At 73.4% G+C, this 56,560-nt stretch carries 49 protein-coding genes (2 of these 49 cut by a window edge); 22 read left to right on the forward strand and 27 right to left on the reverse strand.

The features are described from left to right. Both ACIQAK_RS19300 and ACIQAK_RS19305 read right to left on the reverse strand, forming a co-directional pair. Positions 1–26, reverse strand: the beginning of a protein-coding gene (locus ACIQAK_RS19300) for an MASE1 domain-containing protein (RefSeq protein ID WP_366389348.1). It extends 970 nt beyond the left edge of the window; 26 of the gene's 996 nt are visible here — the first part of the coding sequence; the start codon lies at positions 24–26; the stop codon falls past the left edge of the window. Between the two features lie 65 nt (positions 27–91). Then, positions 92–919, reverse strand: a complete 828-nt coding sequence (locus ACIQAK_RS19305) for a PP2C family protein-serine/threonine phosphatase (RefSeq protein WP_366389067.1) — start codon at positions 917–919, stop codon at positions 92–94. 137 nt (positions 920–1,056) lie between these two features. Here ACIQAK_RS19305 and ACIQAK_RS19310 point away from each other — a divergent pair, with 137 nt between their 5' ends. From ACIQAK_RS19310 to ACIQAK_RS19320, 3 genes are all read left to right on the forward strand, one after another. Then, complete coding sequence (locus ACIQAK_RS19310) at positions 1,057–1,326, forward strand: hypothetical protein (protein WP_366389066.1); 270 nt, start codon at positions 1,057–1,059, stop codon at positions 1,324–1,326. A 69-nt stretch (positions 1,327–1,395) separates the two neighbouring features. Further along, complete coding sequence (gene mptB, locus ACIQAK_RS19315) at positions 1,396–2,889, forward strand: polyprenol phosphomannose-dependent alpha 1,6 mannosyltransferase MptB (protein ID WP_366389065.1); 1,494 nt, start codon at positions 1,396–1,398, stop codon at positions 2,887–2,889. Between the two features lie 308 nt (positions 2,890–3,197). Continuing rightward, a complete protein-coding gene (locus ACIQAK_RS19320) occupies positions 3,198–4,874 on the forward strand; it encodes an ATP-binding cassette domain-containing protein (protein WP_366389064.1) in 1,677 nt (558 codons plus the stop codon). A gap of 6 nt (positions 4,875–4,880) precedes the next feature. Here ACIQAK_RS19320 and ACIQAK_RS19325 read toward each other — a convergent pair whose 3' ends face one another. The 7 genes from ACIQAK_RS19325 to ACIQAK_RS19355 form a co-directional block, all read right to left on the reverse strand. Beyond that, on the reverse strand, positions 4,881–5,105 hold the full coding sequence (locus ACIQAK_RS19325; protein ID WP_366389063.1) for a hypothetical protein: 225 nt from the start codon (positions 5,103–5,105) through the stop codon (positions 4,881–4,883). Between the two features lie 113 nt (positions 5,106–5,218). Then, a complete protein-coding gene (locus ACIQAK_RS19330) occupies positions 5,219–5,839 on the reverse strand; it encodes a hypothetical protein (RefSeq protein WP_366389062.1) in 621 nt (206 codons plus the stop codon). Between the two features lie 6 nt (positions 5,840–5,845). After that, the gene (locus tag ACIQAK_RS19335) at positions 5,846–6,466 is read right to left on the reverse strand and encodes an L-threonylcarbamoyladenylate synthase (protein WP_366389061.1); all 621 of its coding nucleotides are present in this window, start codon (positions 6,464–6,466) and stop codon (positions 5,846–5,848) included. A 93-nt stretch (positions 6,467–6,559) separates the two neighbouring features. After that, positions 6,560–7,576 carry a hemolysin family protein gene (locus tag ACIQAK_RS19340; RefSeq protein ID WP_366389060.1) on the reverse strand — a complete coding sequence of 339 codons (1,017 nt, stop codon included), beginning with the start codon at positions 7,574–7,576 and terminating at the stop codon, positions 6,560–6,562. Further along, a complete protein-coding gene (locus ACIQAK_RS19345) occupies positions 7,573–8,910 on the reverse strand; it encodes a hemolysin family protein (RefSeq protein ID WP_366389059.1) in 1,338 nt (445 codons plus the stop codon). Before ACIQAK_RS19345 ends, ACIQAK_RS19340 begins: the two co-directional genes overlap by 4 nt. A 243-nt stretch (positions 8,911–9,153) precedes the next feature. Beyond that, positions 9,154–9,516 (reverse strand): DUF4180 domain-containing protein, encoded by a 363-nt coding sequence (locus ACIQAK_RS19350; RefSeq protein WP_366389058.1) that lies wholly within the window; start codon positions 9,514–9,516, stop codon positions 9,154–9,156. Continuing rightward, entirely contained in the window at positions 9,509–9,991 is a 483-nt protein-coding gene (locus tag ACIQAK_RS19355; RefSeq protein WP_366389347.1) for a helix-turn-helix domain-containing protein, read from the reverse strand. The genes ACIQAK_RS19350 and ACIQAK_RS19355 overlap by 8 nt, the downstream gene beginning before the upstream one ends. Positions 9,992–10,169: 178 nt before the next feature. On the opposite strand from ACIQAK_RS19355, the gene ACIQAK_RS19360 reads away from it, so the two are divergent. The 4 genes from ACIQAK_RS19360 (at position 10,170) to ACIQAK_RS19375 (ending at position 14,219) form a co-directional block, all read left to right on the forward strand. Continuing rightward, positions 10,170–10,604: a hypothetical protein gene (locus ACIQAK_RS19360; protein ID WP_366389057.1), complete on the forward strand. Its 435-nt coding sequence runs from the start codon at positions 10,170–10,172 to the stop codon at positions 10,602–10,604. Positions 10,605–10,720: 116 nt separating this feature from the next. Continuing rightward, the gene (locus ACIQAK_RS19365; protein WP_366389056.1) at positions 10,721–11,950 is read left to right on the forward strand and encodes a lycopene cyclase family protein; all 1,230 of its coding nucleotides are present in this window, start codon (positions 10,721–10,723) and stop codon (positions 11,948–11,950) included. Beyond that, positions 11,947–12,663 (forward strand): class I SAM-dependent methyltransferase, encoded by a 717-nt coding sequence (locus ACIQAK_RS19370; protein ID WP_366389055.1) that lies wholly within the window; start codon positions 11,947–11,949, stop codon positions 12,661–12,663. Before ACIQAK_RS19365 ends, ACIQAK_RS19370 begins: the two co-directional genes overlap by 4 nt. Then, positions 12,660–14,219 (forward strand): NAD(P)/FAD-dependent oxidoreductase, encoded by a 1,560-nt coding sequence (locus ACIQAK_RS19375; RefSeq protein ID WP_366389054.1) that lies wholly within the window; start codon positions 12,660–12,662, stop codon positions 14,217–14,219. The genes ACIQAK_RS19370 and ACIQAK_RS19375 overlap by 4 nt, the downstream gene beginning before the upstream one ends. A gap of 21 nt (positions 14,220–14,240) precedes the next feature. On the opposite strand, the gene ACIQAK_RS19380 is transcribed toward ACIQAK_RS19375, so the two are convergent. The 5 genes from ACIQAK_RS19380 to ACIQAK_RS19400 form a co-directional block, all read right to left on the reverse strand. Next, positions 14,241–15,251 (reverse strand): DUF5914 domain-containing protein, encoded by a 1,011-nt coding sequence (locus tag ACIQAK_RS19380; RefSeq protein ID WP_366389053.1) that lies wholly within the window; start codon positions 15,249–15,251, stop codon positions 14,241–14,243. Then, entirely contained in the window at positions 15,248–16,276 is a 1,029-nt protein-coding gene (locus tag ACIQAK_RS19385; RefSeq protein WP_366389052.1) for a phytoene/squalene synthase family protein, read from the reverse strand. Before ACIQAK_RS19385 ends, ACIQAK_RS19380 begins: the two co-directional genes overlap by 4 nt. Next, positions 16,273–17,790 carry a phytoene desaturase gene (locus ACIQAK_RS19390; protein WP_366389051.1) on the reverse strand — a complete coding sequence of 506 codons (1,518 nt, stop codon included), beginning with the start codon at positions 17,788–17,790 and terminating at the stop codon, positions 16,273–16,275. Before ACIQAK_RS19390 ends, ACIQAK_RS19385 begins: the two co-directional genes overlap by 4 nt. After that, positions 17,787–19,043: a polyprenyl synthetase family protein gene (locus ACIQAK_RS19395; RefSeq protein ID WP_366389050.1), complete on the reverse strand. Its 1,257-nt coding sequence runs from the start codon at positions 19,041–19,043 to the stop codon at positions 17,787–17,789. Before ACIQAK_RS19395 ends, ACIQAK_RS19390 begins: the two co-directional genes overlap by 4 nt. Before the next feature lie 346 nt (positions 19,044–19,389). Then, positions 19,390–21,261 carry an HtaA domain-containing protein gene (locus tag ACIQAK_RS19400; protein WP_366389049.1) on the reverse strand — a complete coding sequence of 624 codons (1,872 nt, stop codon included), beginning with the start codon at positions 21,259–21,261 and terminating at the stop codon, positions 19,390–19,392. A 189-nt stretch (positions 21,262–21,450) separates the two neighbouring features. On the opposite strand from ACIQAK_RS19400, the gene ACIQAK_RS19405 reads away from it, so the two are divergent. From ACIQAK_RS19405 to ACIQAK_RS19425, 5 genes are all read left to right on the forward strand, one after another. Then, positions 21,451–21,630: a hypothetical protein gene (locus tag ACIQAK_RS19405; protein ID WP_366389048.1), complete on the forward strand. Its 180-nt coding sequence runs from the start codon at positions 21,451–21,453 to the stop codon at positions 21,628–21,630. Between the two features lie 226 nt (positions 21,631–21,856). Next, the gene (locus tag ACIQAK_RS19410; RefSeq protein WP_366389047.1) at positions 21,857–22,588 is read left to right on the forward strand and encodes a HemK2/MTQ2 family protein methyltransferase; all 732 of its coding nucleotides are present in this window, start codon (positions 21,857–21,859) and stop codon (positions 22,586–22,588) included. Continuing rightward, positions 22,572–22,868, forward strand: coding sequence for a CDGSH iron-sulfur domain-containing protein (locus ACIQAK_RS19415; protein WP_366389046.1), 297 nt, complete (start codon positions 22,572–22,574; stop codon positions 22,866–22,868). Before ACIQAK_RS19410 ends, ACIQAK_RS19415 begins: the two co-directional genes overlap by 17 nt. Further along, the gene (locus ACIQAK_RS19420; RefSeq protein WP_366389045.1) at positions 22,868–23,884 is read left to right on the forward strand and encodes an iron-containing redox enzyme family protein; all 1,017 of its coding nucleotides are present in this window, start codon (positions 22,868–22,870) and stop codon (positions 23,882–23,884) included. The genes ACIQAK_RS19415 and ACIQAK_RS19420 overlap by 1 nt, the downstream gene beginning before the upstream one ends. Positions 23,885–24,047: 163 nt before the next feature. Next, positions 24,048–24,230: a DUF6381 family protein gene (locus tag ACIQAK_RS19425; protein WP_366389044.1), complete on the forward strand. Its 183-nt coding sequence runs from the start codon at positions 24,048–24,050 to the stop codon at positions 24,228–24,230. A 94-nt stretch (positions 24,231–24,324) separates the two neighbouring features. On the opposite strand, the gene ACIQAK_RS19430 is transcribed toward ACIQAK_RS19425, so the two are convergent. Next, complete coding sequence (locus tag ACIQAK_RS19430; protein ID WP_366389043.1) at positions 24,325–25,080, reverse strand: transporter substrate-binding domain-containing protein; 756 nt, start codon at positions 25,078–25,080, stop codon at positions 24,325–24,327. Between the two features lie 154 nt (positions 25,081–25,234). Next, complete coding sequence (locus tag ACIQAK_RS19435) at positions 25,235–27,640, reverse strand: polysaccharide lyase 8 family protein (protein WP_366389042.1); 2,406 nt, start codon at positions 27,638–27,640, stop codon at positions 25,235–25,237. Between the two features lie 357 nt (positions 27,641–27,997). Here ACIQAK_RS19435 and ACIQAK_RS19440 point away from each other — a divergent pair, with 357 nt between their 5' ends. The 8 genes from ACIQAK_RS19440 (at position 27,998) to ACIQAK_RS19475 (ending at position 37,154) form a co-directional block, all read left to right on the forward strand. Then, positions 27,998–29,092 carry a substrate-binding domain-containing protein gene (locus tag ACIQAK_RS19440; protein WP_366389041.1) on the forward strand — a complete coding sequence of 365 codons (1,095 nt, stop codon included), beginning with the start codon at positions 27,998–28,000 and terminating at the stop codon, positions 29,090–29,092. Between the two features lie 241 nt (positions 29,093–29,333). Beyond that, a complete protein-coding gene (locus ACIQAK_RS19445) occupies positions 29,334–30,641 on the forward strand; it encodes a sugar ABC transporter substrate-binding protein (protein ID WP_366389040.1) in 1,308 nt (435 codons plus the stop codon). A 255-nt stretch (positions 30,642–30,896) separates the two neighbouring features. Then, positions 30,897–31,889 (forward strand): sugar ABC transporter permease, encoded by a 993-nt coding sequence (locus tag ACIQAK_RS19450; RefSeq protein WP_366389039.1) that lies wholly within the window; start codon positions 30,897–30,899, stop codon positions 31,887–31,889. Continuing rightward, positions 31,886–32,818 carry a carbohydrate ABC transporter permease gene (locus ACIQAK_RS19455; RefSeq protein WP_366389038.1) on the forward strand — a complete coding sequence of 311 codons (933 nt, stop codon included), beginning with the start codon at positions 31,886–31,888 and terminating at the stop codon, positions 32,816–32,818. Before ACIQAK_RS19450 ends, ACIQAK_RS19455 begins: the two co-directional genes overlap by 4 nt. A gap of 56 nt (positions 32,819–32,874) precedes the next feature. Beyond that, positions 32,875–33,861 carry a hydroxyacid dehydrogenase gene (locus tag ACIQAK_RS19460; protein WP_366389346.1) on the forward strand — a complete coding sequence of 329 codons (987 nt, stop codon included), beginning with the start codon at positions 32,875–32,877 and terminating at the stop codon, positions 33,859–33,861. 46 nt (positions 33,862–33,907) lie between these two features. After that, entirely contained in the window at positions 33,908–35,395 is a 1,488-nt protein-coding gene (locus ACIQAK_RS19465) for an HAD-IA family hydrolase (protein ID WP_366389037.1), read from the forward strand. Between the two features lie 473 nt (positions 35,396–35,868). Further along, complete coding sequence (locus ACIQAK_RS19470; protein ID WP_401848494.1) at positions 35,869–36,681, forward strand: ArsR/SmtB family transcription factor; 813 nt, start codon at positions 35,869–35,871, stop codon at positions 36,679–36,681. 50 nt (positions 36,682–36,731) lie between these two features. After that, positions 36,732–37,154 carry an SH3 domain-containing protein gene (locus tag ACIQAK_RS19475; protein ID WP_366389035.1) on the forward strand — a complete coding sequence of 141 codons (423 nt, stop codon included), beginning with the start codon at positions 36,732–36,734 and terminating at the stop codon, positions 37,152–37,154. 186 nt (positions 37,155–37,340) lie between these two features. Here the strand turns inward: ACIQAK_RS19475 and ACIQAK_RS19480 are convergent, their stop codons facing one another. The 3 genes from ACIQAK_RS19480 to ACIQAK_RS19490 form a co-directional block, all read right to left on the reverse strand. Next, a complete protein-coding gene (locus ACIQAK_RS19480; protein WP_366389034.1) occupies positions 37,341–38,210 on the reverse strand; it encodes a class II fructose-bisphosphate aldolase in 870 nt (289 codons plus the stop codon). A 50-nt stretch (positions 38,211–38,260) separates the two neighbouring features. After that, on the reverse strand, positions 38,261–39,145 hold the full coding sequence (locus ACIQAK_RS19485; RefSeq protein WP_366389033.1) for an SIS domain-containing protein: 885 nt from the start codon (positions 39,143–39,145) through the stop codon (positions 38,261–38,263). A 160-nt stretch (positions 39,146–39,305) separates the two neighbouring features. Continuing rightward, a complete protein-coding gene (locus tag ACIQAK_RS19490) occupies positions 39,306–41,516 on the reverse strand; it encodes an AAA family ATPase (protein WP_366389345.1) in 2,211 nt (736 codons plus the stop codon). A gap of 341 nt (positions 41,517–41,857) precedes the next feature. Here ACIQAK_RS19490 and ACIQAK_RS19495 point away from each other — a divergent pair, with 341 nt between their 5' ends. Then, on the forward strand, positions 41,858–42,109 hold the full coding sequence (locus ACIQAK_RS19495) for a hypothetical protein (protein WP_366389032.1): 252 nt from the start codon (positions 41,858–41,860) through the stop codon (positions 42,107–42,109). A gap of 73 nt (positions 42,110–42,182) precedes the next feature. Here the strand turns inward: ACIQAK_RS19495 and ACIQAK_RS19500 are convergent, their stop codons facing one another. The 3 genes from ACIQAK_RS19500 to ACIQAK_RS19510 form a co-directional block, all read right to left on the reverse strand. Further along, entirely contained in the window at positions 42,183–42,611 is a 429-nt protein-coding gene (locus ACIQAK_RS19500; protein WP_366389031.1) for a pyridoxamine 5'-phosphate oxidase family protein, read from the reverse strand. Between the two features lie 112 nt (positions 42,612–42,723). After that, a complete protein-coding gene (locus ACIQAK_RS19505) occupies positions 42,724–43,638 on the reverse strand; it encodes a serine hydrolase (RefSeq protein WP_366389030.1) in 915 nt (304 codons plus the stop codon). Beyond that, entirely contained in the window at positions 43,635–44,513 is an 879-nt protein-coding gene (locus ACIQAK_RS19510) for a LysR family transcriptional regulator (RefSeq protein WP_366389029.1), read from the reverse strand. The genes ACIQAK_RS19505 and ACIQAK_RS19510 overlap by 4 nt, the downstream gene beginning before the upstream one ends. A gap of 188 nt (positions 44,514–44,701) precedes the next feature. On the opposite strand from ACIQAK_RS19510, the gene bla reads away from it, so the two are divergent. Next, positions 44,702–45,697, forward strand: a complete 996-nt coding sequence (gene bla / locus ACIQAK_RS19515) for a class A beta-lactamase (protein WP_366389028.1) — start codon at positions 44,702–44,704, stop codon at positions 45,695–45,697. Here the strand turns inward: bla and ACIQAK_RS19520 are convergent. From ACIQAK_RS19520 to ACIQAK_RS19540, 5 genes are all read right to left on the reverse strand, one after another. After that, positions 45,694–47,412: a thiopeptide-type bacteriocin biosynthesis protein gene (locus ACIQAK_RS19520; protein WP_366389027.1), complete on the reverse strand. Its 1,719-nt coding sequence runs from the start codon at positions 47,410–47,412 to the stop codon at positions 45,694–45,696. The genes bla and ACIQAK_RS19520 overlap by 4 nt on opposite strands. A gap of 119 nt (positions 47,413–47,531) precedes the next feature. Next, positions 47,532–49,403, reverse strand: a complete 1,872-nt coding sequence (locus tag ACIQAK_RS19525; RefSeq protein ID WP_366389026.1) for a TOMM precursor leader peptide-binding protein — start codon at positions 49,401–49,403, stop codon at positions 47,532–47,534. 38 nt (positions 49,404–49,441) lie between these two features. Next, positions 49,442–54,274: a lantibiotic dehydratase gene (locus ACIQAK_RS19530; RefSeq protein WP_366389025.1), complete on the reverse strand. Its 4,833-nt coding sequence runs from the start codon at positions 54,272–54,274 to the stop codon at positions 49,442–49,444. A 141-nt stretch (positions 54,275–54,415) separates the two neighbouring features. Continuing rightward, positions 54,416–54,607 carry a thiazolylpeptide-type bacteriocin gene (locus ACIQAK_RS19535; RefSeq protein WP_366389024.1) on the reverse strand — a complete coding sequence of 64 codons (192 nt, stop codon included), beginning with the start codon at positions 54,605–54,607 and terminating at the stop codon, positions 54,416–54,418. A gap of 204 nt (positions 54,608–54,811) precedes the next feature. Then, positions 54,812–56,560: the 3' portion of a non-ribosomal peptide synthetase/type I polyketide synthase gene (locus ACIQAK_RS19540; protein WP_366389023.1), read on the reverse strand. 10,446 nt of this gene lie beyond the right edge of the window; the window shows 1,749 of its 12,195 coding nt (coding positions 10,447–12,195); the start codon falls outside the window, past its right edge; its stop codon occupies positions 54,812–54,814.

Here is a 56,560-nt window from a genome sequence, read left to right on the forward strand (position 1 = left end):
CGTCTGGCTTCCTCGCTGCGGATCACAGCACTCATCAGACACCGACCTCGCGGAGGAGACCTCCGGTGACACGCGCCCTACGGTCTCGGCGTCACCGCGCACCGGCCGGGGCGTGCCGCAGGACGAGTACGGCCGCGTCGTCCTCGTGGCCCGTCAGCTCCGCCGCTCCGAGGACACCGTCGGCCAGGTCGTCCGCGCTCGCCCCGGCATGGGCGCCGGCCAGTCGCCGTACCCGGTCCAGGCCGTCCTCGATCAACAGCGACGGGCCCTCGACGACACCGTCGGTCAGCAGCACGATCGCGCCGTCCGTGTCCAGGGTCCGCCGGGTGACGGGATACCTCTCGCCCGTCTGGATCCCCAGGGGCAGACCCCCCGGGTCCTCCATGATGCCGGACCGCCCGTCCACGCTCGCCCACACACTGGCCACGTGCCCGGCCCGCGCACCGCGCAGCTCCCAGGTGCGCGGGTCCAGCCGGAGGAACGTACAGGTGGCGAAGAGGCCGGAGTCCACGGAGAGCAGGAGGTCGTTGGTCCGGCCCAGGACCTCACCCGGGTCGGAGACCGTACCCGCGATCGCCCGCATCGCGATGCGGACCTGTCCCATGAAGGCCGCCGCCTCCACGTCGTGCCCCTGGACGTCACCGATGGCGAAGCCCAGGGCGCCGTCCGCGAGCGCGAAGCCGTCGTACCAGTCACCGCCGATGTCCAGGCCGTCCCGGGCGGGGGTGTAGCGCGCCGCGGACTGGAGGCCGGGGAGGGCGGGAAGGGTCGCCGGAAGCATGTCGCGCTGAAGGGCCTGCGCGAGTTCCACTCTGGCCTGGTGGAATTCCACCTCCCGCCGAGCGCGGGCAGTGAGGCTCTGCAACGTGCTGAGCAGGTCCTCGGCGCTTACCGAGCGGGGAGTCCGACGCCGGTTCATGGGCTGCTCCGCGGTGCGTGAGTCCCTGAATCATATGGTGCGCACCCCGCGGCGGCGACTTCACCGCCCACGGACCCCCACCGTCGGATGGCCCCGCACGCCGGGCCGTTGTCAGTGGCCGATGGGATGCTGCCTGCATGGACGAGCTGATGAGGCAGCGACGGGTGTACGGCACCGACCACGACGATCCGCACCCCGGCCCGAGGCCGGGCCACGACTACCGGGAGCTGGTCGGCGGCCCGCTCGACGGGCTGCTCCTGGACGTCACCGGCTGGAGCGACGAGGCTTTGCGCGAGGGGGTCGGACTGGTCACGGAGATAGGCGCCTACGGACCGGGCGGCCGCGCGGAGTACGGGCCCCGCTCGCTCGACGGCCACCAGTGGGACTGGCGCGGCGACGTGCGCTAGAGCGGCGGGAGAGGGTTACGAGGGCGCGGCAAGGCCCTCCACCTACCCCGTCCGATAGGTTCTCCGGTCATGTGGGCTTTGAGTGCTGTCGGATACCGTCGGCTGGGCGCGGCAGCCGCCCTGGCGACCGCCGCGGGCGGCTGGATCTCCGGAAAGCTGCCGGCCCGCGACCCCTGGGGCCTCTGGGTCGACCACGGCTCCACCCCGCGGACGGCCGCGGCCGTCCTCGCGTACGTCGGACTGACCGTGCTGGTCGTCGCCTGGTGGCAGTACGGCAGGACCGCCGCCTCCGTGCGGGAAACGCTCACCACCCTCGCCTGGTGGACGGCACCGTTCCTGCTCACGCCCCCGCTCTACAGCGCCGACGTCTACAGCTACATCGCCCAGGGCGCGATGGTCGTGGAGGGCCACGACGTCTACACCGTGGGCCCCTCCAGCCTGGATCCCGCCGGAATCGGCGGCGACGCGGCGGCGAGCGTCGGCAACCACTGGCGCGACACCCCGGCCCCCTACGGCCCGCTGTTCCTGCTCCTGTCCGCCGCGGTGGCGAGGACGACCGGCGGCACCATCGTGCCCGCCGTCCTGGCGATGCGTCTCATCGCCCTCGCCTCGCTGGTCCTCATCGTCTGGGCCCTGCGCCGACTGGCCCGTGAGCACGGAACGAGCGAGAGCCGCGCCCTGTGGCTGGCGGCGCTCAACCCGCTCCTGCTGATGCACGTGGTCGGGGGCGCGCACAACGACGGCCTGATGATCGGGCTCATGCTCACCGGGCTGACGCTCGCGCTGCGGGGCAGGTGGGTGGCCGGCAGCGCCCTGATCGGGCTCGCCATGATGGTCAAGTCCCCGGCCGCCGTATCGCTGCTGTTCATCGGCGTCCTCGTGCACGCGTCGGCGACCGGACCGCGGATCCGGCGGTGGGCCAAGGGGCTCCTTGCCCCCGGCCTCGTCGCGTGTGCCGTCGCCGGTTCGGCGACGCTGGTCAGCGGCACCGGCTTCGGCTGGCTCAGGACCCAGGGCGTCGCCGGCAACATCCACACGGCGCTCTCCGTCGTCAGCGACCTCGGGCTGGGCATCGGCGAACTGGGCCGCCTGCTCCTGGGCGCCGACCCCGAACCGGTCGAGTCCGCCGTGCAGACCCTCGGTCTCGCCGCGGCACTCGTCCTGATCGTCGTCCTGGCCCGCAGGTCGATGAACGGCCACCTGCCACCGGTCGACGCCCTGGGCCTCGGCCTGCTCGCACTGGTCGCGCTCTCGCCCATGGTGCAGCCCTGGTACCTCCTGTGGGGGCTGGTGGTCGTGGCTGCCACCCGACAGCACGGCCGGGTCACCACCGTCCTGACCGTGCTGTCCGCGGCGCTCGTGTACGAGACCCACCCCACGGGCGCCACCCCGCCCCACGGGTTCGTCCTCGCCGGCCTCGCGGCCCTTCTCGCCACGCTGGTCGTCCGCCGTGGGCCACGTGTCCCGGAAGCCGATCGGGTGCCCGGACGGCGCACCGCCGCCCCCGCCCCCGCCCCCGCGCCCGCCGCGCGGAGCGCCGAGGCCCCGCAGTGCACCCCATAGAAAATCGCTCGACGCCCGTCGCGGCCCTCCGGTACGCTGCTCACGTCCTGTTGTCTCCGATAGAGGTGGACGTTGCGCATCTGAGGTCCGCGATCATCGCGCGGTACGGCCCTGGCCCGTATCCGGTCACGACGCTGTCGGCATTCCTGCCGCCCGTGACTTCCGCGTGCATGCGACCTCGGTGCTGAGCCGTCCTCCACTTCGCAGGACTGTCTTCTCCCACCGCTCTCCGGCCTCCGGTCGGGTCGCCGCGTGCTGTTCGCATACGAAGCCCCCCTTCCTCCCGCTTCCGACTGCGAGAACCCACCATGAGCCATCCCACCGCGCCCAGCGCCTCCGTTGCCCTTTCCCACCTCACCTTCCGGTGGTCCGACGGTACGAACCTCTTCGACGGGCTCTCCCTCACCGTCCCCCGGGGCCGTACGGGCCTGGTCGGCGCCAACGGCACGGGCAAGTCGACCCTGCTGCGCCTGCTCGCCGGACAACTGCGCCCCGCGGAGGGGTCCGTCGCCGTGGGCGGAAACCTCGCCTACCTGCCCCAGAACATCACCCTGGACACGGACCTGCGGGTCGACGAGGCTCTCGGAATCGCCGAGCGCCGCGCCGCCCTGCGCGCCATCGAGTCCGCAGACGTACGGGAGGAGCACTTCGAGACGGTCGGCGACGACTGGGACATCGAGGAGCGCGCCACGGCCACTCTCGGCTCCCTCGGCCTCGGCGCCGTCGAGCTGGACCGCACCGTGGGGCAGCTGTCCGGCGGGGAGACCGTCCTACTGCGGCTGGCCGCCCTGCTGCTGGAACGCCCCGACGTCCTCCTCCTCGACGAGCCGACCAACAACCTGGACCTGTTCGCCCGCCGCAGGCTCTACGAGGCCGTCGACTCCTGGCGCACCGGCATCCTGATCGTCGTCAGCCACGACCGGGACCTGCTGGAGCGGGTCGACCGCATCGCCGAGCTGCGAGCGGGTTCGGTGAACTGGTATGGGGGCGGCTGGTCCGCCTACCAGGACGCCCTCGCCACCCAGCAGGAGGCCGCCGGGCGGATGCTGCGTTCCGCCGAGGCCGACGTACGGCGCCGGCAGCGCGAGCTGGAGGAGACCCGGATCAAGGTGGCCCGCCGCCAGCGCCACGACAAGAAGCTGGACGCCCAGCGACGCGCCCCGCGCATCGTCGCCGGCGAACGCAAGCGCTCCGCCCAGGAGTCGGGGGACCGGTTGCGCGGACTGCACGAGGACCGCCTCGACGAGGCCCGCGAGCGCAGGGAGGAGGCCGCCGAAGCCGTCCGCCGGGACGCCGAGATCAAGGTGAGCCTGCCCCACACCGCCGTACCCGCCGGCCGCACCGTCCTGACCGTACGGGACCTGAGCCTGCCCCACGGGCGGCTGCGGGCCGGTAGCCTCCAGGTGCGGGGGCCCGAACGCATCGCCCTGATCGGCCGCAACGGGGCGGGCAAGACGACCCTGCTGCGCACGCTCACCGGGGAGCTCCAACCGAGCTCCGGCGAGGCCACGGTGTCCGTGCCGCTGAAGTTCCTTCCGCAGCGGCTCGACGTCCTCGACGACACCTTGAGCGTCGCCGCGAACGTCGTCCGCACGGCTCCCGGCACCACCGACAACCAGATCCGTTCCCAGCTCGCCCGGTTCCTCTTCAAGGGCGCCCGCGCGGAGCAGCCGGCGGGCACCCTCTCGGGCGGCGAACGCTTCCGGGCCGCGCTCGCGGCGATGATGCTCGCCGCACCCGCCCCGCAGCTGCTTCTGCTGGACGAGCCGACGAACAACCTCGACCTGGCCGGCGTGCGGCAGCTGACGAGCGCCCTGGAGTCCTACGAGGGCGCCCTCGTCATCGCCGGTCACGACCTGCCGTTCCTGGAGTCCGTGGGCATCACCCGATGGATTCTGCTGGACGACGAGTTGCGGGAGACCGACGCCGAGGAGGTGCGTGAACTGTTCGGCAGCCCGGAATCCACCCCGGCGAGTCCGGTGTGACGTCGCTCAGGCAGCCTCGTAGCGGTGGGCCCGCCCACCCCGCCATTCGACCCACACCGGGTTGTCGAGGATTCGATCCGCCTCTTCGAGACCGGCCCCGCTCAGGAACACGATCACGTCGTGGTCGCTGTGGGCCAGCCCGAGTATCTCGTCCCGGCCTTCGTAGTGCACGGTCACCCGGCGGCCACCCGAGGGGGTCGGCCGGTGGATGACGATCGGGGGATTAGCCATGGCTCCACCCTGCGACGCGCCCCGCCCCCTCGCATCCCCGGCGCGTCGCCTCCGCGGGCGGGCCCCGGACGGTCCGGTGAGGGCCGCGCCCTCCCGGGGGGCCGGAGGAGCCCTCACCGCCCGGCGGGCCTGATTTCCACCGTTGTGGTGACGCGCACCAGGGCGGGGGTGCGCGGCGCCGAGCCGAACCCGAAGGCGACGGGCGGATCGAGCGGGGCGAGCGGGCCCAGGTGCACCCCGTCCAGTGAGGCGTCCGCGGCCAGTACCGGCCGCAGGTCCCGCGCCCCGTACCACTCGCGCCGACCCGGACCCGCGCGGCCCAGGGTGCGTACGCCGGGCATCAGCAGCCGCGCCGGAACGTCGCACAGCGCTGCCCAGTGCGGGCTGCGGACGAGCGGTGCCGGTACGAGGGACAGCAGCAGACCGAGGGCCGACCGGCGCCCGGCCCGCAGCCGCAGGCGCAGCGGACCCGCCTCGACGCGCCAGGTGGCCCCGGCGACGCTGACGGCCACGGGAACCACCTCGACCCGGTCGAAGCGGTAGGTGGCGGCGACGAAGTCCGCGATCGGGCGGGACGGGGCCAGCAGGACCCGCTCGCCGTCCGGGTGCTCGACCATGACGTCGCTGAACGGCCCGAACGGGGAGCGCGGCCAGTGCCCGACCACCAGCCGGGTACCGGAAGACGTACCCACACCGGCGATCCAGCCGTCGAACCGCAACCGCTCGCCCGCCACGGCCGCCTACTCGAAGCGCGACGGGTCGCCGGCGCCGCGTCGCACGATCTCCGGCTCGTCGCCGGAGAAGTCGATGACCGTGGTCGGTTCGGTGCCGCAGTCACCCGAGTCGATGACGGCGTCCACCTCGTGGTCGAGCCGCTCCTTGATCTCCCAGCCCTGCGTCAGCGGCTCCTCCTCGTCCGGCAGCAGCAGGGTGCTGGAGAGCAGCGGCTCGCCCAGCTCGGCGACCAGTGCCTGGGTCACGACATGGTCGGGGATGCGCACACCGACCGTCTTCTTCTTCGGGTGCAGCAGCTGGCGGGGCACCTCCTTCGTCGCCGGGAGGATGAAGGTGTAGCTGCCGGGCGTGGCCGCCTTGACCGCGCGGAACACGTCGTTGTCGACGCGGACGAACTGTGCCAGCTGCGCGAAGTCGCGGCACACCAGCGTGAAGTGGTGGCGGTCGTCGAGATCGCGGATCGACCGGATCCGCGCGATGCCGTCGCGGTTGCCCAGCTGACAGCCCAGTGCGTAACAGGAATCGGTCGGATAGGCGACGAGCGCACCGGAACGGATGCTGTCGACCACCGTGCCGATCGTGCGCGGCTGGGGATTCTCGGGGTGCACGTCGAAGTACTTGGCCATCCGCCGAGCTTACGTGCTCGCGGGCGGCCCGGGCGGACAGCGGGGGAGGCGGCCCGGGACGCCGGGCCGCCTCCCCTCCCAGCTCTCGTACGGTCAGACCGTGGCGGGTCCGACCAGCTCCTCCAGGACGTCCTCCATCGTCACGAAGCCGATGACCGTGCCCTTGCCCCCGGCGACGGCGGCGAGGTGCGTACCGGCGGCACGCATCGCCGTGAGGGTGTCGTCGAGCGGGGTGTCGATCTCGACCCGGATCACGGGGTGGAGCGCGCTCGAAGGCAGCGGTTTGGTGCGCTCCGCGACCCCGAGGGCGTCCTTGATGTGCAGGTAGCCCAGCACCCCGTCGTCCGGCCCGGTCACCGGCAGCCGGGAGAAGCCCGAGGCGACGGCCGCCCGCTCCAACTGCTGCGGGGTGATGCCGCGGTCGACGGTGACGGTCCGGTTCAGCGGGACCATCACCTCGCCGACCGGCCGGGTGCCGAGCTCCAGCGCGTCCCGCAGCCGCTCACCGTCGGCCGGGGCGAGGAGACCGGCATCGCTGGAGTCCTTCACCAGCCGGACCAGTTCGTCGTCGGTGAAGACCGAGGCGACCTCGTCCTTGGGCTCGACCTTCAGCAGCCGCAGCAGCATGTTGGCGAACGCGTTGATGCCGAAGATGACCGGGCGCAGCGCCCGGGTCAGCGCCACCAGGGACGGTGCCAGCGCCAGGGCCGTCGCAACGGGCGCGGCGAGCGCGATGTTCTTCGGGATCATCTCGCCGATGAGCATGTGGAGGTAGGTCGCCAGGGTCAGCGCTATGACGAAGGCGATCGGGTGGACCAGCGCGTCGGGAACGCCGATCGCGTCGAACGGCGGCTCCAGCAGGTGGGCGATCGCCGGTTCGGCGACGGCACCCAGCACCAGGGAGGAGATGGTGATGCCGAGCTGAGCCGTGGCCATGGCGGCCGACAGGTGCTCGATGCCCCACAGGGTGCTCTTCGCCCGTCGGCTGCCGCGTACGGCCTGCGGCTCGATCTGGCTGCGACGCACGGAGATCAGGGCGAACTCGGCGCCGACGAAGAACGCGTTGGTGAGGAGGGTGAGCGCGCCGATGAGAAGCTGAACGGTGGTCATCGGGCGTCCTCCTCCGCAAGGGCCAGGGCGGGGACCGGCGCGGTGATCCGCACCCGGTCGGCCCGGTGGTGCTCGATGTCGAGCACGTCGAACTGCCAGCCGTCGATGTCGACCCGGTCCGTGCGGACGGGGATCCGGGCGAGCTGGTTGGCGAGGAGACCCGCGAGCGTCTCGTACGGGCCCTCCGGCGCGGGGAAGCCTATCCGGTCGAGCTGGTCCAGCCGGATGCTGCCCTCGGCCTCCCAGACCGGGCGGCCGTCGCCGAGCGGCTCGGCCGGTGCCAGGTCGGGGCGCTCGTGCGGATCGTGCTCGTCGCGGACCTCTCCGACGACCTCCTCCACGATGTCCTCGACGGTGGCGACCCCCGCCGTACCGCCGTACTCGTCGATCACGACCGCCATGGTCCGGTGCCGGCGCATCTGCGCCAGCAGCCGGTCCACAGGCAGCGAATCCGGTACGAGGAGGGGCTCGGTGGCCAGCGCCGTGACCGGGGTCCGGGCGCGCTCGGTCTCGTCCAGGGCCAGGACGTCGCGGATGTGGACCGTGCCGATGACCTGGTCCAGGCTGTCGCGGTAGACCGGGAAGCGGGACAGGCCGGTGGCCAGCGTCAGGTTGGCCGCGTCGGCGGCGGTGGCGTGGGCCTCCAGGGCCCGCATGTCCACCCGGGGCGTCATCACGTTCTCGGCGGACAGCTCCGCCAGGTTCAGGGTGCGGACGAACAGCTCCGCCGAGTCCTGCTCGATGGCGCCCTGACGGGCCGAGTGCTGGGCGAGAGCGATCAGCTCCTGCGGGGTACGGGCCGAGGCCAGCTCCTCGGCCGGCTCCAGGCCGAACCGGCGTACGGCGCGGTTCGCCGTGTTGTCGAGGTGGCGGATCAGCGGGGCGAAGCAGGCGGTGAACGCGCGCTGCGGCCCGGACACGACCTTGGCGACGGCGAGCGGGCTGGAGATCGCCCAGTTCTTCGGGACGAGCTCGCCGACGACCATGAGGACGACGGTGGACAGCGCCACACCGAGCAGGGTCGCAACCGTGGACACGGCGCCTGCCGCGAGCCCGGTGGACTCCAGCGGCGAGCGCAGGAGCACGGCCAGGGACGGCTCGGCCAGCATGCCGATGACCAGGGAGGTCACCGTGATGCCGAGCTGGGCGCCGGACAGCTGGAACGTGAGCCGCTTGGCGGCCTTGAGCGCGCTTTCGGCCCCGCGCTCACCGGCCTGCGCGGCTCGTTCGAGCTCGCCGCGCTCGACGGTGGTCAGCGAGAACTCGGCCGCGACGAACACCGCGCACGCCAGAGTCAGGCCGAGGGCGAGAAGGAGCAGGAGTACTTCGCTCACCGTGTCACCTCCGTCCCCAGGTCCATCGGGGCAGGGATGACACGGTTCGTACTGGGAGGCTCACCCATTGCGGTACCGCAGCTCCTTCTCTGTTCAGGTCGTCGGGCTCGACGTCGGGGACGGGTGGGAAACCCGCCCTGTTGATAGTAAAGGGAGCGCAAATCGATCGGGAGTGGTGCGCATCACAGCGCGGGTCGTAGCCGGGGCGAGGGCCGGGAGATGACGACGAACCGGCCGGCGCTCCTAGGCGAGGCGGGCGGCCAAGGCGTCCAGATCCGTCACGAACCAGACGTCCCGGCCCCGGTTGGCCTCGCGGACCAGGTCGGGCAGGGCCGCGCTCGCCGACAGATGGTGCGCGATGTCCCCCACGACGACCAGCCGGAGCCGGTAGGCGGAGAACTTCTGGAGGATCGCGCCGGCGATCCCGGTGCTGAGGTCGAAGAACCGGTCGTCCAGCCGCTCCACCGGGACCGCTACCACCTCGGCGCCCTGGAACGCGGGCCCGATCAGATGGTCCAGAGCGTCCTGCGCGGAGGAGACCGGCGGGCCGTCGGGGGAGCAGGCCAGCACCGGTACGCCGTGGTGGTCCACCAGAAGGTCAGGCACGGTGCCCCTCCCGTCCGCCGTCGAGCATGCCGTTCTCCGGGCCGAGTGCCCCGTCGATCAGGTGGAGCAGCTCGGCCGTGACCGCGGCACCGCCGAGAACGACGATCTTCATCCGGGCCCGTTCCCTGTCGTGGACCGTCTGGACGCGCAGCGGGTCCGGCGTGCCCCGGGGGGACTGCGCGCTCGCGGTGACCAAGGTGGTCAGCCGGTGCGCTGCCTCGGGGCCGATCCCGTCGATCTGCACGATGCTCGACACCTCCAGGTGCCCCCGTCCGCCCTCGCCACCGGAAGGTGTGCCGGAGGCGGGGTGGGCGGTCAGCGCCTCGAAGTCCTCCCGGCTGATCCGGTACTGCTTTCCGATCCGGACCGCTTTGAGCCGCCCGTCGCGCACATAGTTCCGGACGGTCCGCACATGCAGACCCAGCCGTTCGGCCACCTCGCCGATCGAGTACAGCTCACGCTCTCCGCTCTCCATGGAGATGGACATTACCTCAAAATGCCATACTGAGGGAAGGATAGGGATTGATAGGGAGTGACGGGGGAAGGTCGGAACCTCTTGGGCCGGGTGGAGCTCGGAGGAGGTGTGCTGAGCCGCTGGCGAGGAAGGTGGGGAATGAACCGCCGCTCGGACGTCGTCGTCGACCAGGAGATCCATGAACACCGAAGCCCGGCCTCCCGATGCGCAGCACCAGCGCCCCGCAGGCGTCACCGACACCACCGTCGAGGCGCTCGGCGCCCTCTCGAAAGCGCTGGAGACCACGGAACGGGCGCGCGGCGCCCTCTACACGTTCCACCAGCTCACCGGCAGCGCCGACCTCACGCTCGACGACGCGGTGCGGCTGCTCCGTGAGGCCGGGCACGGTGCGCAGGCCGACCGGGTCGAGAAGGAGGTCCTCGGCCGCAACGTCATCCCCGGCCACTGGACCTTCCAGATCGTCGAGGAGTACAACTCCACCTACTACGACGTGTTCCGGACCGTCGAACAGGAGATCCGCGGCGAACTCGCCGCCGGCCGTGACCACCTGTACGAGGCCGAGATGAAGGAGGACCGGCGCACCCGTGGCCACCCCGACCACACCGCGAACTAGCGGGTCCCCGGGTGCGGACGGGCGCGTCACACGCATCCGTCCGGCCCCTGGTTGCGGAAGGATTCGTTACCGGTCCAGCCGGAAGCATCAGCACCCGTCCGATCGAGAGGTGAGCCGTGCCTGACCCCGACGTCGTCATCGTGGGCGCCGGAGCGGCCGGGCTGAGTCTGGCGTACCGCCTGTGCGCGCCGGACGGCGCCGTACCGCTGTCCGTCGTCCTTGTCGACGCTCCGCCGGGGCCCCTGAGGGCGCCGCCGCGCACCTGGTGTTTCTGGGAGCCGCCGGGCGGCGCCTACGACTCGGCTCTCGCCGCCTCCTGGCCGCGGTTGCGGGTGCGGGCGGCCGACGGCGCGGCCACGGTGATCCGCCCGGCTCCCTTCCGGTACAAGATGCTGCGGTCGGACGCCTTCGAAGCCCTGGTGGACCGCCGACTGGCCGCCGCACCGGGCTTCCGCCGGATCGAGGCGACGGTGACCGCCGTACGCGACGCACCGGGCGGCGGCGCCGAGGTCCTCGCCCAGGACGCACGGGGCGAACACGTCCTCGTACGCGGCCGCCACGTCTTCGACTCGCGTCCGCCCGGCCTTCTGCCGCCGGCCCGCACCACCCTGCTCCAGCACTTCCAGGGCTGGTTCGTCCGCACCGAGCGCCCGTCCTTCGACCCGGCCACCGCGGACCTGATGGACTTCCGTACGCCGCAGCCCGCGCGAGGACTCTCCTTCGGCTACGTCCTGCCGCTCGACCCGCACACCGCCCTGGTCGAGTACACCGAGTTCTCACCCGCCCCCCTGGACACCGAGGGCTATCTGCGCGCCCTGCGCCACTACACCCAGGAGATCCTGGAACTGGGGGAGTTCCAGGTCACCGCGGAGGAGCGCGGTGTCATCCCCATGACGGACGGCCGCTTCCCGCACCGCGGCGGGCGCTCGGTGTACCGCATCGGAACCGCCGGAGGCGCGACCCGCCCCTCCACCGGCTACACCTTCGCGGCCGTGCAGCGGCAGAGCCGGGCCGTCGCCGCCCGACTGCGCGCCGGCCGCGAGCTGCGGATGCCCGCGCCGCACGGGCCCTGGCCGCGCGCGATGGACGCGGTCATGCTGCGGGCGCTGGACAGCGGCCGGGTGGACGGCGCCGACTTCTTCACCCGCCTCTTCCGCGCCGTCCCCGGCGAGCGGCTGCTCCGCTTCCTGGACGGCAGCACCCGGATCCACGAAGACCTCCTGATCGGCCTGCGGACACCGGTCGTTCCCATGCTGCGGACCGTCGTCGAGCTGCCCTTCACCGGCAGACGCGAGCCGCCCCCGTACCCACCCCCACCGACCGGCCACGAAGAGAGCACCCCATGACCCTGTTGCGCGGCGACGCACTGTCCGCAGCGTTCGACCACGGCTCCGCCGCCTACGACCGCCTCGTCGCGGCCAGCCCCGGCTACCACGCCCATCTGCGCCGCTCCGCCCGTCGGCTGGGACTGCCGGACGGCGGAAGCGGGCTGCGCGTGCTCGACCTGGGGTGCGGTACGGGTGCCTCCACGGCCGCGCTCCTCGCCGCCGCCCCGTACGCCCGGATCACCGGCGTCGACGCCTCCGCGGGCATGCTGGAGCGGGCGATGGCGAAGAGCTGGCCGGAGAACGTCGACTTCGTGCGCGCCCCGGTGGAGGAGCTGGCCGGACGGCTGGAGACCGGCTCCTTCGACGCGGTGTTCGTCGGCTACCTCTTCCGCAACCTCGCCGACCCCGACAAGGCGCTCGACCTGGTACGCGGTCTGCTCGTCCCGGGCGGCCGCCTCGCCGTGCACGAGTACACACTCGGCGGATCAACCGTCCACCGCGCCGTGTGGAACGCGGTCTGCGCCGCGATCATCCAGCCCGCCGGACGACTCACCGGCGACGCCGAGCTCTACCGCCATCTCCGGCGCAGCGTCGTCGAGTTCGACACGGCCTCCGCGTTCGCCGGCCGTCTGCGGCAGGCCGGGTTCCGCGACGTACGCGTCCTCCCGCTGCCCGGCTGGCAGACCGGGATCACCCACACCTTCGTCGGCCACGCGGGGGAGGAGGCATGACGTTCCCGCACGCCCCGCGCAGGGGCCACCGGCGCGGCCGGGACCGGCAGGCGGCCGTGGTGCCGGCCCCCGACGGCCGGGCCCGCTGCACGGGACCGGCCCCCAGCGCGGCCGTCGTCGGCGGCGGCATCGCCGGGCTCGCGGCAGCCACCCTGCTGGCCGAGCGCGGCGTACGCGTCACCCTCCACGAGAGTGAACGCACCCTCGGCGGACGGCTTTCGGGCTGGCCCACCGAGCTCGCCGACGGCACCACCGCCACCATGAGCCGAGGCTTCCACGCCTTCTTCCGGCAGTACTACAACCTGCGCGGCCTGCTGCGCCGGGTCGACCCGGGCCTCGACTCGCTGACCCGGCTGCCCGACTACCCCCTGCGACACAGCTCCGGCCTCCACGACAGCTTCGCCCGGGTGCCGCGCACCCCTCCGCTCAGCGCCCTGGGGTTCGTCGCCCTCAGCCCCACCTTCGGCCTGCGCGACCTGGCCGGGATGAACCCGCGAGCCGCCCTGCCCCTGCTGGACGTACGGGTGCCCGAGGTCTACGACCGGCTCGACGGCGTCAGCGCCCACGACTTCCTCACCCGCATCCGCTTCCCCGAAGCCGCCCACCACCTGGCGTTCGAGGTGTTCTCGCGCAGCTTCTTCGCCGACCCGCGCGAACTGTCGGCGGCGGAACTGGTGCTGATGTTCCACATCTACTTCCTCGGCTCCAGCGAGGGCCTGCTCTTCGACGTCCCCGACGAGCCCTTCCCCACCGCCCTCTGGGACCCGCTGCACCGCTACCTGGAAGGTCACGGCGTCGACGTACGGACCCGGTCGCCGGTCCGCCGGGTGCGGCCCCTGCCGGACGGCGGGCTCGACCTCACCACCGACGACCGCACCACGCGGTACGACGCACTCGTCCTCGCCCTGGACAGCGCCGGTCTGCGCCGGATCGTCGGCGACTCCCTGGAGCTGGGCGACGCCGACTGGCGCGCCAGGATCGACCGGCTGCGCACCGCACCGCCGTTCCTGGTCTCCCGGCTGTGGCTCGACCGGCCGGTGGCGTACGACCGGCCGGGCTTCCTCGGCACCAGCGGCTACGGGCCCCTGGACAACGTGAGCGTGCTGGACCGCTGGGAGGGCGAGGCCGCCCGCTGGGCCCGGCGCACCAGGGGTTCGGTCGTCGAACTGCACGCGTACGCCGTCGCACCGGACGCCGACCGGACCGCCGTGCAGGCCGAGGCGCTGCGGCAACTGCACCGGATCTACCCGGAGACGCGCAGCGCCCGCATCGTCGACGAGCGCCACGAATGGCGGGCGGACTGCCCGATGTTCCCCGTGGGCGGCTACCGGCACCGGCCGGGCGTGCGCAGCCCCGACCCCGCCGTCACGGTGGCCGGTGACATGGTCCGTACCGGACTGCCGGTGGCGCTGATGGAACGCGCGGCCACCAGCGGCTTCCTCGCCGCGAACGCCCTGCTGGAGCGGTGGGGCGTACGCGGGCAGACACTCTGGACCGTCCCGCGCGCGGGACGGTCGGCGGCCCTGCGCCGACTCGCGGCGCTTGGGGCCGACTGAGGGACGGGGGCGTCGCGGGACTCAGCCCGGGAAACGCCCGCTGTCGCGCAGCTCCCAGCGCCGCTCCGCGTACGCCAGGTCGTCCCGCCACAACCGGCCGGCCGAGGCGCGCATCAGCGGGCGCAGCAGCGGTGCGGCGGCCCGGGCCACGGCGAATCCCCGGCGGCCCGACGCCGCGACCAGCGCCTCCGTCACGGCGGTGCGGGGCCGCCCCCGCTCGTCCGGAGCCAGGGGAGTGGCGTGCGTCTCCACCACGGACCCCGACCCCTCGCCCTCGACGATGTGCATCACGACCGTACGGGGCTCGGGCGCCGTGAACCGCGCCCGCACCGGGACCACCAGCCGCCCGGCCACTTTGAAGGACACGTCGACCAGGAACCCGTCCTCGTCCGCCGTGGCGTCGGCCGGCGTTCCGGTCACCGTCAGGTCCACGAAGGAGTACGGGTGGAACCACGCCCCGTGCCACGGGTCCAGGCGGTTGGCCACCACGTCCTCGGGCTCGCAGCGGCCGACGCCCGAGTACACCGCCTCCACGGCATCCCGGACCCGGGGCCGGACCGGGACGTACGGCCGCTCCGAAGGGGTCTCGCCGCCCATCCGGTCGAGCCGCACCCACAGCAGGACCCCGTCGTCGAAGGCCGGGTAGGGCTCCCACCCGGCGAACGGCCCGCCGTCCAGGGCCAGCCCGTGCCAGTGGCAGACCAGCGTGCCGCAGCGGACGGGGCTGTCGCGCAGCGGCGCCCCCAGGTGCGGGCACGCCCCCGGGCCGGTGCGGAGCTTCCCCTCGCCGTCCCGCCACGCGACCACCTCGGTGGAGCCGACCGTGACGCCGAGGGTCCGCCCGGGAGGCAGGACGCGCGAGGCGCCGATGACGTACCAGTTGCCGGACGGCCGGCTCTGCGCCCGCTTGAGGGCCTGCGCGATCAGCGACGGTTTCGCGTCCCGCCACGTCGGTTCCTGCCGCTCCCACGGGACCGGCGTCCGGCGCAGCCGCAGCGGAACGCGTCGGGGGCCTCCAGCCGCCGGGCTCATACCGCCTCCTCCCGCACGGCGCGCGCCCCGCCGACCACCCGTGGCCGGGACGGGCCCGGGGCGCGGACCGCCTCGGCCGCCCCCTCCGCGCGCCGGCTCACCGCGCGTACGGCGACCGCCCGTACCAGCCCGTCCAGCGCCACGGCTGCCCGGCGCCGGCGCGGCACGACCGCCCGGCGGTGCAGGACGGCGTACCCGTCGGCCTCGATCGCGTCGAGAATGCCGCTGTACAGCACGAACGCCGTACGGACGCAGGGCCGCGACACCGGGGCGAGCATGGCGATCCCCGGCAGGGCGTCCCGGTAGACGGCCCGGTTGTGGGACGCGGCGGCCCGCAGGACATCGGTGATCCGCGCGTCCCGCGCCCCCGTCCTGCGGCTCCACTCGAAACGCTCCCGGTCCACCCCGTACGCGGCCAGCAGCTCGGACGGCAGGTAGAGCCGGCCCCGGTCCAGGTCCTCGCCCACGTCCCGCAGGAAGTTGGTCAGCTGGAAGGCGACGCCGAGCGCGGCCGCGTGCGGAGCGGCCTCCTCGCGCGGCCCCACCGTCCCGAGCACCGGCAGCATCTGCAGACCGATCACCGCGGCCGAGCCGTGCATGTACCGGCCGAGCTCCTCGTACGAGGCGTATCCGCCGACCGTCAGATCGCTGCGCATGGAGGCCAGGAAATCCGTGAAGTGCCGGTGGGCGATGCCGTACCGGCCCGCCGTGTCCGCGAGCGCGCGGATCACCGGCTCGGTGGCCCGGCCCCGCCGCAGCCCCTCTTCCAGCTGGGCCTCCAGGGCGAGCAGGGCGCCGGCGCGCTCCGGGGGGGTGGCCGTGCTGTCGAGGTCGTCCACGATGTCGTCGGCCCAGCGGGCGAATCCGTACAGGGCGTGGACGGCCGGGCGCCGGTCGACGGGAAGCAGCCGCGTCGCCAGGAAGTACGTCTTCCCATGGCGCGCGTTGAGGCCGCGGCAGCGCGTGTACGCGGTGCGGAGGGCGGGTTCGTGGATACCTGCGGCGTCCAGTTCACGGGCGGTCATGCGGAGGTACCTCTCGGGGCGGGGTGCGGAACGGGGCGGAGGCCGGTGATCCGCTGAGCCGCCAGCTTCCCGGAGATCAGGACGGTCGGCACGCCGACGCCGGGCGTGGTGCCGCACCCCGCGAGGACGGCGTTGACCGTGCCACGCACCAGGTTGCGCGGGCGGAACGGACCGGTCTGGGGGAATGTGTGGGCCACGGAGAACGGGGTGCCCGCCGCATGCCCCTGCGCGGTCCAGTCGACCGGCGTGACGAGCCCCTCCTCCTCGATCGCCGCGCCCAGACCGGGCATCTCACGGCGCTCCAGCTCTGCCAGCAGCTCGTCCCGGTAGCGGGGCCCCAGCTCCCGCCACTCCCGTACACCCGGCCCGACCTCGGTGTTGGGGCAGGGCGCGAGCACGTAGTGGAGGTGCTTGCCCGGCGGGGCGAGGGAGGGGTCGGTCGCGGTGGGCCGGGTGATCAGGAGCGAGGGGTCCGACATCAGTCGCCCGGTGCGGGTGAGTTCGTGGAAGGTGCTCTTCCAGGCCGCGCCGAACGAGATGGTGTGGTGGGCCAGATCCGGCCAGGTGCGGTCCGTTCCCGCGTGCAGGATCACCGCGGACGGGGAGTGGCGCAGCGGGCGGGACCGGTGGGGGGCGCGGCCGAGCAGCCGGTAGGCGACGGGGAGATCCGGGGTCAGGACCACCGCGTCGCAGGGGATGCGCTCCTGGTCGGTGACGACGGCGGTGACCCGTTCACCCGAACGCTCCAGCCGGGTCACGGTCCGGCCGTAACGGAAGGCGGCGCCCGCCTCGGCGGCCGAGTCCGCCATCGCCCGGGGCAGCGCGTGCATCCCGCCCTTGGGGAAGTACACCCCGGCCACCGTGTCCATGTAGGCGATGACGGCGTACGCGGCGAGCGCCCGGGCCGGCGGGACGCCCGCGTACAGGGCCTGGAACGAGAAGACCCGGCGCAGCCGTTCGTCCGAGACGAAGTGCCCGATCCGCGCGTCGAGCCGGCCGAACCCTCCGAGGGCGGCCAGCCGCGCGAGATCGGGGTGGGCGAGCTGGAAGGGGGAGTCGAAGTTGGCGTCGATGAAACGGCGCATCTGCACCCGGTACAGGCGCTCCAGCCAGATCCGCAGCCGCCGGTAGCCCACCGCCTGCCGGGCCCCCGCGAACTGCTCGACGGCGGCCTCCATCGCGGCCCCGTCGGTGTGCACGTCGAGCTGGGTCCCGTCAGCGAACCGTGCCCGGTAGGCGGGGTCCAGCCCGATCAGCTCCAGCCGGTCGGCCATCTCGTCCCCGACCGCGGCGAACGCCTCCTCCACCAGGTCCGGCATGGTCAGCACGGTCGGGCCGGTGTCGATGCGGTACCCGCCCGATTCCAGCAGCCCGGCCCGTCCCCCGGGCACTGACTCCCGCTCGACCACGGTGACCCGGCGGCCCGCGCCGAGGAGGTGGAGCGTGGCGGCCAGCCCCGCCAGACCGGCGCCGACCACGACCACATGGTCGACGGGCCCCTTGACCGTGATCACCTGGTGACTCCTCCTTCTGCCGCGGTCAGGACCCGGGATTGCGCCGTCCCTTCGTCACGCCCGTGTGTGCCGTCGTCCGCCGCCGGGGCGTGGCCGGACTCGACCCCGGAGACCGTGCGCAGCAGCCCGAGCAGCTGACGGCCGCCGTGCCCGTCCACGTCGACGGCCGCGCGCAGCCGGCGTACGGCCTGGTCGCTCAGGCGCTCCGCCTTCCGCTCCACATGGGCGCGCGCCCCCGTCGCCTCGAAGACACCGCGTACGTCCGCGAGGTCCTCCTCGGTGAGGTCGGCGTTCCCCGTGGCGCGGGTGAGGAGGGCCAGCGCCCCTTCGTCTCCCGCGGCCTCGGCCCGCGTACGGGCGACGGCGAGGAGATAGGTCGGCTTGCCCTCCCGGATGTCGTCGCCGGAGGGCTTCCCCGTCCGCGCCGGGTCGCCGAAGACGCCGAGCAGGTCGTCCCGGAGCTGGAAGGCGATGCCCGCGCACCGGCCGGCCGAGCGCAGTGCGGCCGTGGTGCGTTCGTCGGCGTCGGCCAGGGCGGCCCCGATCGCCAGGGGGCGCTCGACGGAGTACAGGGCGCTCTTGAGGCAGGCGGTCCGTATCGCCCGCGCCGCCGACGAGCCCCCGGTGGCCTGGCCGTGGAGGTCCAGGTACTGGCCGGCGACCATCTCGGTCCGCATGGAGCGCCAGATGGTCCGGATCCGCCTGCGTACCGGGGCCGGCAGCGCCGTCTCCGCGACGGTGTCGTCGGCCCAGACCAGGGCGAGGTCCCCGGCCAGCACGCCGGCGGAGGTACCGAACGCCGAACCCCGCTCCGAGTCCGGCGAGAGGCCCGCCCGGCCGGCGAGGGCGATGTGGACGGCGGGCTTACCCCGGCGCAGCCGAGAGCGGTCCATCACGTCGTCGTGGACCAGCGCGCAGGTCTGGATGAGCTCCAGCGCCACCCCCAGCCGCAGCGCGGCGACGGTGGACCCGGCGTCCGCCGCACCGCAGGCGCGCATCCCCCACCACAGAAGGCGGGGGCGCATGCGCTTGCCCCCGTCCAGCGTGAAGTCGGCGACCCGCCCGGCCAGGTCGCCGGAGAAGGAGGCGTCGATCTCCGACGCCTGGGCGACCCGTTCCGCGAGCACGGCCCGCGCGGTACGCAGGACGGCGCCGACCACGTCCGCGTCGACGGCACCGGCCCCCGACGGACCGGGCCCCGTCGGGAGCACGCAGGCGGCGAAGGAGTGTTCCACGGCCTCGGTACGGGCCATCTCACGTCCTTCCGGTCAGGGGGGCGGCGAACCATTCGTCACCCCTTCCGGACTCGTACCCCGTTCGGATGCGATGCGACAGGACTGATCGGGCGAGGTTGGCGGCGCGGGGAAGGAGCGGTGGTCAGAGACGATCACGACAGCGGCACGCTCCCGGCGGCGAAACACCCGCAGAGACAGGCCGGGGAGCGCCACCCCGCCCGTTCGGCCTACGCGGGCGGGGGAGCGCGCCACCGGCCTTCGTACGGGAGCGGCGGCGCGGGGCGGCGAACGGCCGGACGGCCGGTCACCGCGGGCGAGTTGCCCGCGGTGACCGGCCGTCGGGGGGTGTACGGGCCGATACGGGTCAGCGTACGTCGACGTGGTCGCCGGAGCTGGTGGTGCCCAGGCGGGCGGAGGTGGCCTTGAATTCGGCCTTCCAGGTGCCGTCCTTCTTGGCGGTGAAGCCCTTGGTGAACAGACCCTTGCCGTTGGTGCGCACGGTGGCGAGCTTGCTCCACTTGCCGGCGCCGTTGGCCTTGAACAGGATGGTCACCGTCTGGCCGGAGGTGCTCTTCCAGGTGTCGTCCAGGCTGCGCAGGGTGCCCTTGGCCGTGATGGTGCGGCCCTTGCGGACCGGCTCCGGGGAGGCGTTGAAGCCGGAGATGGAGGTGCGCAGCTTGACGTCCACCTGGTCCGATGAGCTGACGGCCGCGGCGCGGTCGGCGGTCCCCGCGTAACGGGCGCGCCAGGTGCCGTCCTTGGTGGCGGTGACCGAGGTGGCGACGGCGCCCTTGCTGTCGGTGGTGACCGTGGCGGCCTTGCCCCAGGAGTTGCCGCCCTTCGCCTGGAACTCGATCACGACGGACGCCTTGGGCAGCGGGCGCCAGGTGTTGTCCGTGGCGCCGGCGGTCTGGAGCGTGCCGGCCACCTTCAGCTTGCTGCCCTTGGCGACCGGCTCGGGTGAGGCATTGAAGGCGGTGATCCGGGCCGGCACGGCGGACACGGTGAGCGTGGCGGACGAGGTGGCCGTCTCACCGGACACGTTGACGAACACGGCGCGGTAGCGGTGGCCGTCGAGTGCGGCTGTGGCCGTCACCGACAGGGTGGCGGCGGTGGCGCCCGGGACGGTGCTCCAGGTCGCGCCCCGGTCGGTGCTGCGCTCCCAGCGGACCGAGTCGGCGCCGGTCGCGGCGGCCGTGAAGACGGCGGGGGCGCCCGAGCGGACGGTGCGCGAAGCGGGCTGCTGCGTCACGACGGCGGCGGGGACGGCGATGCCGAACGTGAGCGGCTGGGCGACGTCCTGGGCGCGCGAGGGCATCCAGGTGGGGTCGCTGCCGTCGTGCGAGTTGAAGGTGGTGAGGAAGCAGGCGGTGGTACGGCAGTCGACGGCGGGGGCGCCGTTGGGGGTGAACGTCTCGGTGAGCTTCGCCTTCAGGGTGAAGCTGCCGTCGCTGCCGACCTGGCGGACCCAGGCCGCGTTGCCGTAGACGCTCGGGTACGTGGTGCCGGGCAGGGCGATGGACTGCGTCAGGTACACCCCGCGTCCGGGTTGGTAGCCCGTGCCGACGACGGTGACCTCGGTCTCGGCGCCCAGCCCGGTGACCTGGCTGACCGTGAGGGTGGGGACGCTGACGCGGCCGCTGACCGAGAGGGGGTCCAGTACCGTGCCGACCGGGTACATGGGCCGGCCCTGGAAGGCGAAGATCTCCGCACCCTGGCTGGTGAGGGCGGTCGTTATGCCGGACCAGTCGAGGGAGCTCCCGTCCAGGGCGCCGGCGGACGCCTCCAGCGAGGCGAGCGGCACACCGGTCGTGGTGACCGGGTCCTGGTCGGCGACCAGATCGGTCGTCACGTCCATGTGCAGCGTGCCCTGGCCGTTCTTCAGGACGACCCGGGGGTTGGCGAGGGTGATGGCGGTGATGTTGTGGCCGGGCACCGCGTAGGTGACCGAACCGCCGAAGCGCACATCGGCGGAGCGCTTGGCGCCGTCCACCGAACCGTGCTTGACGGGGTAGCCGATCAGCCCGGCGGCACCCTTGGTCGCGCCGCCGCCCACGTCCACCGAGCCGCCCGCGCCCGTGACGTAGCGGACCCAGGACTCCTCGAAGCCCCAGGAGGACCCGCCGGCCGCCAGAATCGGGGCGGCGGCCGACGCGGCCCCGGACTGCTGGGCCCGCGCGGCGACCAGGGCGCTGGGGGCGGCGGAGGCGGGAGCGGTCAGGACACCGGTGCCCACGTTTGTCCGCGAACACCCAACGGTTCCCCGCCAGCGCGTCGTCGCGGCCCCGGCAGAGCGCGCGGGATGGCGAACGGGTCACTGATTCACCGCATTCACGCCCCCGGAGCGTCATCCGGCTGTCTAACTCCGCGATTCACGGGCACACGCCCCTCACTTCACTCACACACTCGGAAGGGAACCACCCCCATGCTCGGTATAGCCGCGGCAGTGCTGTTCTTCATCGCCTTCCTGATCAACGCAGCGGACATCTCGACGAACGACGTCTTCGCTTCGACGAACATCATGCTCATCGGCCTGACGCTGCTCGCCCTGCACGTGGCCGGCGTCGGTTCCGGCCTGCGCGGCGGTGCCTCGCGCCGGCGCTGACGCACGTGACACGCCTGACAGGGCGGGGCCCCGTACACCGGTGTACGGGGCCCCGCCCTGTCAGGCGTGTCACGTCGGCGGCCCGCCGGCCGCCGACAGAATTTCGCAGGCTTGAAAAGATCACGCAGGGGCACTCGCTGGAACGGCCGGGCCGGAGAAACCGGTCACGCTGTGCGAACTCACGATTGGCGCCCCCGACCGAACGAGCGGAGCCTTGATGGGTGGCATGACCCACGATCCACGCGTCCGACGCGTGCAGGAGGTACCCGTGACCGCTGCCGTTCCCACGCTGACCACCAGCCAGAGGCTGGGTGTGCGCACCCTGCCCGGTGTCTACGCCCCCCAGCACGACACGCACCTGCTGCTGAGGGCGCTGGCCCGCGAGACCGTCCGCCCCGGTTCCGACGTGATCGACCTCGGCACCGGCAGCGGCCTCCTCGCGGTGGCCGCCGCCCGCCGGGGGGCGAACGTGACCGCCGTGGACGTCGGCCGCCGGGCGGTGCTCACCGCCCGCCTGAACGCGCTGCTCGCCCGGCAGCGGGTGGCCGTCCACCGCGGTGACCTGGCGGACCCGGTACCGGGACGGACGTACGACCTGGTCCTCAGCAACCCGCCCTACGTCCCCTCGCCGCTCGGCCCGCCGCCCCGCCGTGGCAGCGCCCGCGCCTGGGACGCGGGGCACGACGGGCGGGCGGTGGTGGACCGCATCTGCGACGCGGCCCCGTACCTCCTGCGCAGCGGAGGCGTCCTGCTCATGGTCCACTCCGACCTCACCGGCACGGAGGCGACCCTGCGGCGCCTTGCCGACGGCGGGCTGCGGGCCGCGGTGAGCGACACGGCGAGCGTGCCGTTCGGCCCCGTCCTGCTCTCGCGGCTCTCCTGGCTGCGGGGCCGGGGCCTGCTGGACCAGCACACCGACGAGGAGAAGCTGGTGGTCATCCGTGCCGAGCAACCCTGACCGACCCGGCCGCCCCGCGCGCGTCACGCTCGGCGCCGACGGACCCCTCCTGGTGGAGGGGCCCGTCGAGGTGGTCGGCGACGACGGCACCCTGTACACCTCGCGCCGCTTCGCCGCCGCGATCTGCACCTGCCGCAAGACCCGTACCTACCCGTGGTGCGACACCAGCCACCGCCGCCGTGTGAAGCCGGAGACGCAGGCCGATCCCGAGCGCGCGACCGGCGACGGAACCGCGAGGACCCACCAGACCGATGGAGCCCAGACCGATGGAGCCGCCTGATGTCCGCCGTACTCTCCTACCGTGAGCCCAGGCGCCGTAGCCCCCCGCTGCCCGATCCGCGCGGACCGCTGTCGGCCGGGGTCATCGCCGCCCTGCGTACCGGCGGGAACCACCGGGCCCCCGCGGTCGGCGACGCGGATTCCTTCGGTGAGGACCTCCAGCTCGCCCTCTACGTCCTGTACGAAATGCACTACCAGGGCTTCGCGGACGTGGACGAGGAACGCGAATGGGACCCCGGCCTGCTCGGACTGCGCCGCTCCCTGGAGGAACCCTTCCTCGCCGCCCTCCGCGCGGGTGCGCGTACGGACGGGAACCTGGAGTCGGCCCTGGCCGGCCTGCTCGTCGAGCCGGTCGGTGACGACGGCCACAGCGTCAGCCACTTCCTGCGGGACGACGGTGAGCTCTGGCACCTGCGCGAGTACGCCGCCCTGCGCTCGCTCTACCACCTGAAGGAAGCCGACCCGCACGCCTGGGTGCTTCCCCGGCTGTACGGCCGGGCCAAGGCCGCGATGGTGGCGGTGGAGTTCGACGAGTTCGGCGCCGGACGGGAGGCGGACATCCATGCCCGTCTGTACGCCGACCTGCTGGCGGACCTGTCCCTTGAGACGGCCTACGGGCACTACCTCGACGCCGCGCCCGCCGACGTACTGGCCACCGTCAACCTGATGTCCCTGTTCGGGCTGCACCGGTCCCTCCGGGGCGCTCTCATCGGCCACTTCGCCGCCGTCGAGATCACTTCGTCACCCGGTTCGCGCCGGCTCGCCGGGGCACTGAAGCGTGTCGGCGCGGGGCCGGCCGCCCAGCGGTTCTACGACGAGCACGTGGAGGCCGACGCGGTGCACGAGCAGGTGGTACGCCGGGACGTCATCGGCGGCCTGCTCGCCGACGAGCCGCACCTGGAGGCCGACATCGCCTTTGGCATCGAGGCCACCGGGCTGCTGGAGGACCGCCTCGCGGCCCGCCTCCTCGCCGCCTGGCGGAGCGACTCCACAGCGCTGCGCGGTCCGCTGGACTGAGCGGCGCATGCGGGGGCCCGCCGTCCGGTGGGCCCCCGAACGGCGGGTTTCACCGTACGTGACCGTACGAGATGCGATCCGGCCGGTCTCCGGTGACGCTGAGGCTCCGGTCGCGCACGCACCCCCTGTTGCCGACGGAGGAACCACGACGGAGGAGATCCCCATGGACCTGCCCGACACCCCGCCGGAACGAACCCGTCGCACCCGTGAACGCGCCGAGGAGCTCGGCCGCGCCGCCGACCGGGCGACCGACCCCGAGCACCGGCAGCGCCTGCGGGAGAAGGCCCGTCGTCTGCTCGGCGAGGAGCTGGAGGGGCACGAGGGGAACGGGACGGCGGGCAGCTGAGCGGCTCAGGCCGGTCGGGGAGCCGGTCGGACCGGGAGCCGGTGAGCCGGTCGGCCCAGGTCGGACCGGGAGCCGGTGAGCCGGTCGGCCCAGGTCAGACCGGGAGCTGCGCGGCCGGTGCCACGCGGGCGCCCTCGATGCCGTGGCGCTCCAGCGCTTCGGCGACGAAACCACTTCCCTTCATCTCCTCCACGAAGGACGCCAGCACCTCCTGTGCGGCGGTACCGCGGCCGTCCGGGATGCCCATGGCCTGCTGGATCACCATGAAGCGTCCCGGCAGCACCCGTACGCCGGGAGCGCGCCGGGCCTCGGCCTCCAGCAACTGGCGGATCCCGGCGGCCACTTCCACCTCTCCCGCCCGCGCGGCCGCGAGCGCCGCTGCGGCACCCCGCAGCCGTACGATCCGGGCGTGGTCGATCGCGCGCGTGAGGAAGAGGTCGTCGGCGCTGCCCGAACCGACCGAGATGCGCGTCCCCTCACGGCCCACCTGGCCGTTCTCGGTCAGCGCGGACGACTCGGGTACGAGGTAACTGCCCTCGATCAGCACATAGGGAGCGGTGAACAGCAATCCCTCGTCCCGCGCGGGGTCCACCGCGAAGAACCCGATGTCCGCCTGCTCGGCCTTCACCGCTTCCACCGAGGCCGCCGCCCTCTCGAACACCACGAGTTCGACGGGCACCCCGAGCCGCCGGCCGAACGCGTATGCGAGATCGACCGACACCCCGACGAGGTCGCCGCTCGCCGGGTCCCGGCCGGCCAGGATCGGATTGCCGAGATTGATCGACGCGCGCAGCGTGCCGCTGGGCGCGAACGCGGGAACGAGGGCCGGAGCTATCTGCTGCTGGGTCATGCCGGCGAGTCTACGAGCCCGGCGCCCGGCGATCCGCGGCGAGACCTCCTCGCCCCACCGCGGCCGGTAGCCCGCCACCTCCAGGGGGTCGGTGTGTCATGGCCGCGTCCCTCGTTCCGTCGTGCCCGGCCGCCGGTGTCCCCGCCCCCGCCGGTCAGGCCAGACGCACCCGCACGGTCTGCGTCGCCCCGCGCGTACCGGAGAGGTCCCCGAACACCAGGCGCAGGGACGCTCCGGTGGTCGCCGTCGTCACGGTTAACGGCTTCGAGACGACGGAGGAGACGGCCCTGTCCCAGGTGACGGTCAGGCCGGTCCGCGCCCGCTTGGGGGCGCCGACACAGACGGTGGCGGTGCCGTCCGCGTGCTCGGTGACCATCACGGAGCAGGGGGCGTCCGCGTCGAGCGGTCCCACGCTCCCGGCGAACCAGAAGTTGACAGCGGTGAGCCCGAGCGAGGGGACCGAAACCCCCTGCTGGTCATCGGTGTTGGCGAGCACGCGCAACCAGCCGGGGTCGGAGGCCCGGGCGGCGGTCCGCTGCTCCGAGGCCCCGGGCAGCAGCTGGTAGGCGTAACCGCCGCCGGCCGGGTTCCGGCCGTGGTCGACCCAGAGGGTGAGGTAGGTGCGCGACACCGTGTCCGGGGAGCCTGCGGTGTTGATGTCGCGCCACCGCCCGGACCGGTTCTCGCGCAGCGCCTTGACGGTCGCCCCGCCGGGGAAGACGTATCCGCCGTGCCCGCCGAGATGGGCCCAGGACGCGCCCGTCAGGGTCGCCGACCACGGGCGGGTGACGGGCTTCGCCGAGCCGTCGACGGTGAACGGGGCGTTCCCCACCGGCCCCAGGTTGCGGTTGTCGACGGTGGTCTCCACGGCCGCCCCGTCCTGGCAGCGGATACCCGCGCCGAGACAGACCACCGTGTCGTCGAGGAAGAACCACGACTTCTTCGCCAGCAGCGTGCCGCCGAGCCCCTTGAGGTACTGCCCGACGGCGGCCCGCTTCTTGTCGGTGACCCCGCCGACCCAGTTCACATCGGGGAGCGCCGCGCCCCAGTCGCCGCCCGCCCCGTCGGCCAGCGGCTTGCGCGAGGCCGTGGTGCCGGGCAGCCGGTACGGGTCGACGGTCGGCCAGAAGGCGTCGCTGTACTGGCCGTTGGCGAAGGTGTCGCCCCACCAGTAGAGCATCCCCGAACCGGTGTGCCAGCCGCGCAGATTCTCGCCGTTCCCGGTCTCGTAGTAGGTGATCCGCCGGTCGGCCATGCTCAGGGCGGCGGCCCAGCCGGGGCGGCGGTGGGTGGCCCGGGCCATGTCGGGGAAGAGGCGGTGCCCCTCCGGCTCGGGGACCGGGGCGAGCGAGGTGTCGTCCAGGACGGACTTGAGGCGGGCCAGGGCGGGGAGCTGGAGCGAGGGGTTGCCCAACGGCGGGCTGTAGTGGTCGCGCTGGGCCCAGCCCTTGACGAGCGCACGCCACCGGGCGTTCTCGGCGGCGGAGGCGCCCCGGCCGAGCAGCGCGATGGAGGCGAGGATCGGGTGGCCGCGCCGGTGGTCGTCGACCTCGCCGCGGCTGATGGCGCGGCCCGCGACGGAGTCCATGACGAGCCCGTTGTAGAGGAACGGCGCCCAGGCGTTCTCCACGGCGTCGAACACCACCTGCCGCTTCGGGTCGGTCACCTCCCACGCCGTCCCCTTGAGCAGCGCGAACAGCAGCCCGAGCCCGCCGAGCATCACCGATCCGTAACTGCCGGTGTAGGGCACGGTGGTGTGCTGGATGAACGAGCCGTCGGCGTAGAGGCCGTCGCTTTTGGTGACCAACGGGAAGACGGGGGAGAGGGCGTCCCGGGCCAGGGCGATCTTGGCCGCTGTCCCTCCGACGACCCCGCGCAGGGCCAGCACCCGGCACAGGTCGACCCGGTTGGCCCCGGTGCTCGTGCCGGTGTACGAGGCGACGGCGGAGTCCGGTACGAAGTGGTCGACAGCGGCGCAGTAGCGCCCCAGCCGCTCCGGGGTCAGGACGTCGTACATCAGCACACACACGTCCAGCAGCGCCTGGGGCGCGCCGATCTGCCAGCTGTACCAGTTCCCGTACCGCGTCTTCCCGGCCTGGTAGACCCGGCTGTCGAGGTGGTCCAGACCGGCGACCACGGCGTCGCGCAGAGCGGCGTTCCCGGTCAGCCCGGTGCCCTGCTGCCGGTAGGCCTGGGCCATCGTGTTCAGGCGGATGAAACTGTCCGCCATCTTCGCCGAGAAACCGTACGACTCCGGGTCGGTGTCGGGATCGGGGTCCGCGAACACGGCGTCCGGCCACAGCGACCCGTCCGCCGGAGCCATGGTGTCCAGCCACCCACGGGCCTGGCTGCCCAGCGTGGCCAGCCGGCTCCAGAAGGGCTCGGCGGTCGGACTGAACCCCTCGCCGAGGATCAGGGCGCTCCAGGTGGCGCGCAGCGCGGCGTACGGATCGTCCTCGGCCGCGGCGCGGGGTGCGGCCGGCGCGAGAACGCTGCCGCCCGCGGCGGCGAGTACGGCGGAGGTGGTGAGGAACGTGCGGCGGGACCAGGCAGATGTCATGGGTGAGCTCCGAGTCGCGTGTTCTCGTTTCCGGCGGAACCGGTGCGCCGAGCGTTGACCGGATCCCTGGATCCGACTGTTCTGAGCGGGCAGGCACTTTCTAACAGTCGCCCGGCGACCCGCTCAATAACTGTGGCCGAATTGATCGTGTTGATCGGTTCGGGGGAGGTGTATGTCGCTGATCCGGGCGAACCGGCCTGACTCCCCGCGCCTCTGGATGGCCGAGGCGAAGCCGCCAGTGGGATCGTTTCGAGCGGATGCGATCGATATGGTTGAGGGGTGCGGGCGGAGGCCACGGGACCCGGTCCCGCGCCGCCGGCCCGCCGCCACAGCCGTCTTTCGAGACCAGGGGGATCCATGCGACTCCACGTCGACCAGCGCCACGAGCGGGTGCTCCAGCTCGTCCGGGAACGCGGCAGCCTCCGCGTCGCCGAACTCGCCGAGGAGCTCGGCATGTCCGCGGTCACCCTGCGCAGGGACGTCGAGACGCTCGCGGCCCAGGGGCTGGTGGAGCGGCTGCACGGTGCGGTGGTCTGGCCCTCCGGGGCGCCCCGGCCGGCCCCCGCCGCTCCCTCCGCCGAGGGCCTGGTGGTGGGCATGGTCGTCCCGACCACCGAGTACTACTACGCGGACGTCGTGCGCGGCGCCCGCGAGGCGGTGGAGGCCGCTGGCGCGCGCCTGACCATCGGGCTCTCCCGGTACCTCCCCGACGAGGACGCCGCCCAGGCCCGCCGCCTGCTCTCCACCGGCGCCGACGGCCTGCTCCTGACACCGAGCTGGGAGCGGGGCCACCCGGGGCCGGGGGAGGGGCTGTGGGTGGCCGAGCAGGAGATGCCGGTCGTCCTGGTGGAGCGCTGGGCCCCGCTCGGCCATCCGGCGGCCGGCCTGGACCGGGTGCGCTCCGACCACGCCCACGGCGCCGCGGAGGCCGTCGCGCACCTGGCCGGTCTCGGCCACCGGTCCATCGCGCTCGCCGTGCAGGAGAGCCCCACCGCCCCCCGCCTCAGGGCTGGTTACGCGGCCGCCGTCGCCGCCCTGGGGCTGAGCCCGGTCGCCGGCCCCTCCGAGCGGGACGCGCCGTCCCGCTCGGAGGCCGACCGCTTCGAGCGGACGCTGGAGCACCTGTGCCAGGGGGTGGCGAGCGGCAACGTCACCGCCGCCATCGTGCACAGCGACGCGGACGCGATCGTGCTCGTCCCGCGCCTCCAGGCCCGGGGCGTGCGGGTGCCGGAGGACCTCGCGGTGATCACGTACGACGACGAGGTGGCGAGCCTGGCCGACCTGCCGCTCACCGCCGTGGCGCCGGACAAGCGCGGCGTCGGCGCGGCGGCGGCCAGGCTCCTGCTCTCCCGGCTGGGCGTGCCCGAGACGGGCCCCGCCGCCCGTCGCCACCTCGACATCCTGCCCACGCTGCGGGTCCGGGTCTCGTGCGGAGCGGCCGCCCGCGCCTGACGGGACGCGGCTCCCGCCGACGTGACGCACTGCCGCACCGGCCGTGCCCCGGGTCAACAGGCCCTGTGGGTACGGCTTTTCACGTGCTCCCCCCCGCCGTGCGACCGCTCCGCGCGCACATCATCCGATGATCGATTCGATTGAATTGGTCGTTTGGTCTTGACGGTGATCGGTTCTGCGCAAAATGATGTGTGCCGTTCGCCTCATCTCCCGCAGTTCGAGGTCCCGTAGGAGCCGGTCCATGCCCTGTACGCACCGCACCACCCGCCTCGCCCTCGCCGCGTCCGCCGCTTCGCTGACCCTGGTCGTCACCGCTTGCGGCGGCGGCCCGGACTCGGACGCGTCGGGCGCCGGTGACGGCAAGCCCGTCACGCTCACCTTCTGGTCGGCCACCGCGGGCGCCAAGGAGACGGCCGACGCGTTCAACAAGACGCACCCGGACATCAAGGTGAAGTTCTCGCTCGTCCCGGCGGGTCCCGAGGGGGTCACCAAGCTCTCCAACGCGGTCAAGGGCGGCAACGCCCCCGACATCGCCACCATGGACTACTCCGCCCTCCCCGAGTACGCCAGCGAGGGCAACCTGGAGGACCTCACCCCCAGCTCCGGCGAGCTGGTGAAGAAGGAGTTCCCCGAGGCCGTCCAGTCGTTGGTCGACCTCGGCGGCTCCACCTGGGCCGTCCCCTTCGACGTGACGCCCATCCAGCTCTACTACCGCAAGGACCTCTTCACGAAGTACGGCGTCGAGGTCCCCACGACCTGGGCCGAGTACCGGACGGCCGCGGAGAAGATCCACCAGGGCGACCCGGACCTCACCATCACCAACTTCGGCGGCGGCGACCCCGCCCTGCTCTCCGGTCTCGCCTGGCAGGCCGGCGCCCAGTGGTACGGCACGAAGGACGACGCCTGGAAGGTGGACATCGACGACCCCGCGTCGCGGAAGGTCGCCGCCTACTGGGACGGCCTCCTTGAGGACGGCCTCGCCTCCAGGACCCCGCTCTGGGGTGAGGGCGAGACCAAGGAGCGCGCCACCGGCAAGGTCGCCACCATCATCGGCGCCGCCTGGAGCGCGGGGAACTTCCCCGTCAGCTACCCCGACAGCAAGGGCCACTGGGGCATAGCCCCGCTCCCGACCTGGGACGGCACACCGAGCACCGGCATGTACGGCGGCACCTCCTACATCGTCCCCAAGGGCAGCGAGCACACCGACGCCGCGGCCGAGTTCATCAAGTGGGTCACCACCGACCCCCGGGCGATGACCGCGCGCCTGAGCTCCCTCAAGACCCCCAGCAGCGCCCTGCCCGCCAACGAGTCCATGCGGGCCGCGGCCGCCAAGGAGTTCGACAGCTCCTACTTCGGCGACCAGGACGTCTACCGGCTCGCGGGCGAGGCGGCCGACACCATCGTGCCCGGCTGGACCTGGGGCCCGGTCCAGCAGCAGGTCACCTCGGCGCAGATGCCCGCCGGGGGAGACCACACCAAGATGCTGAGCGCCGGACAGGCGAAGGGCGAGAGCGCGGTCACCGACCGCGGCCTGAAGCTCGCTCCGTAGCCCGCGCCCGGCCGGCGGGGCGCAAGGGGGTCCGGCGACGAACGGCCCCTACCGTCCCGCCCCGGGGTCCGGCGACGAACGGCCCCTACCGTCCCGCCCCGGGGTCCGGCGACGAACGGCCCCTACCGTCCCGCCCCGGGGTCCGGCGACGAACGGCCCCTACCGTCCCGCCCCGGGGTCCGGCGACGAACGGCCTCCACCGCCCCGCCCCGGGCACACCCTCCCCTCCCGCCCATCCCGCCGAAGGAGCACCAGGTGGCAACCCCACTCACCCGGCCGGCCAAGACCCCGGCACCTCAGGCCGCGCGGCCCTCGGACGGCCCCGCCGGGCCAGGAAGGCCCCGCGCGTCGGGCGGCCCGGGCGCGCGGCGCGGACAGCGCCGGGCCGTGGCCCTGTTCATGGTGCCGTTCTTCGCCCTCTTCACCGCCGTCACCGTCCTGCCGATGTTCTACGCGGCCTGGATGAGCCTCTTCCGCGAGGAGTCCTCCGGACTCGGCTTCGGTGGCACCGAGCGGGTCTTCGCCGGATTCGGCAACTTCACCGAGGCCCTCGGCAACGAGGCGTTCCTCCGCTCCTTCGCCCACATCGCGCTCTACTGCGCGCTGTACATCCCCGCCATGGTCGGCGGCGCGCTCATCCTCGCCCTGCTCGTCGACTCGGCCATGGCCCGGGCCCGCCGCTTCTTCCAGATCGCCTACTTCCTGCCGCACGCGGTGCCCGGCCTGATCGCCTCGCTCATCTGGCTCTACCTGTACACCCCGGGCCTCAGCCCGGTCACCGACGTCCTCGACGCGCTCGGCGCGAACTGGAACTTCTTCGGCCAGGACGAGGCGATCTACTCGGTCGTCAACATCTCCGCCTGGCAGTGGACCGGCTACAACATGATCATCTTCTATGCCGGGCTACAGGCGGTCCCGCGTGAGGTCCTGGAGGCCGCCACCGTCGACGGCTCGGGCGCCCTGCGCACCGCCCTCCAGGTCAAGGTACCCATGATCCGGCCCACCGTCGTCCTGACCCTCCTGTTCACCTGCGTCGGCGCCATCCAGCTCTTCGACGCTCCCAAACTCGTCCAGCTCCGCGCCAACACCATGGGCGAGGACTGGTCACCGACCATGTTCATCTACACCGCGGCCTTCAAGGGCCACGACTACGGCCTGGCCGCCGCGAGCTCCCTGCTGCTCGCCCTCGTCGCCGGCCTGCTGTCCTTCGTCGTCACCAAGCTCGGCAACCGGTGGAAGGCCTCATGAGCACCCAGACAGCCACCCCCGACGCACCACCCGCCCCCGAGCCTCCCGCCGAGGCCGGACGCCGATCGTCCGCCGCCCCGCGCTCCCGGGGCGGCCGGGGACTCACCTCACGGGTCCTGGTCAACGGCGTACTCGCCGTCGTAGCCGTCTACACCCTCATGCCGCTGACCTGGCTGCTCATCGCCGCCACCAAGAACTACCGCGACCTGTTCGCCACCAACCCCTTCAGCCTCGGCGACTTCCACCTGCTGGCCAACCTGGACGCCCTGTTCGCCTACAACGACGGGCTGTACGGCCGCTGGCTGCTCAACAGCCTCCTCTACACCGTCGTCGCGGCCGCCGCCTCCACCCTGGTCTCGGTGGCCTGCGGCTACGCCTTCGACAAGTACGTCTTCCGGGGCAAGGAGAAGCTGTTCGGCGTCGTCCTGGTCGGCGTCCTGATCCCCTCCACCGTCGTCCAGCTCCCGCTGTACCTGATGGCCTCGCGGCTCGGCCTCGTCGACACCTACTGGGCCGTGCTGATCCCCAGCCTCGTCAACCCGTTCGGCGTCTACCTGGCCCGGGTCTTCTCCGAGGGGTACGTACCCGGCGAAGTCCTGGAAGCGGCCCGGGTCGACGGTGCGGGGGAGCTCAGGACCTTCACCGAGGTCGCCCTGCCGATGCTCGCACCCGGCTTCGTGACCATCTTCCTGTTCTCCTTCACCGCCGGCTGGAACAACTTCTACGGCGCGCTGATGATGCTCAACGACGAGCGGCTCTACCCCGTCAACCTGGGCCTGTTCATGTGGAACCAGAACGTCTACCAGCAGCCGGAGCTGTACCCGCTGGTCATCATCGGCTCCCTGGTGGCCGTCGTCCCGCTGATCGCCGCCTTCCTCTGCCTGCAGCGCTTCTGGCGCTCGGGCCTCACCGCAGGAGCCGTCAAGTGAGCCGCCCCGCCCCCTCGTCCAGCCGGCCGCGCACCCGCCCCCGTACCGTCCTGGCGATGAGCGGCGAGACCCGCGACGCGATCCTCCGCCCGGCGGCACTGGAGCGCCTCGCCCGGGTCGCCGATCTGGAGCCCGCCCTGCTCGTCACCGACTTCGGCGCCGACGCCCCCGCCCAGCGCGCCGCGCTGCGGGACGCCGAAGCCCTCTTCACCGGCTGGGGCTGCCCGCCCCTGGACGCGGCCGCCCTCAGCGCCATGCCCCGGCTGCGGACCGTCGTGCACGCGGCGGGCTCGGTCAAGCACCACATCACCCAGGACGTCTGGGACCGCGGCATCACCGTCTCCACGGCCGCCGCGGCCAACGCCCTCCCGGTCGCCGAGTACACGGTCGCGGCGATCCTCCTCGCCAACAAGCACGTCCTGGAGAGCGCCCGCGTCTACCGGGAGTCACGCACCCGGGTCGACCTGCTCACGGAGTTCCCCGGGATCGGCAACTACCGCCGCACGGTCGGCCTCGTCGGTGCCTCCCGCATCGGCCGCCGCGTCGCCGAGCTGCTGCGCCCCTTCGACCTGCGCGTCCTCGTGCACGACCCGTACCTGGACGAGGAGAGCGCGCGGGCTCTCGGCGTGGAGCTGGCCTACCTGGACGCGCTCGTCGCGCAGAGCGACGTGGTCAGCATCCACGCCCCCGAACTCCCGCAGACCCGCCACCTGTTCGACGCCGGACGCCTCGCCCTGATGCGGGACGGCGCCACGCTCGTCAACACCGCACGCGGCTCCCTGGTCGACACCGACGCCCTGGTCAAGGAGCTGGTCACCGGTCGGCTGAACGCCGTGCTCGACCATACGGAACCCGAAGTGCTGCCCGCCGACTCGCCGTTGTACGACCTGCCGAACGTCCTGCTCACCCCGCACATCGCCGGCTCCCAGGGCGGCGAGCTCCACCGGCTCGCCGACGCCGCGGTCGACGAGCTCGAACGGTACGCGCACGGGCTGCCGTTCGCCCACGCGGTGGACCCCCGCACCCTGCACCAGCAGGCCTGACCCCGTATTCCTGCCACCACCCCCAGCATCGCCCCGGGAGACCACCATGCCCCGCGCCCGCCGGGTGCTCGTCGTCGGCATCGACGGCGTACGCCTCGACACCCTCGCCCGTGTCCCCACTCCCCACCTCGATACGGTCGCCGACGCCGGATTCCTGGCCCCCGTGACGGTCGCGGAGTCCACCCCCACCATGTCCGGCCCGTGCTGGGCGACGATCACCACCGGTGTGCGCGTCACCAAGCACGCGGTGTGGTCCAACGACCTCAGCGGCCACCGCCTCGGCGTCTTCCCGGACTTCACCACCCGCCTGGCCCGCCAGGACGGCCGCCGCACCTATGTCGCGGCAGCCTGGGAGCCCCTGGTCACCGTGGCCGACGGCGGCCCGATGTTCCGCCATCCCACCCGCCTCACCCACCACGCTCCGGCCGCCGACACCCCGCGGGCCTGGGAGGACGCGGACGAGGCGACCGTGCGCGACGCCGTCACCGTACTGACCCACGAGGACCCCGAAGCCTCCTTCGTCTACCTCGGCGCCCCCGACGAGACCGCCCACCACCTCGGCTGCGGCAGCGCCTACGAGCGGTCCGTCGTGGCGGCCGACCGCCGCCTGGGCCGCCTCCTCACCGCCCTGCGCGCCCGCCCGTCGTACGAGGAGGAGGCCTGGACGGTCCTGGTCGTCACGGACCACGGGCACCGGGACGAGGGCGGCCACGGCGGGGACAGCGAGACCGAACGCACGGCGTGGCTGGCCTGCGCCGGCCCGGACATCACGGCGGGCGCCCGCCCCCTGCGCCCGGTGCTCCACGAGGACGTCGCGGCCCAGGCCTACGCCGCGCTCGACCGGGCCCCCGACTCGCACTGGACCCTCGACGGCACCGCCCTACCTACGCTGCCGCGGGCCGTCCTGCTCGACATGGACGGCACCCTGGTGGACACCGAACCGCTGTGGCTCGACGCGGCCCGTGAGATCGCCGCCGCCCACGGCCGCACCCTCACGGACGAGGAGGGCGCCGGAGTGCTCGGCCGCACCTGCGCCGACACCGCCGCCTACCTCAGGACCCTGTGTCCCCGGGCCGTCAGCAGTCCGCACCTGGCGGCCGATCTGGAGGACACCTTCCTCGCGGCGGTCGAGGCGGGCATCCACCTGCGCCCCGGCGCCCGTGACCTGCTCGACCGGCTGACGGACGAGAACCTGCCCGCGGCCCTGGTGTCGGCCTCCCCGCGCCGGGTCGTGGACGCGGTGCTCAAGACGCTGGGCGCCGAGGTGTTCCGTACGACGGTGGCGGACGGCGAGACGGACCGCTCCAAGCCCCACCCGGACCCGTACCTCGAAGCGGCGGCGCGTCTGCACCTCCCGCCCGCCGCCTGCCTGGTGGTCGAGGACAGCCCCACCGGCGTCGCGGCGGCCGAAGCGGCCGGCTGCCGGGTGGTGGCCGTCCCCTCGGCGGCACCGATCCCGGCGGCTCCGGGCCGCAGGGTGCTGGGAAGCCTCGCGGCGCTCGTGGACGCATGGGACACACCGGCGCGGGGGTGACGGGCCGGGGGAGGGGCAGCACGCCCTTCCCGCCGCATCGAGGCCGTCAGCAACTCGTGGCCAGGGCTTGCCCGTCCTGGCGACGGCGTTCGACGACAGGCTGAGTCCCGTGCGCCGGATGCGCGGTGCGGCTGCGACGGCCTGGATCTGGGAGAACCCGGGCCGCGTCGAGCAGCACGGCGGTTCCTGGTCCCGACGGGACGCACGTGATCGGCACTCCGCAGTCCCGTACGTGGTGAACTGTGCTGCGGGCAGTCGGAGTGGGGGGAGGTTTCGCGATGTTACGCATCTACTTCACGTCGGAGGACCTGACGCGAACGCGCGTCGCCACAACTGTCGGGGTGGCGGCGGAGACCTACCACAGCGTGGAAATGCTGAGGGACTCCCGTGACTCCCCCCAGTTCGGCACGTGGCGGTCCGCTGTCGCGAGTCAGCTGGGGCCGCACACAAGGCCGCTCACATCGCTGCTCCCGGTGCGCGGCCCCGGGCTCGATCTGCTGGCCCTGATGGGCGATCCGCCCGATCTGGAGCATGCCGTGGACAACCTGCTGTCCACGCCTGTCCTCCGGTTGCGGAGGGAGTTCGACGGCATCGAATTCCGTCCCGCGTACGCGCCTTGGGCGCGGCGGCTGCGTGATGGGGACCGCGAAGCCCTGCGGGAGTTCGCCGACGCTGTGCGTGGCTGGCATCAGCTGGCCGTCGAGCCCTTCTGGAACCAGGGGAGGTCCGCTCTGGTGGCGTTGTCGGCCCACTACGCGGACCTGGTGCTCCAGGGGGGCGTCGATCTGCTGCTGAGGTCGCTGGGGGTGCCGGAGGTCCGCTGGCGCCCGCCCGTGCTGGAGGCGCCGTATCCGCGCCGGACCGAGGTTCATCTGCGGGGGCGGGGCCTGGTCATCACGCCGACGGTGTTCTCTCCTCAGGGGGTGAGCTTCCTGTGGGATCCGCTCGACACCGCGCAGCCGCCCAGGCTGACGGTGCCCGCCCTTCGTGAGCCGCTGACCGATGGCGGGCCTGCCGAGCATGGTGGCGTCCCTGCTCCGGGCCTGGCATCCCTGCTGGGCCGCACCCGGGCCGCCGCCCTCCTGGCCACCACGGCGGGTTGCACGACAACGGAGTTGGCCCGTCGGCTCGGAGTCTCGGCGGCGGCCGCCAGCCAGCACACGAGGGTCCTCCGGGACGCGGATCTCATCACCACCACTCGCCGGGGCGGGTCCGTTCTGCACCTCATCACCCCTTTGGGAACGGCCTTGCTGAAGGCGCGGCGGTTCAACCCGGGCGGGGTTTAAGGCGTCGCTTAACGCGTTGTCGGCGCCGGAGGCGTGGGTCCATCATTCCGGTGACCGGGCACCGCGGGCCCGTTCGGACCATCGAGCCGACCTGGGAGAAGCAGACCATGATGACCCTCACCGCACGCCTCCTGCCGCTCGCCGCGGCAGCCGCCCTGCTGAGCCCGCTGGCACTGACCGGTACCGCGACAGCCGCCCCGGCGCACTACGCGTGCGGCAGCACCCCGCCCGACCTGGACCCCGTCCAGGGGACCGGCAAGGCGAACGGCGTCAACATGCGCACCGGCTCCAGCACGTCGTGCGCCAGCCGGGGGCTGGCACACCGCAGCCACACCATCAACTACCACTGCTGGACCCTCGGCCAGGACGGATCCACTTGGACCTACGCCCGCAACCTGTCCACCGGCTACGCCGGCTGGATGCGCGACGACCTGCTCCAGGACAACGGCAGCAGCGTCCACTGCCCCCTCTGAGCGGTCATCCCGTCCGCAGGCGGGGCAGTACGTAGGAGCCCGCGGCCAGTTCCGGTGGCCGCCACCGGCACGGCGTTCACAGCGTCTTCGCCCACGCCGCGTCAGCCGCGGCGATCCCCGTCCGGGGAACGGTCACCGTGACCGTTCCCCGGACGCCCTCCCGGTACGAGGTTCGGAGACAGGCACCTACGCCGCTTCCGCGGCAGGCGCGAGCAGCACGGACATCAGCCGGGTCACCGTCTTGGCCATCGCGTCCCGGCCCCGGGCGAGACAGGCGCGCGGATCGACGCCCCGCTCGTCCTGAGCGAGGTGTTCCCGTATCGCGCCGGTCATGGCGATGTTCAGCGCGGTACCGATGTTGACCTTGGCGATCCCGCCGGCCACGGCCCGGGCGAGCTCCTCGTCACCGACGCCGGACGACCCGTGCAGGACCAGCGGCACCGGCACGGTCGTACGGAGCCGGGACAGCAGGTCGTGGTCGATCCGGGCGTCCCGCGAGGTCATGGCGTGCGAGGTGCCGACCGCCACGGCCAGCGCGTCGACCCCGGTGGCGGCGACGAAGGCGAGGGCCTCTTCCGGATCCGTCCGGGCACCGGGCGCATGGGCGTCCAGCGGAGCCTCCCCGTTCTTTCCGCCGACCTGGCCGAGCTCGGCCTCCAGCCAGAGACCCTCGCCGTGCGCCCAGGTGACGGCGGCCCGGGTGGCCGCCAGATTCTCCGAGTACGGCAGCCGGGCGGCGTCGAACATCGCCGAGCTGAACCCGCACTCCGCCGCCTGGCGCAGCAGCTCGGGGGAGTGGACATGGTCGAGGTGGAGGGCGACCGGTACGGCGGCCGCCCGCGCCGTCTCGTGGGCGGCGCGGGCCAGCGGGCGCAGCCGGCCGCCGTGGTACTTGACGGCGTTCTCGCTGATCTGGAGGATCACCGGGGCCCGCGCGGCCTCGGCGCCCTCCACGATCGCCTCCGCGTGCTCCAGGGTGATGACGTTGAACGCGGCGACCGCGCCGCGCCGGGCTGCGGCGCCGGCGATCAGCTCGCCCGTGGTGGTGATGGGCATGGCAACTCCGGGAAGAGGGGGCTCGGCCGTCGGCCGGGGGTGGGAGACCGTCAGGCCGTGCTGAGGATGACCGAGCGCGTCAGATGGCGCGGCCGGTCGGGATCGAGGCCCCGGGCGTCCGCGATCGCCAGGGCCAGACGCTGCACCCGGACCAGCTCGGCCAGCGGGTCGAGCCCGCCGGCCACCCAGCGGGCGCCGGTCGCGTGGACCTCGTCGGAGAGCCCGGCCGGTGCGTCACCCAGCATCCAGGTGGCGGTGGAGCGGGTGGAGATGCTGATGGGGCCGTGCCGGTACTCCATCGCCGGGTACGCCTCGGTCCAGGCCAGCGCCGCCTCGCGCATCTTCAGCGCCGCCTCGTTGGCGAGCCCCACGCTCCAGCCCTGTCCGAGGAAGGTGAACTGGCCGCACTCCACCAGACCGGCCGGCAACGGCTCGGCGAGCGCGACCTGCGCGTCCTCCACGACCGCGTCGGTGTGCAGACCCAGGTGGGCGCGGAGAAGGGTCAGTGCCGAGGTGGCGAACCGTGTCTGTACGACGGACTTCTCGTCGGCGAAGTCCAGGACCACCGTGTCGTCGGCCAGCGCAGCCATGGGGCTGTCGGGATCCCCGATGACCACGGTCCGCCGCGCGGTGCCGCGCGCCTGCGCGAGCAGGCCGAGCACCTCGGTCGTGGTGCCGGAGCGGCTCAGCGCCACGATCCGGTCGTAGCGGCGCCCGGCAGGGAACTCCGAAGCGGCGAAGGCGTCGGTCTCCCCCTGGCCACTGCCCTCGCGCAGGGCCGCGTAGGCCTGAGCCATGAAGTACGAGGTCCCGCAGCCGACGACGGCGATGCGCTCACCGACCGCCGGGAGCTGACCCCCGAGCCCGTCGGCCATCCCCGCCGCCCGCTGCCAGCAGTCGGGCTGACTGGCCAGCTCCCGTGCCACATGCGTCATCTGCTCTCCCCATGCCGCGTCATGCTCGAAGCTGTATATTAGGCCCGCATTTCGAGCATTATCAAGCAGTGGAGGAGGGTGGCGGTGGGTGACGGACACAGAAGCGCCCTCCGGGGTGTACCCGGAGGGCGTGGCGGTCAGGACATCGGCATGACGTCGGTCAGCGCAGCGCCGAGGGCAGCTCCTCCCGGTGGATGATGCCCAGCCGCTGGGTGGCGCGGGTCAGCGCCACGTACAGGTCGCTCGTTCCGTACCGTCCGGGTTCCACGACCAGCACATGGTCGAACTCCAGCCCCTTGGCCTGGCGCGGATCGAGCAGCACCACCGAACGCGTGAGGTCGGGCTCGGCGCCCGCCGTGACCGCGTGCCAAGGCGCGGCGATCTCCTCGTGCAGGGCACGCGGCGCGATCACCGCCAGGCGCCCCTCCCGCGGCGTCAGCTCCGCGACGGCCTTGGCCACCGCGCCCGCCAGATCCTCACCCGCGTCCCGCACCCACGGCTGCTCACCGGTCGAGCGCACCGAACCGGGCGCCACGAAGGAGGGGTCGGCCTCGCGTACGACGCGGGCGGCCAGCTCCATGATCTCGGCAGGTGTACGGTAGTTGACCCCGAGCGTCACATGGTCGAAGCGGTCACCGACGTACGGCTCGAGAATCCTCTCCCACGAACCGACCCCGGCCTCCTCGGACGTCTGGGCCGGATCACCGACCAGGGTCAGCGAACGGGTCGGGGAGCGCCGCATCAGCAGCCGCCACGCCATGGGCGACAGCTCCTGCGCCTCGTCGACGATGATGTGCCCGAACGCCCAGGTGCGGTCGGCGGCGGCCCGCTCGGCCGCGCCGCGGTGGTCGATCTCCTCGTGCCGCTCGGCCATACGCTCGGCGTCGATGATGTCGTGGGCGGCGAGGACCTCGGACTCCTCGTCCTCGAACTCGTACGTCTGTGAACCACGCGACAGCTCCAACAGCCCCTGTGCGTAAGCGATCCGCTCCTGCCGCTCGGCTTCGGCGGCGGCCCGCTCGGCGCTGTCGTCGAGACCGAGCAGCTCGGCCGCCTCATCGAGCAGGGGAACGTCGGCCGGGGTCCACTCCCCGGCGTCGGGCGCCCGCCGCAGGGCGTCGGCGTCCGCCTCCGCCAGGTACCTGGGCTCGGCCAGATATCCGGCCAGGAACTCCTGCGGGGTGAGCGCCGGCCACAGCGTCTCGACGGCGTCGTGCACCTGACCGCTCATGGCGACGGCCTTGCCGAGCTGCGCGATGTCGTCCGGCCCGAGGAAGTTGGGGCCGCCGTACGGGTCGGCGCCGATGCGCTCGGTCAGCTGCTCGGTGAGGGCGTCGATGATCCGGAAGGCGAAGTGCGGGCGGGCGAGGTTGTGCGGCAGCAGGGTGTCCCGGGCCGCCTGGCGGGCCTCGTACGCGATCTCCCAGTCCAGGATGAGGTCCCCGTCGTCGTGCGGGATGACCAACGGGGCTCCGGGCTCGGGAAGTTGTTGCCGGTCGCGTACGGCGAGGGCGAGCGCCTCGGCCATCTGCGCCCCGCCCTTGACCGCGGCGGCGCGGGGCGTGTCGGTGCCGGTGGCGTGGACGCCCGGGAAGAGTTCGGCCTGCGTGGCGAGCAGGACCCCGGTCTCGCCGAGAGCGGGCAGCACCTCCGCGATGTAGCGCAGGAAGGCCGGGTTGGGGCCCACGATCAGCACGGCGCGCTTGGCCAGCACCTCGCGGTGCTCGTACAGCAGGAAGGCGGCCCGGTGCAGCGCGACCGCCGTCTTGCCGGTGCCGGGCCCGCCCTCGACGACGAGGACACCGCGGTGCGGAGCGCGGATGACGCGGTCCTGCTCCGCCTGGATGGTCCGAACGATGTCACCCATCCGGCCGGTACGCGCCGAATTCAGCGCGGCCAGCAGGACGGCGTCGCCGTTGGGGTCCTCGAAACCGGTGCGGTCGTCGTCCCCGAGGTCGAGGATCTCGTCATGGAGCTCGGTGACCACGCGCCCCTCGCTGGTGATGTGCCGGCGCCGCCGCAGCCCCATCGGCACGTGCCCGGTGGCGAGATAGAAAGGCCGGGCGACCGGCGCACGCCAATCGATCAGCAGAGGTGTGTGCTCGGTGTCGTCCTGTCGAATTCCGATGCGGCCGATATGGTGCGCGGCGCCGTCGGAAAGATCGATGCGTCCGAAACACAGCGAGCCGTCCACCGCGTTCAGCGCCGCGAGCAGCCCCGACCGCTCCGCGACCAGCACATCGCGCTCGAGCCGGGCCTGCAGCCCGGTCCCGACCGGTGTCAGCGCCTCCTCGACGCGCCGGGCCGTGACCCCGCGCAGCTCGTCGACCCGCGCGTGGACACGGTCGATGAATTCCTGCTCTTCCCGCAATTCGACGGCTTCCCGGTTTGACAAAACGGCTCCCTGCCGGATAAGGTTCTTCTTATAAGGCCTCCGCGTGGGGCCTTTCTGCATGAACACAGAAGAACCAAATATACGCGGGAATATCCCTGGTACGCAATTGCGGGCCGGGGATATTCTGTTCCGCGGGCCGGCGGCGGGAGCTGCTGGCGGCCGAGGCCCGGAGCGTCATCGCGGTGCCGGCGGGGACCATGCGGCCGTCCGTGTGTATCGACCCGCAGCCACGCGTGTCCGCCTTCGTGTCGCGCCCCTCCTGCGTAACGGTTAGGGCTCCGCACCATCCGTTACGCAGTTGCTGAAAAGGAGCACCCATGCTTCGTCGTATCGCCATCACTCTTGCGACCGTCGCCGCGGCCGGCCTCGTGGCGGCCACGCCCGCCGTTGCCGACGGCTGGGAGGGCGGCAAGACCGCCGCCGGTTACCAGGAGGTCGAGGTCGAGCGCGGCAACGCCGAGTACACCAACCTCGGTGGCCCGTACGGCATCACGTACGCCAAGGAGCGGAAGTTCGAGTTCGAGGCGGAGCGCGGCTTCCTCTACTCCGAGTACCTGCACGGCCGCTGATCCCCAGCGCCGGTCAGGGCCCGCCCCCCTGAGGGGGACGGGCCCTTTTTCCGTCACCGGGTCCGCCGACGGCTCAGACCCCGCCGAGGTCCGAACTCAGCCAGCGCTGGGGCCGCAGGTGGATGACCACCTGCTCGCCGTGTTCCTTCCAGGCGAAGTCGACATAGGCGTCGACCTTCTCGGCGGGCAGGTAACGGGACGCGATCTCCACCAACTGCTCACGGGTGGCGGGGAGCGTGGCGACGACGGGGCCCTCCACGGACACATAGCGGACGCTCGGGGTGACCCGCTCGACCATCAGGGAGAACCGCCCTGCCGCGGCGATCAGCCGACCCTTGCGGGAGTCGCGCCCCGTCATGATCCAGACGTCACCGCCGGGCTCGTACTGGTACCAGATGGGCACGGTGAGCGGGGCGCGTCCCTCCTCCGCCGAGTCCACGGCCAGCGCGGCGATATGCGGTTCGGCCAGGAACTGTTCACGCTCGTCACGGGTCAGAGCCACGGCTACTCCTCCATCGACCGGTTGTCCTGCGCCCAGCATGCCGCACGACGGGCCGCCGGGGCCGGCCACGCCCACGGCTTCGCGGGTCGGCCCTCTCCCCCCCTCCGCGAGGTCAGACGCCTTGGCCTGCGCGCAGCTCCTGCACCGCGACCCTGGCCACCGCCCCGATCACGGCGTCCGCACGCGGAAGCTTCTTGTCGGCGCGGGCGGCCTGGGTGAAGACCACGGCCGTGTAGACGCTGCCGTCCGCGAGTTCCACCACCCCCGCCTCGTGACGCATGGAGCCGAACGAGCCGGTCTTGCCGTACACGGTCACATCGTCGTACGGGAATCCGGCGGCCAGGCGATGGGTCCACGCCTGGGTGAGCATCGCCGCGCGCATGAACGAGCAGCTTTCGGGGGACGCCGCCTCGTCCGTCCAGATCGTCCGGAGCAGGCGGGCGATGTCGGCCGGCGTGGAGGACGCTTTGTACGCGGGGTCGTAGACGTCCGGCGGTACGACGGTGTCGTTGTCCGCCACCCGGGCCATCGCGGCGTCCAGCGAACCGGCGCCCGTGTCGGCCAGCAGCCGGTCGAACGTTCCGACGACCCCTCCGTGGATCCGGGTGTGCGGCAGTCCGAGATCGGCGCACACCCGGTCGACGACCTGGGGGCCGACCGCCCGAAGAACGGCGTGGGCCGCGGTGTTGTCGGAGACGCTCATCATCTGCACCACCAGGTCGCGCAGCGACATCGTGACGGGGTCGCGCAGGATGGACAGGCCCGTCGGGCCGGGAACCCGGTCGGCGGCCTCCAGCGTGAGCCGGTGACGCGGGTCGAGCCGCCCCGCGTCGGCCAGCCGGCAGAAGGCGGCCATCAGCGGCACCTTGTAGACGGAGCCCATCGGCACCTGCCCGTCCGGGTCGATGGCCACCTGGGCCGACGGGCGGTCCAGCTCCGCCACGTGCAGCCAACCCCGGACGCCCGCGTCGTCGAACAGGGAACGGATGGTCCGCTGCACCCCGCCGCCACGCCGGGAGCCGTTCATCGTGCCGTCCCCTGGGCCAGGACGTCCTCCAGCAACCGCGCCGTCCCGGCCGGATCTTCGGAACCGGAACGCCGGGAGTTCCAGACCACCCGCAGCCGCAGGGGCAGCGGCGGGTCGGTCGCCCGCCGCCGCTCGACCCGCGAGGCCCTCAGCCCCTCGTCGGCCGTGACCAGGACGGCCTGGCCGGCCGCCACCAGCGCCAGTCCGGCCCGCTCGTCCGCGACCACCACCGTCTCCACCCGGCGGCCCCGGCTCGCCAGCGTGTCGACGAAGAGGTCATGGGCGGCGGGCGCCTCCCCCCGGGGGCGTACGGCGACGGGCAGCCGCCATGCCGCCGTACCCGTATCGCCGGAGTCCGCCGGCCGGGCGGGAGCGAGGATCCAGGTCGGCAGGAGGATCACCTGCCCGGCGGCGAGGCCGTGCAGCACAGCGGGGTGCCGGACCACCGCCAGGTCCAGGCGGCCCGAGGCGACATCGGAGAGCAGGGTCGCGGTGGGAGCCGTCACCGTGCTGATGCGGGTCCGGTCGCCCGCCCGGACCGGAGCGGCCGCCACATCGGCCGCCAGGGGCGCCGGTACCTCGGGGACCAGCCCCAGCCGCAGGCGGCGGCCGTCCGCGTGCTCGCGGGCGCCGGCCTCCCGCAGCTCCGCCAGGGCGGCGAGCGCCCTGCGGGCGTGCGGCAGCAGCAGGGCGCCCTCCTCGGTGAGGAACACCCCTCGCTCCCGCTCGAACAGCCGGACACCGAGCAGCGCCTCCAGTCGGCGCAACCCCTGGGAGAGAGGCGGCTGCGTGATCCCCACCCGTTGTGCGGCGGCGCCGAAATGCTCCTCCTCCGCCAGCGCGACGAAGATTTCCAGGTGCCGTTCCGTCAGCACTCCATCTCCCTGGCATGCGGTGATACGACCGGTGAATCACTCCGATGCCGAGATCGTATTCGACTTGCGGGGCAGCGGCGGGTTTGACTCCGGGGAGGCCGATGACGCGGCCCGCACCCGGTGACGGTGCCGGGCCACGACCGGGCCCGTGCGCTCCACGATCACCGCCGAGAGAGAGGTCTTCAGCCATGCCCTCCCCTACCGCCGTGTCCCCCCGCACTCCCGCCGACGTCTCCCGCCGTTCCGCACTCGCCGCACTGGCCGGTGTCGCGCTGCTCCCGCTCACCGGTTGTTCGACGACCGGACCTGACACCGCCGCCGACGGGACGAGCGGGCCGAGCGGTTCAGGTCCCGGACCCTCGCCGTCGTCCTCGACCCTGCCCCGTACGGACCGCGCCTTCGCCGGTCTGGAGCGGAAGTTCGACGCCCGGCTGGGCGTGTACGCGGTCGACACCGGCGACGGGCGGACCATCTCCCACCGCCCCGACGAACGGTTCGCCTACGCCTCCACCTGCAAGGCCCTGCTCGCCGGCGCCGTACTGGCCAGGCAGAGCCTCCCGCAGCTGGAGCGCCTCATCCGCTACGGCGAGAAGGACCTCGTCAGCAACTCGCCCATCACCGAGCGGCACGTCGCCACCGGCATGACCCTGCGCGAGCTGTGCGACGCCACCGTCCGGTACAGCGACAACGCCGCTGCCAACCTCCTCTTCCGCGAACTGGGCGGCCCCCGCGGCCTACAGGACGCGCTGCGCGGAATCGGGGACCGCGTCACCCGGTGCGACCGCTACGAGGTCGCCCTCAGCGACGCGACCCCCGGCGACCTCCGCGACACCAGCACGCCCCGCGCCCTGGCCACGGATCTGCGTGCCTACACCCTCGGGCCCGTCCTCCCCGCAAAGAAGCGGGCCGTGCTCACCGACTGGCTCAAGCGCAACACCACCGGCGACCACACCATCCGCGCCGGCACGCCCCGCGGCTGGGAGGTCGGCGACAAGACCGGCACCGGCGGCTACGGGACCCGTAACGACATCGCCATCGTCTGGCCTCCGCGCGCCGCCCCGATCGCGATCGCCGTCCTCTCCCGCCGCGACGCCAAGAACGCCGAACGCGACGACGCCCTGATCGCCGGAGCCGCGAAGGTCGCCCTCGGCGCCTTCGCCCAGGGACTGCCGGACACCCCCTAGCGGCCCGGACCCGGCTCCGCCGGCGCGGGCACCGCCGGGTGGCGGCCGACCGGCAGCACGTACTGGAGCGGCTGGTCCAGGTCGTCGAGACCGAAGACCTCGTGCGCCAGATCGTCCCGGAACCCACCGAGCGGTGTGCTGCCCAGACCCAGCGCGGTGGCGGTCAGGAGGAGCGACTGCGCCAGGTGGCCCGCCTCCAGGAGCCCCAGCCGCAGCGCCCGCAGTCCGTACCGCTCCCTGAGCCGCCCCAGGTCGACGTACAGGCCCAGGACCACCGGGAGCGCGTCCGGCACGATGCCGCCGGGATCGTCGTCGGCGCGCGAAAGGTACGAGGACAGCGACCTGATGTCGTCCATGGCGGGTGCCGGGCCGACGTACCGCAGCGCCCGCCGCTCCGGCACGCACTGGTAGGTGCCCGGTGCCAGCCCCTGGACGTCCAGCGCGATCAGCCGGAGACCGGCGGTGTAGAGGGCGCCCGCGCTCGGATACGGCCGGTGGCGCACGAGCCGTTCGGCGCCGTCGGCGAACCGGTGCGCCGACTCGTGCCCCGACGCGTGCGCCCCCCACAGCAGTGTGCCGAGCGACGCCGCCTCCAGCGGACCCGTCAGCGTGCCCCGCCGGGAGACGCGGCCGTTCATCACCGTGTGCAGATCCGCGACCGGGAACGGACCCGCGGGAAGCGGAAGTTCGGAGCCGCGCGGGAAAGCGGGCACCGCGGTCGGACGAGCGGGTACGTCGCGGGGCGCCGAGTCCTGTTCCCGCCCGAAGTGGAACTTGCTGCGCTCCAGATACTGCCGGTCGGGGGAGGTGTGACCGTCCGGGAAGTACGAGACCGCCTCGCCCCGGTCCAGGAGCGAGCGCGCGGCCAGCCGGCACACCGCCCGCTCCTCGTCGGGGGCCAACCCCAGCCGGTTGAGGAGCATGTGCAGCTGGGAGGCCCATATCCGCAGCCGCGCCTCGGCAGGGGTGAGGGAGCCAAGGACCCGGTCGGCAGCGCGGACACCGTCGTACCAGTCGGTCAGCGTGCCGGGGGCCGCGCCCTTCTCCAGCGCCTGCCGCACGGCCAGCGCACGGTCCGCCAGAGCCTCGCGTTGCAGCGCGTAGACGCTGTTGACCTTCGCGTGGACGTGCTGGGGGCCGAGCAGCGGTACATCCTCGGCCCACCGCCAGCTCGCGGCGTGCCGCCGCAACCACTGTGCCGCCGCCAGCCGTTCCATGCCGCAGGCCAGAGCGGTGGCGTGCGCGAGATCGATGCCCAGCGCGAGCCGGGCGCTGCCGCGCGGAGTGTCGCACACGGCCCGCACCGCCACCCGGCTGGACACGACGAACACCTCTTCCGCCACCGGCAGGGCCCCGGGGCCCCCGTAGCGCCCGGTCTCCGGAACGTACGGCTCCACGCGGACCTCGGCGTGCTCCGCCTGCCCCCGTACCGAGGGACCGGGTACGGAATCGGCGACCGGTACCCGCTCGGCCGCCCGCGCGAGGGCAGCCGGCAGGGACGCGGCCCGCGCCCGCGACACGCCCCGCGTCCGGAGGCGCAGATGGTGCCCGCCCTCGTCGTAGCGGATGAAGAACCAGCCGGTCGCCTCGCCCCCGGCGACGAGTCCGTCGAGGAGCGGGGCCACCTCCCCGGTGAGGAAGGCGTCGACCTCCTCGGGGGCGGACCGGAGGAAGCAGTGGAGACTGAGCCAGGTGTCCTGGGGTCCGTTCGTCAAGGGGTGGCTTCCTGTTCTGGTTCCCGGGGTTCCGGTGCTCGCCCTGGTCGGCGGTCGGTGCTCGGTGGTCGGTGGTCGGCGGTCACAGGACGTTCGTACGGCGGGAAGGGCGAGGCACCTCACGGGAAGGGGTGCGGATGCAGGGCCAGTTCGTCATGGCGCGCCCGGTGCCGCGCGCGCCCCAGCCGGAACGGCACCTCCAGGAGCCGGTCGAGCCCGAGCGTGCGCCGGTTGACATGCCCGAACGTCATCGGCAGCGACCCCGGGACCACGACCTTCGCCGTGTGCAGACCGAGCCGGTCGCGTACGGCGGACTCGCTCAGCGGTACGGCGACCACCTCCAGGCCGAGGCCGGCCAGCCGGGTCACGGTCCGCTCCAGCAAGGCGGTGGCATCCGGCACGGGGGCCGTCGCCGACGCCTCGGGCCAGATGTCCTGCCAGGGGGCCGCCGGGCCGTGCGGGTCGAGGAAGTCCAGCCGGGAACGGGCCTCGGGAAGCGTGTTGACGGCCACATGGTCCGCGAGGGTCGTCACCAGCTCGGGTCGCTCCAGCATCGGCAGCAGCCGCCGCCGGTCGAACATCTCCGGTTCGGCCCGGTACCGGTGGACGGCGTTCACCACATTGGTCGCCACCTCGGCGACGGCGGAGCGGATCGCCGCATGCGGATGGTGATGGCTCCCGGCGGCGACGAACGCACCGGGAGCCGTCGCCGGTTCGCCCCGGTGCAGGGCGACCGCGATGACGGCGGGCACCTGGAAGTCGTTCGTCGCGTCGAACAGCGCCACCCGGTAGCCGGCGAGCGCCGCCCGGTCCACGAGATGCGCCACCTCCAGGTCCCCGGCCGGTACGGCGATCCGGCGCAGCGGGGTGCGCGCGTACCAGGCCATCAGGAAAGCGTCCCGCTCGGCGACCTCGAACAGCCCGTACAGCGCCGCCTCCGCCGGACTGTTGCCCAGCCCGCAGCCGTTGGAGCACTCGTACACCACCCGGGGCCGGCCCGGACTCGCGTCCCAGTAGGCCACGTGCTCGGGCACCGCCGTCGCACGGTCGCGGGTCAGGGACCAGCCGTGCACCCAGTCCAGTTCGAGGTCCGGTGTGTAGGGCACGGTCGCGGAAGCGGGGTGACCGTGGTGGACGGGGTCGGGCAGCCCGAGCCGCACCGGGTCCACCGCCCGTTCGGGGCCGAGCTCCGCGTAGGGGGCGCGCAGGACGGTCCGGTGGCCGGAGGGGCTCATCGACGCCAGGCGTTCGGCCGCCTCGAACAGGGCGACGCGTTCACTGCTCTCGAAGTCGCTGCTCCGCCCGTAGCCGCCATCGCGCACATGACGGCCGTACGTCACATACGCGCTGGTCAGGCTGTGCACGGACGCCTCGGTACGCAGAATCTGGTGGACCGGCCCGAACCGCTCGTCGAACAGCACCTCCCGCAGACCCGCCACGTCCGTACGTGCGTTGGGCTCACGCAGCGACTCCGGGTCGCCGGCCGGCCTCGGGACGCGGCGCGCGGCCGGACCGAAGGCCGCCTCGGCGACCTCGGCACCGTCGGGCGGCAGCGGCAGGCAGACCGCACACCCGCCCACGGGCTCGAAGCGGTGGGTCGACCAGGTGCCCCGGCCATGGTGGACGACATGGACGACCGCCCCGTCGCCGGCCCGGAGGGACGCGGCCAGCACACCGACGGCGTCGACGAACGCGGGGGAGGGCCGGCCCTCCAGCCGGAGCCCGGGGCTGTGCCACGGCACCCGGCCGCCGATCGTCGCCAGCCGCCGGTACTCGCCGCACGACAGACATCCCCGCGCACCGGGCCGCAGCACCGGCCCCACCACCGTCAGCGCCCCGTCCCCCCGGACGGGGACGAGCGTCACCGGATGGAGCAGCGCGTGCCGGGACAGCTCCTCCGCCGTCCCCAGGGTCCAGGCGTCGAGCACCACGACGGCGCTGCCCTCGGTGAGCCGCAGGGCGCCCGCCACATCCAGGACGGGTAGGGACATCTCATCGGCCGGCGCCTGCCGGAGCGGTTCCGCCGCGGTCACCGGAGCCCTCCCGTGGGGGTGGTGGGGTGCGTGCCGTGCTCGGGGCGGGCGGACAGGACCGCGAAGCCGCACTGCCGCAGCGCCGACCAGAGGGCGGGTACGTCGGCGGGTGCACCGGTCGGCGGCTCCCACGGCTGCGGGGACCACCCGGTCAGGTCGGTCAGGGCCTCCTGGAGGTCAGGTTCCCGGCCGCCCAGTTCCGCCAGCCACGAGGTCGTCCACCCCGCGTCCTCCCACGGCGTCGCCTCGTCGGACCGGGCGAGCGCGGCCGACGCACCGCTCGGTGTCACCAGGTGCCGGGCGTGCGGGGCGTCGGCGGCCATCTGGACCCGGACCACGGCGCAGAGCGCGGCGAAGGCCACGGCGTCGTCCGCCGTCGTCTCAACGGCCTTGCCGAGCACGTCAGATGGGCCGCCCGGCGTCGTACGCCCCCGAACCCGGGCACGGAACACGGCTCCGCCGCCCACATCGACGCGCGACACCGCCACGTCGGCGTCGACGTCGAGGCGGCGGGCCAGGACGGACCACCAGTGCAGCGCCTGCGGATGGCGTGCGGTCTCCGGGCTCCAGGGCACGGCGACGGGGCCGTTCGCGCCCCGGCGGCCCGGGTGCGCGCTCTGCCCCGCGCGTCCGTGTGCCGCCGTGTCCCGCCGGTCGGCTCGCACCACGGTACCGGTGCCCAGCCGGCTTGCCGCCCGCCGCAGTGCCCGCCCCCGCGCGTGCTCTGCGTTCGCCCCCACCACGAGGCCCATCCCGGCGCTTCCCAGGCGGAGTTCGGCCGCCCGGCACACCGCGTCCAGCCGCGCCAGGTCCGCCCGGGCGGAACCGGCCACCAGGACACCGTCGCCCACCGCGCAGCGGACCAGCGCCGCGGGCAGCTGGGGGAGCGCCCCGGGTTCCGGTTCGTCCAGCACCCCGGCCATGCGGTCCGTGAGCACCGGAACCCGGGCCAGGGCCTCGGCCGACGTACGTACGTCAGCACGGAGGCGGATCCGGTCGGCGTCCACGAGCAGGGGGCCCGGCCAGCTCCGGTACTCACCCCGCAACGGCTCCTGCTCCGCGACGAGCGCCGCCGGCAGCCCGGGAAGCAGCCGGGCATCGCCCGCCTCGGCCGACGGGTCGCGGAGCCCGGCCACCGCGCACACCAGCCGCTGGGCCGCCGATGCGACCAGGAGCGCGGACAGCCCCGGGTGCTCGCCGACCGTGCCGCGGACCTCCCACCGGCGCAACCTGCCCGCCAGCCCGTCCGCGTCGGCGCGCGCCTGCTCCGTACTGCCCACCGGGGTGACGAACCCGACGCCCCGGCGTACGCCGACGGCCACCGCCCTGTCCTCCGCGCCCCTCCCCGGTGCCTCGTCCGAGGAGCCGCGGGGCCCGGAGGCGATCAGCAGGATCCGCCCGTCCGGGAGGTCCGCCGCCTCCGCGACCTCCGCCGGTATCCCGGCACGGTCCAGCGCCCGCGCCGCGGCGCGGGCGAGCGGGCCGTCCCGGCGCGCGCCGAGGACTCGCGCCCGGCTGCGGGCGAGCGCGGCCGCCGCCACGGCGGGCCGGCCGGCGACCGCCCCGAGCCACGGTCCGGCCCGGTCCTCCACGTCCTCGCCGTAGCGCTCGACCAGGAGGTCGTGGTCGAGCAACTTGCCGATCACCGTGCGCAGGGCCGCCCGGAGCGGCGAACCCGGCGGAGCCGTCCGCGCCAGCTCCGCGCAGCCGTCCCCGCCCGACGCGAGGGCGGCGGCCAGGCGGCTCCACAGCACCGGCAGTCCGGGCCCGCCCTCCAGGGTGACGCTGGTGATCCGGCCCCGCAGGTGCACGCCGTGGTGGAGGAAGGTCACCGAGACCCCCGGCCGTAACCTCCACCGCCCCAGGGAGTCCAGCGCGTCCGGCGCGTCTCCGGCGGGCCGTCCGGCGCGATAGGTCTCCACCACCAGCTCCACCGCCGCACACCGCTCGCCCCGGGCGGGTGCGGGCAGCGCCTCCTCCAGGACCACCCCGTCCGGGTACCGGGCCAGCCACTTGCCCAGGCAGCGCAGATGCAGCGCGTCACCGAGATCGACGTACTGCGGCCTGGGCCGGTCGAGAGCGCGCAGCAGATCCTGCGCCACCCGCCCGCCGCGGGACGGTGGCGCGGCGTGCAGATAGAGCTGGTCGGGTACGCCGAGCAGCACCCGCCAGCGCGCCACCGTCCCCACCGGCACATCCCCCTCGGCCGTGAGCTCCGCGACCAGCGCGGCAACCGTGGAACCCGCCAGCTCCCACCGGCGCCGGCGCAGCACGAGATGGCGGTGGCGCAGGCGGGGGGTGCGTACGACATCCCCGCCGGGTGCGGCGGTGATGTGCCGGGGCACCAGGGCGCCGAAGTCGGTGATGCCGTGCGGGTGGTCCATCAGCAGGGGCGCGAGCCTCGGCTGGAGCAGGGGTGGGGCGAACACCCCCGCGTAGAGGACATCGAGCCACTCCCCGGTGGCCTTGACCCGGACGCGGACCTCATCACCGCTCAGGTCGTGGACGAGTTCGACATCGTCAGCGCCCAGGGAGGCGTACGATCGGTCCGGCCCGATCTCCTCGGGTACGAACAGGGGGTGCAGGTTGGCGTTGAAACCGCTCACCGGACGCACCTGGGCCACTCGGGAGCCGGGGCCGAGCGCGTCGGACACGGTGGCGGCCTGCTGCTTCGCGGCGCCGGGGTCCAGGGAGTCCAGGAACCTGCTGCTGAAGCGTCCCCACCCCCCGTACACATGGTTCACGCACAGCATCCCGCCGGGCGCCCGCTGGAGGAACCCGGTGTACGAGACCGGGCGCCGGGTCGCCCACGACGGCATCCGGGAGCCGAGTCCGGCCACCAGGCCGTCCGGCAGGACGACATCGTCATCGGGCCCGCCGCCGTCGTGCGCCCGGTGCACGGCCTCCACCAACTCGGCCCGGAGCGCGGCGAGGTGCCGGATACCGCCGGCGGCGGTGGACCGGTCGCCGTCCGTGCCGGGAGCGCCTCCTTGCGCGGCCCGCGCGGCCCGCTGCCACGCCTCGTTGGCGTCCGCTCCGAAGTCCCACACGTGCGGGCACACCCCGCCACGCCCGTACCGTGCGACGAAGCTGTCCCGCACCTGCCGCCGCACCTCCGGGCCGAGGTCGAACACCTCGGCCAGGGCGGCCAGTTCGCCGACCGCCCGATGGTCCGCGTCGTCGAGAAGGCCGTCCAGCCGCACCGGCTGCCGCATCACGACGTCCTCGCCGAGCACGGTGAGGCGGGCGAGGCCGGCACCCACCGGGCGGCCCACCTCGTCGAGGAGCGTCGCCCAGCGGTCCCGGAGGGTGGCCAGCAAGGCGGCGCGGCGGGCGGGTTCCGCCGCGCCGAACTCACCGGTGACGGCGGAGAGTTCGTCGATGCGGAGGGCCAGTTCGCCATCGTGCGGTGCGCCGGTCCCGCGCAGCCAGCGGGCCAGCCGGGGCAGGGGGTCGGGGTCCTGGGGGTCGAAGGGCTCCACCGGGACGAGCAGCCCCGCGTCGCAGACCTGCCGGATGAAGGCGGACGCGGCGTCGACCTGGCCCGGCTCCGTCTCCGGGGCCGCGCCCGACGCGAGCATCTCGGCCAGCGCGTCGAGCGTGACCGGAGGATCGCACAGCGCTGCGAGGCGCCGCAACGGCTCCGCCGCGCCGAGGGTGACCTCGTCGTCCTCCACCGCGAGGAAGCGGGCGGCGGTGAAGGCCGTGCGGGAGCGGGCGAAGGCGGCCCGCTCGTCGGAGAGGCGCAGGCTGCTGCACATGCGGTGCGGCAGGGTGGAGCGCCGGCGTGAGTCCGTGGCCAGTGCCGCGAACAGGGTGTCCACCAGCGTCCGGTTGGGGCGGACGACGGCCCGGGACGAGCCGAGCGGCAGGTCCACGCCGTTCCAGGAACCGGCGCCTGAGCCGATGCCGTTCCGGGAGCCCGCGCCTGAGCCAGTGCCGTTGCGGGAACCGGCGTCCAGGCCGGCGCTGTGACAGGAACCGGCGTCCAGGCCGGCGCTGTGACAGGAACCGGCGTCCAAGGCGGCGCCGTGACAGGAATCCGCGTCCAAGGCGGCGCCGTGACAGGAATCCGCGTCCAAGGCGGCGCCGTGACAGGAATCCGCGTTCAGGCCGGTGCCGTTGCGGGAATCCGCTCCCTGTTCCCCGCCCGACGGCGGCGGCAGCACACCCCAGCCGACGCCCGTGAAGGCCGACAACGGCGTCGTGCGGGCGACCGCCCGTGCCGCATGCCGCAGCACGCCTGCCTCCTCCTTCCGGGCCCGGCGGTCCGCCGGCCCCTGTCCGGCGCGCACCACCGCCCGCAGCAGGTCGGCGCTGGTGAACGACGCGGCGCGGAGGAACCAGGGGTCCCGGCACAATCCGGCGAGCACCGACCGCCCGGCGGCGAGAGCCGGGGCGGTCCCGGACCGGAGCGCGGTGAGCAACTCGTCCCTGCGCCCGCGTGCCCCGAGCCAGGCACGCAGTTCGGGCAGCCGATCGGGAAGGCCGTCCAGACGGCGGAGAAGGGCGGGCCGGGGGTCGCGCCCGTTGTGCACGGCACGGCGGAGCGGAAGCACCACGTCCCGGTGGAACTCCGCCGTGTGGTCCGCCCGGCTCGCGTACAGGGCGTCCCCCAGTACGGGGGCCAGCGCCGTGAGCCGCTGCTCCACCACCACCAGTTCGGCGAGCGCGGCGCGGAACGCGGCGGCGGGGCCCGGTTCGGCGGGCAGGCGCAGCAAGGTCGTGCGGACTAGCGCACCGGGGGCGACCCGGGGGAGCGGGGCGGCGCGCCCATCGGGAGCCGGCAGGGCGGCGGGCATCTGGAGTTCCGGTACGGGCGGATTCACATCGATCCAGTCGACTGGGCGTTGGACAGGGGCCCGGCACACGCCTCGCGCGTGCCGGGGGTCGCAGGCGGACGGGCCTCCGGCGGCACCGCGCCGCAGAAGCGGGCTGACAGTGCCGCCGGAAGCCTCAGGGTTCCCGTGTCACGCGGTGTCGAGCCGCAGTGGCGGCTGGACGCTGCAACCGCTGCAGCCCTGACAGGACGTGGAGGAGGACGAGGACAGCGAATAGGTGGACTCACCTATTCCCGCCGTGTCCCGCATCGCGGTGACGGTGATCTCTCCGAGCTCCAGCGAGCTGAACTCGAACGAGGTGGATATCTCTGGAAGTGACATGTGTTCTCCGGGAGTCGTGAGGGCGAGAACGGTGCTCCTGCGCACCGGTTCGGCAGCGTAGGTCGGAGCACGACTCCCGGAGCAGCGTTCCAATCAGCCAAGGGGGTGGTGGAGAAATGTCTCAAAGACGGATCTCCCTTGACTGGTGGGCAGTGGCCGCGGTCTCCCGCCGCGCGGGAGCCGCAGGGAGACAACTCTTACGTTTCATTCCCGGAACGCCCGGTCCGGGAGCTGCCGGGCAACATCCGCGTCGATGGCGTGGGTGAGCAGATGGAGGGGCGCGGCGCGCGTCCCGCCGGCTTCCGCCGCAGCCCAGTAGGCCAGGCCGGTCGCCGCGTCGACCGGGCCGCGCACCAGCGGTACGTCCGTTCCGCAGGCGTGGAGCAGGGACTCCAGCCGGCAGGACGCGATGGTGTCCGGGAGTGAGGGCCGCGCGAGGTAACCGGCCACCGCGGCGGCCGGCAGCCCGTCCGCCACGTGGCGTTCGACGGGACCGATGCCCAGCAGCCCGCCGCCGACGACCAGGACGTCCTTCGTCCGGCCCATCCGGCTGAGGGCGCGCCCCGTGTCGAAGCAGTGCGGGAACGAGTCGTCGACCACCGTCGTACCGGGTGCCAGGCGGTCGACGTCGAGGAGCGTGCCGCCGCCGCTGACCGCCGCGACGATCAGATGTGCCTCGTACACCGCGTCGGGAAGTCCCCGGTCCGACACGAGTACCTCGACGACATCGGCGAGACGGCGTTCGCGCAGGCGGCCGGCGAGTTCCTCCAGCCGTGGGCCGCTGCCCGGTACGTCGCAGAGCAGGAGCCGGGCGGGCGGAGCCGGGGCCTGCCCGAGCAGCAGCTCCAGCGAGGAGGAGCCGATGGAGCCGAGGCCCACGAACGCGACGGAGAGCGCGCCCAGTTTCTGCCCGGTGGCGTCGAGTGCGGCGTGGACGGTCTTGACGACGGAGACGACGGTCGCCGCGTGGCCGGTGGTGACGGCCGTGGCCGCCGCGGTGGTGCCGATGGCGCGCACGACGTCGAATCCGTAGCCGGTGAGCGAGGGGATCATGCCGGCGAGGGAGACGGACCGGGCGCCGCAGGACGAGGCGAGGTCCACGCCGCGCGCGGTGTGCCCGAGCAGGGTCTCGCCGGGGGCCAGTTCGTCCGCGAACAGGGGGACGCACACGAAGCCCGAACGCCCCAGCGGTGTGGTCAGGGTTTCGAGGAGCCGTGGGCGCCCGTCCGGGAAGAGCAGCGAGCGCAGCTCCTCGCGCGGCAGCGCCGCCTCCGGCAGACGCGCCAGCCGGGCGAGATGGGCCGGGGACGGCAGGTAGCCCACGAGCGCGGCATCCATGCGCCGCTCCGGCGGGGAACCGCCCGGGCTGAGGGCGGTACGGCTCCCGGGGCGCCGCTGCCCCGGTACCGGCTTCGTCGGCACCGGTACGGGGTTCGCGGCGGCCACCGCCTGCGTCAGCGCGTCCCGTACGGTGTCCGCGAACACGGCCAGGGCATCCGGCGTGAACGCCGCCGCCGACGCGCGGGCGGTGAGCCGTAGCCGTCCGGCGTCCAGGCCGGCCGCCAGGAACACATCCGTACCGACCGGCGGGGGTGTGTACTCGCTGTCCCCGTCCCGACGGGCGACCCTCAGCGTCCGCCCGCTCTCCGGCCCCAGGGCGGAGAAGTCCAGGAAGGTGAAGAAGAACTGGGAGGCCAGGGGCAGTCCGTCGGGCCGCGACGGCACGGGACCGCCGTGGACCTGCGCCGCGGTGGCCTCGGCGACGACGCGCCGCAGATCGCCCTCGAAGTCCGCGTCACAGGGCCGCTCGGAGCCCGGACCGGCGGGCCGCAGGGGTACGGCCGTGGCGTAGGGGCCGAAGACCCGGTGCGCGTCCGGCAGGGAACGGTCCCTGCCGCTCACGGCGAGACCGAGCACCAGGTCCGCCCGGCCGGCCGCCGCCACGAGCGCCCG

Source organism: Streptomyces sp. NPDC088706 (genome assembly GCF_044752765.1).
GTDB lineage: Bacteria > Actinomycetota > Actinomycetes > Streptomycetales > Streptomycetaceae > Streptomyces.

What these genes read in the sequence shown, in the direction of transcription:
- ACIQAK_RS19360 (WP_366389057.1), top strand. Translation starts at nt 10,170, where the DNA reads ATGAACACCGAAGCCCGGCCTCCCGATGCGCAGCACCAGCGCCCCGCA.
- mptB (WP_366389065.1), top strand. Translation starts at nt 1,396, where the DNA reads ATGTGGGCTTTGAGTGCTGTCGGATACCGTCGGCTGGGCGCGGCAGCC.
- ACIQAK_RS19375 (WP_366389054.1), top strand. Translation starts at nt 12,660, where the DNA reads ATGACGTTCCCGCACGCCCCGCGCAGGGGCCACCGGCGCGGCCGGGAC.
- ACIQAK_RS19325 (WP_366389063.1), bottom strand. Translation starts at nt 5,105, where the DNA reads ATGGCTAATCCCCCGATCGTCATCCACCGGCCGACCCCCTCGGGTGGC.
- ACIQAK_RS19445 (WP_366389040.1), top strand. Translation starts at nt 29,334, where the DNA reads ATGCCCTGTACGCACCGCACCACCCGCCTCGCCCTCGCCGCGTCCGCC.
- ACIQAK_RS19395 (WP_366389050.1), bottom strand. Translation starts at nt 19,043, where the DNA reads ATGGCCCGTACCGAGGCCGTGGAACACTCCTTCGCCGCCTGCGTGCTC.
- ACIQAK_RS19440 (WP_366389041.1), top strand. Translation starts at nt 27,998, where the DNA reads ATGCGACTCCACGTCGACCAGCGCCACGAGCGGGTGCTCCAGCTCGTC.
- ACIQAK_RS19305 (WP_366389067.1), bottom strand. Translation starts at nt 919, where the DNA reads ATGAACCGGCGTCGGACTCCCCGCTCGGTAAGCGCCGAGGACCTGCTC.
- ACIQAK_RS19535 (WP_366389024.1), bottom strand. Translation starts at nt 54,607, where the DNA reads ATGTCACTTCCAGAGATATCCACCTCGTTCGAGTTCAGCTCGCTGGAG.
- ACIQAK_RS19495 (WP_366389032.1), top strand. Translation starts at nt 41,858, where the DNA reads ATGCTTCGTCGTATCGCCATCACTCTTGCGACCGTCGCCGCGGCCGGC.
- ACIQAK_RS19370 (WP_366389055.1), top strand. Translation starts at nt 11,947, where the DNA reads ATGACCCTGTTGCGCGGCGACGCACTGTCCGCAGCGTTCGACCACGGC.
- ACIQAK_RS19410 (WP_366389047.1), top strand. Translation starts at nt 21,857, where the DNA reads ATGACCCACGATCCACGCGTCCGACGCGTGCAGGAGGTACCCGTGACC.
- ACIQAK_RS19335 (WP_366389061.1), bottom strand. Translation starts at nt 6,466, where the DNA reads ATGGCCAAGTACTTCGACGTGCACCCCGAGAATCCCCAGCCGCGCACG.
- ACIQAK_RS19430 (WP_366389043.1), bottom strand. Translation starts at nt 25,080, where the DNA reads ATGACCCAGCAGCAGATAGCTCCGGCCCTCGTTCCCGCGTTCGCGCCC.
- ACIQAK_RS19525 (WP_366389026.1), bottom strand. Translation starts at nt 49,403, where the DNA reads ATGTCCCTACCCGTCCTGGATGTGGCGGGCGCCCTGCGGCTCACCGAG.
- ACIQAK_RS19435 (WP_366389042.1), bottom strand. Translation starts at nt 27,640, where the DNA reads ATGACATCTGCCTGGTCCCGCCGCACGTTCCTCACCACCTCCGCCGTA.
- ACIQAK_RS19505 (WP_366389030.1), bottom strand. Translation starts at nt 43,638, where the DNA reads ATGAACGGCTCCCGGCGTGGCGGCGGGGTGCAGCGGACCATCCGTTCC.
- ACIQAK_RS19480 (WP_366389034.1), bottom strand. Translation starts at nt 38,210, where the DNA reads ATGCCCATCACCACCACGGGCGAGCTGATCGCCGGCGCCGCAGCCCGG.
- ACIQAK_RS19380 (WP_366389053.1), bottom strand. Translation starts at nt 15,251, where the DNA reads ATGAGCCCGGCGGCTGGAGGCCCCCGACGCGTTCCGCTGCGGCTGCGC.
- ACIQAK_RS19320 (WP_366389064.1), top strand. Translation starts at nt 3,198, where the DNA reads ATGAGCCATCCCACCGCGCCCAGCGCCTCCGTTGCCCTTTCCCACCTC.
- ACIQAK_RS19355 (WP_366389347.1), bottom strand. Translation starts at nt 9,991, where the DNA reads ATGGAGAGCGGAGAGCGTGAGCTGTACTCGATCGGCGAGGTGGCCGAA.
- ACIQAK_RS19455 (WP_366389038.1), top strand. Translation starts at nt 31,886, where the DNA reads ATGAGCACCCAGACAGCCACCCCCGACGCACCACCCGCCCCCGAGCCT.
- ACIQAK_RS19310 (WP_366389066.1), top strand. Translation starts at nt 1,057, where the DNA reads ATGGACGAGCTGATGAGGCAGCGACGGGTGTACGGCACCGACCACGAC.
- ACIQAK_RS19420 (WP_366389045.1), top strand. Translation starts at nt 22,868, where the DNA reads ATGTCCGCCGTACTCTCCTACCGTGAGCCCAGGCGCCGTAGCCCCCCG.
- ACIQAK_RS19340 (WP_366389060.1), bottom strand. Translation starts at nt 7,576, where the DNA reads ATGACCACCGTTCAGCTTCTCATCGGCGCGCTCACCCTCCTCACCAAC.
- ACIQAK_RS19465 (WP_366389037.1), top strand. Translation starts at nt 33,908, where the DNA reads ATGCCCCGCGCCCGCCGGGTGCTCGTCGTCGGCATCGACGGCGTACGC.
- ACIQAK_RS19460 (WP_366389346.1), top strand. Translation starts at nt 32,875, where the DNA reads ATGAGCGGCGAGACCCGCGACGCGATCCTCCGCCCGGCGGCACTGGAG.
- ACIQAK_RS19385 (WP_366389052.1), bottom strand. Translation starts at nt 16,276, where the DNA reads ATGACCGCCCGTGAACTGGACGCCGCAGGTATCCACGAACCCGCCCTC.
- ACIQAK_RS19485 (WP_366389033.1), bottom strand. Translation starts at nt 39,145, where the DNA reads ATGACGCATGTGGCACGGGAGCTGGCCAGTCAGCCCGACTGCTGGCAG.
- ACIQAK_RS19425 (WP_366389044.1), top strand. Translation starts at nt 24,048, where the DNA reads ATGGACCTGCCCGACACCCCGCCGGAACGAACCCGTCGCACCCGTGAA.
- ACIQAK_RS19405 (WP_366389048.1), top strand. Translation starts at nt 21,451, where the DNA reads ATGCTCGGTATAGCCGCGGCAGTGCTGTTCTTCATCGCCTTCCTGATC.
- bla (WP_366389028.1), top strand. Translation starts at nt 44,702, where the DNA reads ATGCCCTCCCCTACCGCCGTGTCCCCCCGCACTCCCGCCGACGTCTCC.